Genomic DNA, 57,671 nt, shown 5'->3' on the forward strand with positions numbered 1-57,671 from the left:
CCCTTGAAGACGACGAGGTAGATAGGGCAGAGGTGGAAGTGTGGTAACACATGGAGCTGACTGTTACTAATCGGTCGAGGGCATAACCAAAGAGGTTCGGGTAGAGAATGGATGGAAGATTTCTTGTATGTGGTTTTGAAGGTACATGGTATCTTCAATATAGATGGCCCAGTGGCTCAGTTGGTTAGAGCGCCGCCCTGTCACGGCGGAGGTCGAGAGTTCGAGTCTCTTCTGGGTCGTTGTATGGGGTCTTAGCTCAGCTGGGAGAGCATCTGCCTTACAAGCAGAGGGTCATAGGTTCGAGCCCTATAGGCCCCATTACATGGATGGATTCCCGAGTGGCCAAAGGGGGCAGACTGTAAATCTGTTGGCAACGCCTTCGAAGGTTCGAATCCTTCTCCATCCATTCAGATGTGAAATACATCTGTTGCCGGTTTTGACCGGACAGCCCATGGCACGCCGATGTGGCTCAATTGGCAGAGCAGCTGATTTGTAATCAGCAGGTTATCGGTTCGAGTCCGATCATCGGCTTTCATTTTCTAAAAATTGTTAAATATTGACGCGGGGTGGAGCAGTCTGGAAGCTCGTCGGGCTCATAACCCGAAGGTCATAGGTTCAAATCCTATCCCCGCAACTATGCCCAGATAGCTCAGTCGGTAGAGCAGAGGACTGAAAATCCTCGTGTCACTGGTTCGATTCCGGTTCTGGGCACTTTCTTTTTCTTAAAATTGTATATGGGCGTGTAGCTCAGGTGGTAGAGCACTTGACTTTTAATCAAGTTGTCCGGGGTTCGAATCCCCGCACGCTCATGGGATGAGAGGAAAAATCAGCACTGCAGATACGCAGTGCTGATTTTTCCTGTATCTGAAATATTTGAGTCAGGGGGAATGTACTATGGCCGACAAAGCCGCATCTGCAACACTTATGACGGACGGTCCTATCTGGAGGCGACTGATCGCATTTGCTATTCCGCTTTTCTGGGGCAATCTCTTTCAGCAGCTCTACAATACAGCGGACTCCGTAATCGTTGGAAATTTTCTTGGAAATAATGCTTTGGCTGCCGTCAGTTCATCCGGAAATCTGATTTTTCTCCTGGTGGGATTTTTTAATGGAATTGCCATCGGTGCGGGCGTAGTTACAGGAAAATATTTTGGGGCTGAGGATGGTGAAAACCTGAGAAAGTCCATCCACACAACGATTGCTTTTGGAGTGGCGTGCGGTATCATTTTGACTATCGTGGGAGTGCTGGCAGCGCCTCGCATTCTTGTGCTCATGGGAACCCCGGATGAAGTGCTGCCCCAGTCTCTAGCCTACTTCCGGGTCTACTTTGCGGGCTCGCTGGCTTTTGTCATGTACAATTTTTTTGTGGGAATCCTGCAGGCTCTGGGGGACAGCAGGCATCCGCTGTTTTTCCTGATCATTTCCTCCTTTACGAATATAGTGCTGGATCTGCTGTTTGTGGGAGGAATGGGAATGGGCGTCTGGTCCGCGGCATTTGCCACGATTCTTTCCCAGTTTCTGAGCGCCTTTCTCTGTCTGCGTCAGCTGATAAAAGGAAATGAGGTGTTCCGGCTGAGGATAAGGGAAATCAGGCCGGATAGGCAGATGTTGAAGCAGATCGTAAAAAACGGAGTTCCGGCGGGGGTGCAGAACTCTATTATTTCAGTGGCAAATGTGTTTGTACAGTCCAACATCAATGCCTTTGGCGCCACGGCAGTGGCGGGATGCGGATCCTATTCCAAGATCGAGGGCTTTGGATTTCTGCCCATCACATGCTTTGCGCTGGCCCTGACTACATTTATCAGTCAAAATCTGGGCGCCAGAGAGTATGAGAGGGCGAAGAAGGGAGCTGTGTTTGGCGCGTTATGCTCCCTCACTATAGCGGAGATTATTGGACTTGCCATCAATCTTCTGGCGCCGGTGCTGATCGGAGCTTTTGGAGGAGGTCCGGAGGCTGTAGGCTATGGCGTCCAGTGGGCGAGGACAGTGACCTGGTTCTATTTTCTGCTGGCTTTCTCGCACTGCATGGCAGGTATCCTGCGGGGGGCGGGCAGGTCTGTGATACCCATGTTTGTCATGATGATCTGCTGGTGTGTGATCCGTGTCAGCTACATCAGTATCGCGGTACGCATCGTTCCTGACATCAGGACCGTGTTCTGGGCTTATCCGCTGACCTGGGCGCTGAGCAGTGTGGTATTCCTTGTTTATTTTCTGAAGTCAGACTGGATCCACGGATTGGAGAAAATGTAACCGACAGGCAGAGATTTACAGAGAAGATATTTATAGAGATAAAAAAACGGGCAGATGTCTGCCCGTTTTTCTGTTCATTCGCTATTCCAATCCAAGCTGTGACTTGCTGGATACGGTGCCGTCCTGGAAGGATACGGAGGCGTTGTCAGAAGCGTTATCTGACGTATTTTCAGTGGTGTCCGAGCGGCTGCCGCTGTCATCAGACGGATCCTTAATTGCCTTTACCACCGCGGCCAGAAAAAGGATTGCAAGGACGATCAGGACAATCCGAAGGCAGCCGCCCTTTTTCTTCTTCTTTTCCGGCTCCTCCATGGTCTCCATAGCCATGGGGGGAGGAGTTTGCTGTCGCGGTGCCTGTTGCCGCGGAGTCTGTTGTCGGGAAGTCCTCGGCTGTGAAGCGCGCTTTTGCGCAGTGGAAGCAGTGCCGCGGGCTTTCTGACCGGTTGTCTGACTGGTTTCCTGATCAGAAGCCTGGCCGTAGTTGTATGGAGACGATGAGTGGATGTCGGAAGGGGAGGGGCGGCGCCTGGCGCTTTGCTTTGCGCCGGCGCGGCTCTCACGGTCCCGGTCCTCAAAATTTCCGAAGCCTTCGTCTGTGTCAGCATTCTTTTCTTCCGGGATGAGCTTGAATTTTTTCCGGCAGTTGTCGCAGAGGCCAAAGCTGGGATCTCTCTGGCTTCTGCGCAGCTCCTGCCCGCATCTTGGACATTTCATCATAATATGTTTTTCCACCTTTCAAAGCGCCGGGAAGTGGCGGTGCATGGATCATCCATTATCCATGGACGATTGATAGCTAATCAATATCGATAAGAAATCAGCGCTGTCCGCGGGATTTCCGGTATACGATCCGGGCCTGCACAAGCAGGTACAGAGGATAGATTAGGCAGAGGGCCGGGAGCAGATAATTTGCCGGGAAGCCCAGCTTCTCAATAAATCCCTGTATCAATATGAAAATAATGATAAGCGGAAGGATATAGGTCAGGTATCCCTTTGTCCATTTTGGCAGCTTCAGCCCCTTTCCGCTGTTTACTTCCTTGTAGTAATTGTCCCATCCCCAGGCGTACCGGCTTGTACAGAACAGAAGGTACAGAAGGGAGCCAAGGGGCAGGAGGGTGTTGGACAGGATAAAGTCCTCCAGATCCTGAACTGTGGAGCCCGCTCCGAAGGGCTGGAAGCCGCTGAGCACATTGAAGCCCAGAGCGCAGGGCAGAGACAGGATCATGATGGCGATAATATTTACGAGAACAGCCTTCTTCCGGGTCCATCCAAAATCCATGGCAAAGGCGATGATATTTTCAAAGACCGCAATGACTGTGGTCAGGGCGGCAAATGCCAGGAACATGAAGAACAGAGCGCCCCACAGGCGTCCTCCGGCCATCTCACTGAAGGTCTGGGGCAGGGTCACGAAGATCAGGCTTGGTCCGCTTCCCGCATCCACGTTGTAGGTAAAGCAGGCCGGGAAGATGACAAGTCCGGACAAAAAGGCTACGGTGGTGTCCAGGATGACTACGTTCAGACTTTCGGAAACGAGAGAGTGCTGTTTATCAATATAGCTTCCGAAGATCGCCAGCGCGCCGATCCCAAGGCTCAGGGTGAAGAAGGACTGCCCCAGGGCAGCGAACAGGATCTCACCGAGAGAATAATTTTCAAGCGCAGTCTTAAAATCCGGTATCAGGTAGAAGGAAAGTCCCTCCTTTGCTCCATCCAGGAAAAAGCTGTGTATCACAAGCACGATCAGGATGATAAACAAAAGTCCCATCATGTACTTGGATATCCTTTCAACGCCGCCCTTGAGTCCACGGGAGCAGATGAGGAATCCGATGACCGTGACAGCCAGCATCCAACCCACCTGCTGGGCGGGATCAGCCAGCAGCTCGCTAAAGGCGTTTCCCACCTGGGCGGTGTCCATGTGGGCCATGGAGCCGGAGGCCATTTTCCAGAAATAGGCCAGCGTCCATCCTCCTACAGTGGTGTAGTACATCATGAGCATGTAGTTGCCGATCAGGGGAATCAGCTTGGTCCAGTGCCATTTTGTTCCGGCAGGCTCCAGAACCTCAAAGGACTTTGCGGCGGACTTCTGGGAGGCCCGTCCCACAGAGAATTCCATTGTCATGATGGGCAGGCCCAGGATGGCAAGGAATATCAGATAGATGATCACAAAGGCAGCTCCCCCGTACTGTCCTGTGATGTAAGGAAAGCGCCATACGTTACCAAGTCCGATGGCGCACCCGGCGCTTATGAGAACAAAGCCAAGCCGGGAGGAAAATTTTTCTCGTTTCATGTAAAAAACCTCAATTTCCACACTCTCATCTACTATATTCTAAGGAAAGAGAGGGGGATTGTCAACCGGGAGGAAATATAGGAATTCGGGGAAATGAAAGGGTTGTAAAAAAATTGCTTTTTTATTAAGATAATAGAAAAGACATCAGAATACAGAGAGAATGAGGTGGGTAAACCATGAACGATAAAAAGGGATGTAAGGAGAGGCTGATCGAAAAGCTGGAGGGGGAGCACACTAAGAAGGCGGAGAGAAAAATCGCCGACTACTTTTTGAAAAATTTCGAAAAGACACTGCACAGCACACTGCTGGAGCTGGCGGAAGAGATAGGCGTCAGCGATGCGTCTATTGTTCGTTTCTGTAAAAGCATCGGCTATGTGGGCTTTCAGGAGTATAAGATCAATGCCGCGCTGGAGAGCGTGCCCGCGCCTAAGCTTTATAATTCCAGTCTGACGGCCCAGGACAGTCCCTCGGAAATATGCAGTAAGATTTTCTCTATAGAAAACTCCGCGCTGCAGCAGACTAGTATGGAGATGAACGTGGAGGTGGTCGAACAGGCTGCGGAAGATATGCTTTCTGCCAGGAAAATCATGATCGTGGGAACCGGGGGAAGCAGTATTGTCGCAAAGGATCTCCAGCACAAGCTCCTGAAGATCGGAGTGTTTTCTCTGGTAAATGAAGATAAGGATCTGCAGCTTATGACGGCTTCGCTTCTTGGAAAGGGGGATGTTCTCCTGGCAATTTCCGCCTCCGGGGGCAACAGGCATACGGCCCGGGTAGTGGAGATTGCCCATGGAAACGGGGCAAGGATCATTACTCTGACAACCAAAGCAAAAAATATTATGGAGGAGCAGGCGGATCTGAGCCTGTACACGGTGAGTGAGAAGACGATCTTTGAGTCAGAGTCCTTCAGCGTGAGACTGGCGCAGCTAGCTGTGCTCGACTGTCTGGTGGCGATCATGGCTTTCCGCAATTATGACAGGTCGCTGGAGGCGATGAGCGCCACTCGGCTCTCCACTTCTTCCGATAAGGAATAGGATATAAAAAGGAAACGCTACATCATAAAAAATGTAGTGTTTCTTTTTTTATATCTAAAAGAAGTAAAAAAACTAAATTCTAAAACAGGGGAAATCAGCAGCAAAATGTAATAAATAGACAAAAACACGGGAAAAACTGAGATATAAAACTGTGCAGATTAGTAAATTTTGAAAATGATGTTGTAAAATTACTACATTTGTGCTAGTATCAATTACAGAAGAAATACATATGTAGGAGGAAGAAACATGAAAGCAGTAGTTTTAAACGGCCCAAATGACTTTACTGCGGTAGAAGATTATCCGAAGCCGCAGATTGGTCCGAGAGATATGCTGTTGGAGATGAAGAGGACAGCAATCTGTGGCACAGATATAAGAATTCTTGAAGGAAAAAAGACAAAGGATGTGCGCTACGGACACATCATCGGGCATGAGATCAGCGGCGTGATCTGTGAAGTGGGGGCAGAGGTCGAGGGATATTCCGTTGGCGACAGAGTCGCTGTGGAGAATGTAATCCCGGACGGCACATGCGCGATGTGCATCAGCGGCCACGACAATGTATGTCTCCACAGACAGGCCATCGGCTACGAGTTTGACGGAGGATTTGCGGAGTATGTATTTATTCCGGAGGTGGCAATCAGGGGCGGAAATGTAGTAAAACTTACTGATAATATTTCCTATGGAGAAGGAGCCCTGATCGAACCTCTCTCCTGCTGTCTGAGAGGGCAGAGAAACGCAGGGGTGAAATTCAACGATGTAGTTGTGATCGTTGGGGCAGGTCCTATCGGACTGATGCATACCCTGCTGGCAAAGGCAGCAGGCGCCCGGAAGGTCATCGTCAGTGAGCTGAATGAGTTCCGCCGCGGCAAGGCTCTTGAGTGCGGAGCGGATATCGTTGTAGACTCGGCAAATGAAGATTTAAAGGGAATCGTGATGAGTGAGACAAACGGCGTGGGAGCGGACGTTGTCATTGTCGCTATCGGCATCCCGGCTCTGGTCAATCCAAGCATCGAGCTTGTCAGAAAGAATGGAAGCATCTGCCTGTTCGCCGGATTTACAAAAGGTGTGAAAGCAGAAATTGATCCGAACCTGATCCACTACGGTGAGATTAAGATGTGCGGCTCCAGCGCCTACAGGCGCCAGGACTACCAGGAGGCGGCCCAGATGGTCATGAGCGGAGCGGTAGATATGAAGCCGATCATCACAAACGTATTTAAAATAGAAGATTTCCAGAAGGCCTACGAAGCTGTAAAGAGCGGAGCGGACCTGAAGGTGGAGATCGAACCATAAATGAACGGTAGCCAAAAAGCTTGCCAACCCGGAACTATATCCGGAAGCCATAAAATGTAAATAATAGATATAAGAAAAAGGAGTGTATGAACAATGGCAATGATGGGAAAAGAAGTAAGACTTGCGAGACTTGTAAATCCGAAGAGCAATAAAATGATGGCGATCACAGTGGATCACGCAATTTCAAGGGGAATTGCACCGATGACTGGTATTCACGATATCCAGGGAGCTATTGACAAGATTGTTGCCGGAAGACCGGACGCTATGACAATGACAAAGGGAATTCAGGAGAGATGCTGGGGACCTCACGTTGGATCCGGAATTTCCGTACTGCAGAAAATCTCCAACTATTCCCCGACAGCTCCGACAAATGATATCGTTTTCGGATCTGTGGACGCTGCTATCAGAATGGGCGCTGACGCTGTATCTATGGGAGCTATGACACTGGGCGATTTCCAGAACGAGCAGTTCGAGCGTATCGGCGAGGTGTCTGACTATTGCGACAAGATGGGTATGCCTCTGATCGGACATGTTTATCCAAAGGGAGAGAGCGTTCCGGTTGACAAGAGAACCGCATGGGAGAATATCGCTTACTGTGTGAGAAGCGCCTGCGAGCTTGGAATGGATGTTGTGAAGACAACCTATACAGGAGACCCTGACAGCATGGCCAAAGTAATCGCCTGCGTGCCCTCCTCCTTCCGCGTGGTGATCCAGGGCGGCGATGCCTGCAAGACACTGGATGATTACCTTCAGATGACTCGTGACGCCATGGACTGCGGAGTAGGTGGAGTTACAATGGGACGTTTTGTATGGGATTACAAGGATGTAACAGCCCTTGTCATCGCCCTGAGATATATGATCCATGAGGGGTACAGCGTAAAAGAGGCAAAAGAGCTGCTGGCACAGCTTGAGAACGATAAGAACTACGATCAGTTTTAATTAGACACAATCAATTTTAAGTTTTAAAGGAAAATTTTACAGGCGGGATGTTGTATGGAAAAAGAATATTTACTCGGCGTCGATGTGGGAACGACCAGTATCAAAGTGGCGATTATCGACAAAGATGCCAATCTGCTGGGAATCAGCAGCAGTTCTTACCGTCTGATCACGCCAAAACCGGACTATGTGCAGATTGACACGGAGGACATGTGGGAAGCCTATCTGAAGTGTATGAGACTTCTGTTCGAGGGAAAGGGGATCGATCCTGGAAAGATCGCCGGAATAGGAATCTCAAGCCTTTGTCCGGGGCTGGCCGCGTTTGGCGAAGACGGGGAGATCCTTGTAGATCCTATTATTTATTCCGACAGGAGAAGCACAAAGGAGGCTGAGATCATCCTGGATGCAGTGGGGGAAAAGAAGCTGTTTGAGATCACAGCCAACAAGTGTATGTCCGGAGCCCATTCGGGAACCTCCATGCTCTGGATCAAGAGAAATCTGCCGGATATCTACGAGAAGACAAAATACTTTGGCCATGTCAATACGGTCATGGCCCAGAAAATGACAGGAAACTATGCCATTGATTACTCCAACGCCTCCTACACCAATCTGTTTGAGACGGCGAAGGGGCACGATGGCCAGTGGTCGGATTACCTCTGCGAAAGGATAGGAATCCCAAAAGAGAAGCTGCCGCCGCTGATGGACTCCGCGGATGTAGTGGGCGGTCTTATCAACAAGGAGATGATCAGGATGGGGATTCCGGAGGGAACGCCCGTCGTGATCGGCGGAGCCGATACACCCTGCGCCACTCTTGCGGCCGGGGTAAAGGCAAACGGGGATGCCTGCGAGTCTGTGGGGACCACGGATGTCCTGACGATCTGCGTGGATAAGCCGAATTTTGACGAGAGCTTTATCAACCGCTGTCACGTGGTGAGAGGCACCTGGATCTACCAGGGGGCCATGTCCTACACGGGGGCTGCCTACCAGTGGTTCAGGGATAAATTCTGCAGTGATATGAACGAGAGGGCAGCAGGCAGTAATCGGAATGCGTTTATGCTGATGAATGAGGAGGCTGCCCAGTCGGAGCCGGGAGCGGGAGGGGTTGTATTCCTTCCCTACATGCAGGGAGAGAGAAGCCCGGTGTGGGATTCCTACGCAAGAGGCGTGTTTTTCGGCGTGTCCCTGCGAAGCTCCAGAAAGGATTTTAACCGTGCCGTTATGGAAGGCTGCGGTTATGGCCTTCGTCAGCTCTGTGAGATCGCGGAGCGGGTGACCGGCCACAGGATGACAGGATTTTCCTCCATAGGAGGCGGAGCAAAGAGCGAGCTGTGGGCTCATATCAAGGCGGATATCACAGGAAAGGATATTGAAATCCTGGATATGAACGACACGGCGCCGGTGGGAGCAGCTCTGCTGGCCGGAGTGGGAGCCGGAATATACAAGGATGCGGTGGAGGCGTCTGACAAGGTGAAAAAGGCCGTTTACAAGGTGATCAAAAGCAGTGACGAGAACAAGGACGCCTATGAAAAGGGATACCAGGTCTACACACATCTGTATCCGAGAATAAAGGATCTTTACAGGATCAATCAAGGGAGTTTTGTTGAATGAAAATAGTAGTATTAGACGGATATACAGAAAATCCCGGCGATCTGAGCTGGGATAAGCTGAAGGAGTTTGGTGATCTGACTGTATATGACAGGACTCCGGTGGACGATGAGGAGGAGATCATCAGAAGGATCGGTGACGCGGAGGTTGTATTTACCAACAAGACACCTGTCTCCAGGAAGGTCATCGACGCCTGTCCGAACATGCGCATGATCAGTATGCTGGCCACAGGCTACAATGTTGTAGATTATACATACGCAAAGGAAAAGGGGATACCGGTCACAAACGTGCCCACATACGGGACAGCCTCAGTGGGACAGTTCGCCATCGCGCTGCTGCTCGAGATCTGCCACCATATTGGTCATCACGACAGGACCGTGCATGAGGGAAAATGGGAAAACTGCGAAGACTGGTGCTACTGGGACTATCCCCTGATCGAGCTGGATGGCAAGACCATGGGAGTCATTGGATTTGGGCGTATTGGCCAGACTACCGGCAGGCTGGCAAAGGCGCTGGGGATGCGGGTACTCGCCTACGACTCTTACCCGAACGAGGCGGGAAAACAGATCGCGGAGTATGTGGATCTGGACACGCTGCTGGCACAGTCGGATGTGATCGCGCTCCACTGTCCGCTCTTCCCGGATACCGAGGGGATCATCAATAAAGAAAACATTGCCAAAATGAAGGACGGAGTCATCCTGATCAACAATTCCCGGGGCCCGCTGGTCGTAGAGCAGGATCTTGCGGACGCCCTGAATACAGGAAAGGTTGCCGCGGCGGGACTGGACGTTGTCTCCACAGAGCCCATCAGAGGGGACAATCCGCTTTTGAAGGCGAAAAACTGCATCATTACGCCTCACATTTCCTGGGCGCCGAAGGAGAGCAGACAGAGGATCATGGACTGCGCGTATGACAATCTGAAGGCGTATGCGGAGGGAAAACCGGTCAACGTGGTCAACAGTTAGAAGGAGCGAGTGTCATGAAGGAACAAATACAGTTTGTGGATGAGGGAGTCAGGGACTGGATCTCTGACGAAGAATTTAAAAATTTCCAGGCCACTGCGGAGGCGGCGAAAGAGCGCCTCATGAAACGGGAGGGAGCGGGAAACGACTTCCTTGGGTGGATGGATCTTCCGGAACAATATGATAGAGATGAGCTGCGCAGGATCAAAGAGGCGGCCAGGAAAATCCAAAATGATTCCAGGGTGCTTCTGGTCATCGGCATCGGCGGTTCTTATCTGGGAGCCAGGGCAGCCATTGAGTTTTTACACCACAGCTTTTACAACAGCCTCTCCGACGACGAGAGGACGACACCGAAAATCTATTTCTGCGGAAATTCCAATTCCTCCAAATACCTGGCGGATCTGATGGACATTCTTGGCGATCAGGATTTCTCCATCAATGTGATCTCGAAATCAGGGACAACCGCAGAGTCCGCGGTAGCCTTCCGCATCTTTAAAAAGAAGCTGGAGGAAAAATACGGGAAGGAGGAGGCGGCCAAAAGGGTCTACGCCACCACCGACAGACAGCGCGGAGCGCTGAAAAAGATGGCTGACAAGGAAGGGTACACCTGTTTTGTCATTCCGGACGACGTGGGAGGCAGATACTCTGTGCTGACCGCAGTGGGGCTTCTTCCCATCGCCGTGTCGGGGGCCGATGTGGATGCGCTTCTTGAGGGGGCGGCAGACATGAGAAGGCGGGTCATGGAAGCTTCCTATGAAGAAAATCCTTCTGTGCGGTATGCGGCCTGCCGCAATATCCTTCTCAGAAAGGGAAAGGCCGTGGAGGTGCTGGCCAACTATGAGACGAGCCTTCACTATGTATCTGAGTGGTGGAAGCAGCTGTACGGGGAAAGCGAAGGAAAGAACCAGAGAGGCCTCTTCCCGGCAGCAGTGGATCTGACCACAGATCTTCACTCCATGGGACAGTACATGCAGGACGGGGCAAGGATCCTGATCGAGACTGTGATGAATGTGGAGGAATCCCCCCGCACGGTGGAGATCCCCGCTGAGGAGGAGGATCTGGACGGACTGAACTATCTGGCCCATAAGACGGTAGATTTTGTCAACAAAGCGGCAATGGAAGGAACCATCGCGGCACATGAGGAGGGCGGTGTCCCCATCATGCGCATAGACCTTCCCAGACAGGACGAATATACACTGGGACAGCTGTTCTACTTTTTCTGGTTTGCCTGCGGAGTGAGCGGCTATATAGGAGCCATCAACCCCTTCGACCAGCCGGGGGTAGAGAGCTATAAGAGAAATATGTTTGCGATACTTGGCAAGCCTCAGAAATAGTCTGGAATTATTTGTTTTAAAGGAGGAGAGAAAATGAAAGAAAATAACAACGCTGTTCAGGAGAACAGGCCAAAGGATCTGGATCTGCTGAACAAGATGAAGAACCTGCCCGGAGGACTGATCATTGTACCTCTGCTGATCGCCGTACTGCTGGCCACGTTCTGCCCCCAGGTATTTGAGATTGGCGGCTATGTGACAGCCCTGTTCTATGAAGGAAATTCCTGTATGATGGGATTTTTCCTGATTGTCTGCGGATCTGCCATCAATGTAAAGCAGGTTGGTATGCCTCTCTACAAGGGCGTGACACTGACAGCCACCAAATTCCTTCTCGGCGTGGTCATCGGTATGCTGGTGAGCGCCATCTGCGGACCGGAAGGATTCCTTGGGATCGCCCCCTTCGTGTGGATCGCGACCATCACGAACTCAAACGGATCCCTGTACATCTCCCTGTCCTCTCAGTTCGGTAACGCGACGGACACAGGAGCCATCTCCATCCTGTCCCTGAACGATGGGCCGTTCTTCACCCTGGTAGCCCTGGGCGCGACAGGACTTGCATCCATCCCCTTTAATTCATTTGTCGCAGTGCTTGTTCCGCTGCTCATTGGTTTCATCTGGGGCAACCTGGACGCAGGCTTCAGAAAGGCCTGTGCGACAGCACAGCCGATCGTCACCTTCTTCATGACGATCCCCATCGGAGCGCAGACAGATATTAACACCATCGTGACCGCCGGAGCGGCCGGTATCATCCTTGGCCTTGTATCCGCGGCAACAGCAGTGATCTTCTTCTTCACAAACAACATTCTTCTTCCGAAGAAGGAGAGAAACGCCATGGGAGCTGCCATCGGTACGACAGCCCTGAACTCTGCCATGACACCTGCGGCAGTAGGTGAGGCGGATCCGTCCATGGCTCAGTACGTGGACATGGCCACAGCACAGTGCGCCACAGCATCTGTTGTCACCCTGTTCCTCTGCCCGTTCATCACAGCGTTCTTTGACAAGCTGATGCAGAAGAAGCAGCTTGGCATCTACTCACCGGAGGGGTGGGCGCGCTACAAGGTTGACCCCAGCGTGCCGGCACCCGCTGAGATGTAGGCGAACAAGGTACATAATATATAAAGAAGTAAACAGGCGGACATGCCTCCAGGGAGCGATCCCCGGATGTGTGTCCGCCTCTCTTTTCGAGGCGCGTTTTCGTATAGCGGATACATTTTCTGGAAAAAATAATGGTTGACACAAGGGAAAATATCGTTTATATTTGTTTTTGTAAATAAAAGGGAGTAACTGGCATGCAGGCCGGAGGTGGCCGCATGTTTGCGATATCGTCAATACGATGAGCACTCATCCGTATCGTAATGAAACAGTGAGACTTTTATTGCATAACAGATCGTATGCAATAAAAGTCTCTTTTTATTTCGCTTCCTTTTATATAAATACCTTTTACTGCAGACAGAAATGCAAATGAAGAGAGGAGAAATGCTATGTTAACAAGCGAACAGGCCAGACAAAACCAGGAAAAATATGGTTTTAACGAGCTGGTGGAAGGGAAGAAGAAGAGCACGCTGCAGATCTTTCTGGAGCAGTATAAAGACTTCCTTGTCATTATACTGATCATCGCGGCGATTGTGTCCGGATTTCTGGGAGATTTTGAGAGCGCCATCGTTATCCTTGTCGTTATCACCATGAATGCGATCCTGGGGACAGTGCAGACCTTAAAGGCAGAGCAGTCCCTGGACAGCTTAAAGCAGATGTCAGCGCCGGAGGCAAAGGTCATCCGTGACGGCGTGCTGAAACAGATCCCGTCCCGGGAGGTCACCATCGGTGACCGGGTGATCCTGGAGGCAGGAGACTGCGTGCCGGCAGACGGAAAGCTGGTGGAATGTGCCAGCCTGAAGGTGGACGAGAGCGCGCTGACAGGAGAGAGCTTATCAGTTGAGAAATCCCTGGACGAGGTGCCTGAGGGAGCGGCCCTGGGCGACCAGACAAACCGGGTGTTCTCAGGAAGCTTTGTAACCTACGGGCGGGCAGCCTACGAGGTCACCGGCATCGGTATGGGCACTGAGGTGGGCAAGATTGCCAGCCTTCTGAAAAATACATCTGAGAAGAGAACCCCCCTCCAGGTAAATCTGGACGATTTCGGAAAGAAGCTTTCCATATTGATCATTATTTTCTGCGCGATCCTGTTCGGCATCAGCATTTTCAGAGGAGACCAGCCGGGAGACGCCTTCCTCTTTGCGGTTGCCCTTGCAGTGGCAGCGATCCCGGAGGCTTTGAGCTCTATCGTGACCATCGTGCTTTCCTTCGGTACACAGAAGATGGCCAAGGAGCACGCCATCATCCGCAAGCTCCAGGCAGTGGAGGGACTGGGAAGCGTGTCCATCGTCTGTTCCGATAAGACGGGTACACTGACACAGAACAAGATGACAGTGGAGGACTACTATGTAGACGGAAAGAGAATTCCGGCGGCTCAGATCGATCTGAATGATCCCAACCAGGAGAGACTGCTGAACTTCAGCATCCTCTGCAATGACTCCACAAACACAGACGGACAGGAGATCGGAGATCCCACAGAGACAGCCCTCATCAACCTGGGAAGCAAGCTGGGAAGAGAGGCCCTGGAGGTTCGGGATCTGTATGAGAGAAAGTCGGAGATCCCATTTGACAGCGACAGGAAGCTTATGTCCACAGCGCACATCCTTGACGGAAAGCACACCATGGTGGTCAAGGGAGCCGTGGATGTCCTTCTCACAAGGATGACACATATCCGTCTCGGCGAGACAGCTGAGCCCATGACAAAGGAGAGAAAGGCACAGATCGAGGCGCAGAACATGGAGTTCTCCAGAGATGGTCTCCGGGTGCTCGCATTTGCATATAAAGAGATAGAGGAAGACAGAGATATCGCCCTTGAGGATGAGAACGACCTCACCTTCCTTGGCCTTGTGGCCATGATGGATCCGCCGAGGGAGGAGTCCAAGGCGGCTGTCGAGGAGTGTATCCAGGCCGGCATTAAGCCTATCATGATCACAGGAGACCACAAGGTGACAGCGGCGGCCATCGCAAAGCGCATCGGCATCCTGAAGGATGAGTCTGAGGCCTGCGAGGGCGCGGTGATCGAGGACATGACAGACGAGGAGCTGCAGGAGTTTGTTCCGAAGATTTCTGTGTATGCCCGGGTGTCACCGGAGCACAAGATCCGCATTGTCCGGGCATGGCAGGACAGAGGGAACATCGTTGCCATGACAGGAGACGGAGTCAACGACGCGCCGGCTCTGAAGCAGGCGGATATCGGCGTGGCCATGGGTATCACGGGAACCGAGGTCTCCAAGGACGCGGCGGCCATGGTGCTGACAGACGACAACTTTGCTACTATTGTCAAAGCAGTGGAGAACGGACGAAACCTGTACAGGAACATCAAATTTTCCATCCAGTTCCTGCTCTCCGGAAACTTTGGAGCTATCCTCACCGTGCTTTTTGCATCCATCATGGGGCTCCCGGTTCCATTTGCACCGGTACACCTTCTGTTCATCAACCTTCTGACCGACAGCCTTCCGGCTATTGCCCTGGGACTTGAGCCCCACTCCAAGGATGTCATGTCAGAGAAGCCGAGGCCGATTAATGAGTCTATTCTGACAAAGGACTATCTGCTCCGCATCGGAACGGAGGGACTGTGCATCGGCGCTATGACGACCATCGCGTTTCTGATCGGTCTGAATGAGAGCGGTAGCCTCCTGGCAAGCACGATGGCCTTCGGCACACTTTGTACATCCAGGCTGGTACATGGATTTAACTGTAAATCCAACAAGCCTGTCATATTTACAAACAGATTTTTCAACAATATTTACCTGATCGGCGCATTTGTACTTGGACTTCTCCTGATCACGGGCGTTCTCATGATCCCCGGACTTCACAACCTGTTCAGTGTACAGACGCTGGATGGAGCACATCTCCTGATCGTGTACGGACTTGCGCTTCTCAACCTGCCGATCATCCAGCTCTTAAAGAAATTGAGGAAATAAAATGGATTTAAGCAGGGAAAACATTAAAAAGATAAGAGGACTCATTATTTTCACGGCACTCCTTGTGGTGTGCCTGTGGAAATATGACGTGGTATTTTCAGTGCTGCGTTTTATCTTTGGCGTGACATTTCCGTTTATTCTGGGAGGCGCCTTTGCCTTTGTGCTGAATGTTCCCATGAACTTCTTACAGAGGCATCTGTTTCCGAAAAAGGTCACGGAAAAAAGCAGATTTCTGAAAAAGGCGGCCCGCCCCTTCAGCATGATCGCCGTGATCCTGCTTGTCATTGGCGTGGTAGCCCTTGTCATGCTGGTGCTGATCCCTCAGCTTGGAAGCACGCTGGGAACCCTTGGCAACAGCATTCAGGACTTTATCCCGAGAGTACAGAAGTGGGGGGAGGACATGTTCCGGGACAACGACCAGATCAGCCAGTGGCTGGAAAACCTGGACTTTGACTGGAACCGGATCATGGAAGTGGGGATGTCCTTCTTCCGCAACGGCGCCGGCAGCATGCTGGACTCCACCATCACTGTGGCCCGCAGTATCATCAGCGGACTCACCACATTTTTCATTGCCTTTGTGTTTGCCTGCTATATCCTTCTCCAGAAGGAGAAGCTGAACGTGCAGGTGCGAAAGGTACTCTATGCCTTTATCCCAAGGGGAAGAGCGGAGGCGGCGCTGGAAGTATTTTCGCTGACCTACAGCACATTTTCCAGCTTTCTCACAGGCCAGTGCGTGGAGGCCATCATCCTGGGGACCATGTTTGTCGTCGCCATGACGATCTTCAACATGCCCTACGCTCTGCTGGTGGGTGTGGTCATCGCCTTCACAGCGCTGATCCCCATATTCGGGGCCTTCATCGGATGCGCCATCGGAGCGTTTCTGATCTTCATGGTGGATCCTGTCAGGGCCCTCGGGTTCATCGTCCTCTTTCTGGTGCTGCAGCAGATCGAGGGGAATTTCATATATCCCCACGTGGTGGGCAATTCCGTGGGACTGCCCTCCATCTGGGTGCTGGCAGCAGTCAGCCTGGGCGGCAGTCTGATGGGGGTTGTGGGTATGCTGATCTTCATCCCCATCGTCTCTGTGGTCTACGCCCTCTTCCGAGAGGTGGTGTATCTGAAGCTGAAGAAGCAGCAGATCACGCCGGAGGAGATCGAGGCGGAAGTGAAAAGAGAATAGCATTGCAGGAAAGACGGGCGGTATATCCGCTCGTTTTTTTCATAGGATATAAAAAAGATAAATTTTACAGGGAGACAGACATGCTGAATTATCTCTGGGCGGGAATGATCGTTGTCGGCATCGTGTATGCGGCGTGTACGGGACATATCGTGGAGGTGACCAACGCGGCGCTGGACTCCTCCAAGGAGGCCATCACTCTGTGCATCACCATGGCGGGGGTGATGGCCTTCTGGACAGGGCTCATGGAGATCGCCCAGAGGGGCGGGCTGATCCGGGCGCTGACAGGGCGGATGGCGCCGGTGCTTAAATTCCTTTTCCCGGGACTGCCGGTCGGGCATCCGGCGAGAGAACACATTGCCACGAATTTCATCGCCAATGTGCTGGGGCTTGGCTGGGCGGCCACGCCGGCAGGGCTTCGGGCCATGGAGGAGCTGGGAAAGCTGGAGGAGGACAGGAGAGCGGGCCGGGCGGCAGGGCCGGCAAGGAAGCGGGGGATCGCCAGCAATGAGATGTGCACCTTCCTTATCATAAATATCTCTTCGCTCCAGCTTATCCCGGTGAACGTGATCGCCTATCGCAGCCAGTACGGGAGCGTGAACCCGGCGGCTATCGTGGGGGCCGGGATCCTGGCCACATCGGTGAGCACAGGGGCGGCGATCCTGTTTTGCAGGGTGATGGAGAGAAAAAGGAGGGCCTGACGCCCTCCAGCTATTTAATCTTGTTTTGCAGTTTCTTTTTCCTTCCTGTTAAGCAGAGGCCACACAGTCAGCAGCATGGTGACGAAGCAGGCCGTGCCGCCCACAAAGTTGGAGATGGGCTCGGCCAGGAACACGCCGTCTGTGCCAAGTCCGCCCACAGCGGGCAGGATCAGGGTCAGCGGGATCACGATGATCACCTTCCGGAACAGGGAGAAGAAGACCGCCTGCTTGGAGCGGCCCAGGGCCACGGCTGTGGACTGGCCGGCAAACTGCAGGGACATCATGAAGATGCCTGCAAAGTAGATGCGCATGGCGGGCACGCCCTTCTCGATCAGCTCCGGATCGCTGTTGAAGAGGTGGATGAAAAAGTGTGGGAAGAAGAACAAAAGGGCCCAGGCGAAGAAGGAAAATACGATACACGCCCAGGAGGTGAATTTGATCGCTGATTTCACCCTTCTGTATTCCCCGGCGCCGTAATTGTAGCTCATGACAGGCTGGGCGCCGTTTGTCAGCCCGTTGGCAGGCATGGTGATGATCTCCCGCACGGAGTTAATGACCGTCATGATGCCCACGTACAGGTCGCCGCCGTAGTGCTGCAGGGTGGCGTTGCACATGATCTGCACAGATCCGTTCGTGACGGACATGATAAAGCCGGACAGTCCCAGTCCGGTGATTTTTTTTATGATTGGAAGCTCCGGTTTCATGTAAGCGCGGGACAGAGTGATGACCGCCTTTTTCCCGGTGAGGAAATGGAAGACCCACACAGCGGACACGAACTGGGAGATGATGGTGGCCAGCGCGGCTCCCTGGACGCCCATGCCGAACACAAAGATAAACAGGGGATCCAGAACCAGGTTCAGCACAGCTCCAATGGATACAGAGAGCATACCTGTGACGCCGAAGCCCTGGGCGTTGATAAAGTTGTTCATGCCAAGGCTCACCATCACAAAGAGCGTGCCGCACAGGTAAATAGTGAGGTAGGCGTCCGCATAGGGATAGGTTACATCGCTGGCGCCGAAAAGATACATCAGCGGGCGGCGGAAAATGTAGCACAGGACGGCAAGGATCGCACCGCTTACAAGGAGCATGGTAAAGGAATTTGCCATGATCTTTTTTGCCTTTTCTGTCTCGCCTCCTCCCCTGGCAATGGAGAAGAGAGGGGCGCCGCCGGTGCCGAACAGGTTGGCAAAGGCAGTGATGATAGTGATGACGGGAAGAGTGAGGCCGATCCCGGTCAGGGCCTGGGTGGAGGTGTGGGGAATGTGACCGATGTAGATCCGGTCCACCACATTATATAAGACGTTGATGAGCTGTGCGCAGGTCATGGGGACAGCGAGCCTCAAAATATTTCCGGCTACGCTTCCCTTGCTGAAATCGCTGGAATTCTGTGCTGTATTCTGCATGAGATCACCTTCTGCTACGTAAAATTTCTGTAAATAGTATAGACGTTTTTGAAATGGTTTTCAAGATTTCTTCATATACATAAGAGAGGTGTATTTCAGATGTGATCAGCGAAAAGAGGGATAGCGATGGAACTGTTTATGATCATTTCGAACATGATCATCCCTGTGGTGATACTGGGGGTCGTCTGCTTTGGGGTGTCCAGAAGGGTGCAGGTGTACGATGCGTTTATCGAGGGGGCAAACAGCGGATTTCATATTGTGGTGAAGATCATGCCAACTATGGTGGCGCTGATGATCGCGGTGGGGATTTTGAGAGCGTCTGGATTTCTGGATATGATGGCCTCCCAGATCGGTCGGCTGACAGACCAGATCGGATTTCCGGGAGAGCTGGTGCCTCTCACTGTTGTGAAAATGTTTTCCTCCTCAGCAGCCACCGGGCTTCTACTGGATATTTTCAAGGAATTTGGTACGGATACATACATAGGCCTTGTAGCCTCTATCAGCATGTCCTGCACGGAGACGATCTTCTATACCATGAGTGTATATTTTATGACGGCAAAGGTGACGAGGACGAGGTTTACCCTGGCCGGGGCCCTCATCGCCACATTTGCCGGGCTGGCCGCCAGCGTGGTGCTGGCCGCGGGGATGGCGAGGTAGATCATCCCCGCAGCGACGCAATAATGCGGTGGGGCTTCAGGAAGAGCTCCATGGCGTCCAGAATGGAGGGGACGCACAGGTCTGTGGCTGTCATGAGCCTTCCGTACATGCCCTCCTGACCCAGCACGGACACAGAGAAGGCGGCCTCCCGGCACATGAGAAGGTCGTTTCGGCCATTGCCGATGGCGGCGCAGTTCTCCTTGCCAAGAGAGTAGAGGATGTTCTGCTTTTCCTGCATGGCGGCATCATTTGGGAAGGTCAGGATGTCCACCGGCAGACCCTCGCACATCTGACGGGCTGTGCCGTTTGTGTCAGCCGTCAGCACATAGATGTGGAACAGGTCAGAGAGCTGGCGGATCTTGTTTGCCACCGCCTCCGAGATGATGCCGTCCAGGGCGATTGTGCCGTTATAGTCCAGAAGAAGATATTTCAGGTCCAGTGAGGGATAGCCGGGAATTTCTATTTTCATGAATCTTTCGTCCTTTCTGTGAAAGCCGGTCAGCCGGCGTTTTTCTGTGTGGATTTCCGGGCTCCGGTGAGGAGCCCTGCTTAGAATAACATAGCATATTTGTGGGGAAATATCTATATACGGAAGGAGAAACCAGGAGAAAATAAAAGTAAAAAAATTAATTTATTTACACTCTTGTAATCTTATGATATTCTGAAGATAGAAGGGAGGGAGCGGTATGGAGAAGGAGCAAAGGCTTCTTTGGCAGTGCCTGGAAATCTTCGGGACGGATGATCCGGAGCAATGGAAGAAAATTATGGAAAAGGCAAAGAAGTACGATGAGCTGATGCGTGGAGCCAGGCCGGTAAATCCCAGGGGAGCCGGGAGAAAAGGGCTGGAAGAGGAGAAGGCCGATGCGATACGCAGAATGTACCGGAAGGGCGTATCTGTCGCGGGAATTGCAAGGGAGATGTCTGTCAGCCGGCCTACGGTCTACCGGTATGTTGGAGAGCTCAGGCGGTGGGAGAGTCATCCCTCTGTTCAGATGCAGCTGGAATATATGTACAAAGACAGAGTGTGTACGGTCATCGATGTGGATTGGAAAAATCAGACAATCTATGTGGAAAACCATACGGACCAGCTTCCTCTGACAGCCTTTGGGGTCAATAAAACGCCTGGCTGGGAGGAATTCAGGGAGTTTCTGGAGGACAGATGTGTTCCCAGGACAAGGTTTCATTTAAAGGAGCTTCTGAGAGATATGGGGGTGGACTTTTACGACCCCATGCTGATCATAGAAGAGACAGAGGGGAGAATGGCTGAAGACGATCAGTGGATCAGAATACATTACCGGGAGGGCGCGCTATGTCAGGAAGGATAAAGCTGGATATTCTGAACCGGGATGATCTGAGGGGGCACTCGTCAAAGGGAAACCAGCTGAAGGCAAGGGGTGGAAGCTACTGGTATAAAGCGGACTGCATGGGATACGAGGGGCTGGCGGAGACAGTTGTATCCTCTCTTCTGTCCCGCTCAGGGATTTTGGAAACGGTTCTCTATGAACCGGTGGAAATGGAATATAGATCACATGTGTATACAGGGTGCAGAAGCAGGAGCTTTTTAATGGAGGGTGAGTCTCTTCTCACAGTGGAAAAGCTGATCCGTCTGTACACAGGGAAAAGCGCGGCAAGGACCATGGCTCACATGGCGGATGTGAAGGATCGCATCTGCTATCTGGTGAATGTGATCACAGAGATTACGGGATTGACAGATTTTGGGAAATATCTTACGGCTATGCTGGAGATAGACGCCTTTTTCCTGAATGAGGACAGGCATACCAATAACATTGGGGTGATCTATCAGCCGGAGACCAGACGGTTTCGGCACTGCCCGTATTTTGATCATGGCCTGGCGCTGCTTGCGGACACAATGACGGTCTTTCCCCTGGGGGAAGCCTTGGAAAAATGTATGGAGAAAATCGAGGCAAAGCCGTTTTCAAGAAGCTTTGATGAACAGATGGATGCTGCGGAAGAAATGTATGGCCAGCAGGTGCATTTCCGGTTTTCTGTAAAAGAGGCAATAGAAGTACTGGAGGAGTGCAGATCCTGCTACTCTGAGGATGTGCTGGAGCGGGTGGAACAGATCCTGCGATGGCAGATGTGGAAATACAGGTATCTGTTCCAGTAAAGCTTCTCCACTGCAAAGACGATCCGTCCCTACCTCGCTTCCCGCACCGCCCTCTCCACGATCTCAAAGGGCGCGGGCCCGGTGTCCAGCACGGCCTTGTGAAACCGTTTCTGGGAGAAGTCCTCTCCCCATTCTCTGACGGCCGTCTTTTTCAGCTCCAGAAATTCCACATACCCGATATAGTATTTCAGATAATTGCCCGGGTCTCCGAGGATAAGGTCGTAGATGTCCCGTATGGTCTCTGTGTCCGTGATGCCGAAGCTGCGGAAGAAGGCCACCGTCTCGGTAAGAGACCAGCCGTCGTAGTGGATGCCCATGTCGGCCAGGGCGTAGAGACCTAAGATGACAGAGGCGTTCCGCTGCTCCAGGAGAGCTCTGTCCTCATCCATGCCGGTGAAGTAGTAGGAGAGCATTTCCACATAGGTGGCCCAGCCCTCTGTGTAGCCCCCGAAGGAGAGGAGACTGCGGACAGGGTCAGGATCCGTGGAAGCGTAGTACACGTTCTGGTAGAGATGCCCCGGATAGCCCTCGTGGGCCAGGGTGGTGAAGAGTGTCAGGTCGTCGGGGAGGTGTCCCTGGTTGATGTAGATCACATTTTCCTCTGCGTTGTCCACCGCGGGCACCATGTAGAAGGCGGGGCTTACGTACTCCGCCATCTCCTCCTGCACGAATTTGATCTCTGCGGTGACCTCCGGCAGGGAGGGGAAGGAGGAGGCAGTCTTCTCCCTCAGATCTGCTAGGATGGCTTCCGGGTTAGAGTCATCCAGGGTGAAAATGGAGGCGGAGGCGGCCTTCGTCTCCTCCGGCGCTTCTCCCTCCCCTTGGGACAGGGGAGCTACGGACTGCATGGCGGACAGATCCTCCATCATTTGCTCTCTGGTCAGGTTCTGGAGCTGGGGGACTGTGCGGGCGGAGCCGGTGTCCCGCTTCACGATGTACTCATAGTATTTTTTCCCATCCGGGTAATAGCACAGGCCGCACTCGTTTGTGCCTGTGTCCTTCAGGGCGGACACGGCGGCCGTCAGACGGTTGTAGGCGGGGAACAGGCAGTCATACACCAGATCCCGGTGCTGCAGGATGCAGGCCTCTTTCTGGCTGTCGGTGAGCTCTGTCAGCTTTTCCAGCCTGGACTGGAAGGAGGAGAAAAGGTAGTGGCTGTCTCCCAGGGCGGTGAAGGCGGCGCACTCGTCCAGCACATCCTGGGCGTTCCTTGAGGACATGAAAAGCCCGGCCCTTGACTTTGCCTGCTCAAAGGAGATGAGGGAGTCAAAGTAGGCGGGAACCTCCTCCAGGAGAGCCAGGTAGGTGTCCACGTCCTCCGGGGTGTCAAAGGAGAACTCGCACAGGAGGATGGGGAGCTGGGCCTGGACGCCGGTGAGGGGACTTAAGGGCTCCTCGTAGAGGGCGTAGGGAGAGCCCTGGAGGGCTGTCTCCAGCCAGGACTTCAGCACATCGAAGGTGAGCTGGTTTTCCGGGGAGAGCTTTTTGTACCGGAAATCCTCCAGGAGGGCCAGGCAGTTCTCAAGGGATGCGGCGGAGGCGGCTGTGTCGGCGCCAAAGGATCCCAGGGTCACAGGCGCGTCCTGGATGCCGTAGCTTTCCGGCTCCTTTACCGTATAGTGGAGTGTGATGGTGTCGGCTGCCACCTCCTGCCGGAACAGCTCCAGGGTGAACTGGCGGAAGAGGTCATTTTCGTCAGGACCGGGGAACAGGCTGCAGGAGGTCAGACAGGGAAGCAGCAGGCAGACGAGAAGCATGAGGGAAGTACACTTTTTGCGCATGGACGCCTCCTGGAATGAACAGAGTATTTTATCTATAGATATGCGGGGCAGACGGGGAAAATTCGCCCGGGAAAAGCGGTTTTCACGGGTTTGGGAGATGTGGTATAATGGTTGTGCATTTGTCCCATATGAAAAGACAGGAGAAGCATATGAAATACCTATACGAAATCCCGGACTCCTTCTGGAGCCTGTTCCGCTCCAGAAACCGGGATATATACATAGAAGCGCTGCTTCAGATCAACGAGGAATACGAGTACAACAATTACTTCCTGAGCCGGGAGGTGTGCCTGGAGATCCTGGGGAATTTCTATACCCAGAAGAAGGTCACCCTGGAGGCGGAAGAGTCGGAGGACGAGCTGGACATGCTGGAGACGCCGGCATCCAGGATCCTGAACTGGCTCCTTAAGACTCAGTGGCTGAAAAAGATCGAGGATTTTAATACCCTTGTGACCAATATTGTCATCCCCGACTACGCAGCCATTTTCATAGAGGCCTTTGACCGGCTGACCCGGGAGGGGATGGAGGACACGGAGCTGTACATCCAGAACGTGTACGCCACTTTGTACTCCTTCCAGAACAATCCCAGGCTGAACAGCGCCATGCTCCGCTCCGCCCTGGTGAACACGAGGAAGCTTAATAAGGCTCTGCAGGATATGCTCCACAATATGGACCGGTTTTACGGGCGGCTGCTGGAGCAGAAGGAGTACGGCCAGCTCCTGGCCGAGCACCTGGAGGGGTATGTGGAGGAGGTTGTCCGGAAGAAATACCACATTTTAAAGACAAGCGACAACTTTTACATTTACAAAATGGATATCAAAGAGTGCCTGGAGAAAATGCGGGAGGACGAGACGATCTACGACCGCATCGGCGAGGAGGGGCTGGACATCCTGGACCGGATCGAGAGGAGCTTTGACGACATTGAGCGGCGCATCGCCAATATGGACAAGGAGAACACAAAGTACATCCGGGCCACTGTGACCAGGCTCAACTATCTCCTGAACGGGGAGACGGACACAAAGGGGCTTGTGATCCAGCTTCTGAACCAGCTCGGAAAAGAGGGAAAGGAGGAGGAGAGGATCCGTAAGACTGCCTCGCGGATGAACCTGTCCCTCTTTGAAATCCTGTCGGAGAAATCCCTCTACAAGAGGAGAAGGCCGAAGAAGGATTTTGTCAGCCAGCTTGAGCGGGAGGAGGAGCCCCGGGAGCTCTCAAAGGAGGACGTCCTGAAGCTGAACCGCATCCACACCCGGTATACGAGGAAGCAGATCGAGGAGTTCATTGAGGAGCATATGACCGGAGAGCAGATGCGGCTCGCGGATATGAAGGTGGAGGATGACGAGGATTTTGAGAAGATCATCCTGGCCTACGACTACAGTACAAAGCACGGCAGCAGGTACCAGGTGATCGAGGAAGGCGGCCTGGTGGAGAGCGGGAAATACCGCTATCCGAAGCTGACATTCGTGCGCAGGAGGGTGTGAGAAGGATATGATCGATTACACAGAGCAGCTAAGCGATGAGGAGAGGGAGCAGATTACCGAAGTGATCCGGCTTCTGTACAGGCAGACCTTTATTCTGGAGAGAAAATACGACAGGAGGGCCGAGAGATGGCAGTACAGCAGGGAGTATAAGATCTGTGTCCAGCACATGGAATTTTTGAAGGCGTACTTCCAGGTGGCGGGCATTGAGCTTGTGGAAAATATCTACCTGGGCGTGATCTACATCCGGGACGGCATGCTCATGGGCGAGAAGCTTCCGCGGCTTGCCACCATTTACATCCTTGTGCTGAAGATTCTGTACGACGAGCAGATGGCCCAGGTGTCGTCCAGCACAAGGATCGTGACAACGCTGGGGGCGGTGAACGGCAAAGCCGGGGAGTTCCAGGTGATGAAATCCCTGCCGTCTCCCACGGAGATACGGCGCAGCATTGCCCTTCTGAAGAAATATCAGATCATAGAGCCTCTGGACATTCTGGAGGAGTTAAACGAGGGGACCAGGATGATCATTTACCCTACCATCAACATGGTACTCACCGGGGACGATATCCGGGCGCTCTTAAAGACATTTGGCGAGGAGGAGAACAGTGGAGACGAAACAGGCGTTCAAAATACTATCGAAGATCTGTCTGAATAACTGGCATTATATAGACAGAAAGGTGTTGTCGCTGAACAAGGAAGTAAATTTCTTTACCGGCCACTCGGGAAGCGGAAAGTCCACAGTCATTGACGCGCTTCAGATCGTCCTGTACGCCAACACGGATGGGCGGGGCTTTTTCAACAAGGCGGCGGCCGATGACTCGGACCGGAGCCTGATCGAGTATCTGCGGGGCATGGTCAACATCAGCGACAACAATGAGTCCCAGTATCGGAGAAACAAAAATTTTTCCAGCACCATCGTGCTGGAGTTCACAAACAGCGTCACCGGAGAGCAGGAGTGCGTGGGCGCCTCCTTTGACGTGGAGACGGCCACCAACGAGATCAGCCGCCTCTTCTTCTGGCACAGGGGCGAACTCCTTCCCAACCTGTACCGTGGAGAGGGGCGGGTCCTGTCCACCGTGGAGGTGCGGGAGTATCTGCAGAGGAATTTCCCCCAGGACGGCTACTACTGCGGCCCCAGCAATGAGAGGTTCCGCCGCCAGCTCTACGACGTGTATCTGGGAGGGCTGGACAAGGAGAAGTTCCCCAGGCTTTTCAAGAGGGCGATCCCCTTCCGCATGAACATCCGGCTGGAGGACTTTGTGAAGGAGTACATCTGCATGGAGCAGGATATCGAGATCCAGGACATGCAGGAGAGCGTCATGCGCTACGGGCAGATGCGCAGCAAGATTGAGGCTACACTGAAAGAAATTCAATCGTTGACAAAAATAGAAGAAAGTTTCTCTCTCTATAAGGAGAAAAAGACAGAGGAGGAGAGCTGGCTGTACCGGGCCCTGCGCCTGGAAATCCTCCAGCTTCGCCGCCGTCTGGAGGGCATCCGGGACCGGAAGGCCCAGGAGGAGAAGGAGAAAAAGGAGCAGCAGAGCCTGAAGGAGAGGACAGACAGGGAGGCGGAGGAGCTGCAGAGGCAGTACGAGGACATCATCGTCCGCATTGCCCAGACCGGGTACGAGGAGCTGAAGGATAAGCTCTCCCAGGTCAATCTGTTCCTGGAGCATCTGTCCGCCAGCAGGAGCAGCCTGCAGAAGACAAAGGAGAGCATGGAGGAGTGGAAGAAGCAGGACATGGTGTCCAACCCCATGCTCAGAGATATGGAAAAGCTCTGCCAGGGCAGCATCACAGAGGAGGAGCTCCAGCGGCTCAAGGACAATTTCACCGACATCCGGCGGGAGCTGGAGGAGGAGAGAGGCGAGCTGGGCGCCCAGCTTCGGGCTATGAAAAAGGAGATGCAGGCGGCCCGCCAGGAGATCGCTGACCTGAAGCAGGGAAAGAAGGCCTATCCCCGGGAGCTGGAGGAGGCCAGATACTATATCCGGGAGGAGCTCCAGAAGAGGGCCGGAAAATTTGTGAACGTACAGATTTTGGCGGATATGCTGGAGGTCAGGGACGAGACATGGCACAATGCGGTGGAGGGCTATCTGGGGAACAACAAGCTGTCCCTCATGGTGGAGCCGGCCTACGCAAAGGAGGCCATGGAGATCTATGAGACCATGGATAAAAAGAAATTCTGGCGCGCCGCCGTGGTGGACACGGAGCGCCTCATGCAGGGCAGCCACCCGGTCAGGGAGGGTGCTCTGGCAGAGGAGGTGAAGGCGGGGACAGACTTTGCCCAGGTCTACACGGATTTCCTTCTTGGCAGGGTGATCAAGTGCCGGGATATCGACGAGCTGCGGCAGCAGACTGTGGGCATCACCCCCGGGTGCATGCTGTACAAGAGCTATAAGCTGCAGCATATCAATCCGGAGAATTACACAGAGCGCGCCTCTATCGGCGAGAACAGTCTCCGGAAGAGGAGAAAGAGGCTGGAGGAAAAGCTGGAGAAGCTGGAGAAGCAGAGGGTGCCCCTGGAAGAGCGCCAGGAGGAGATCCGCTCTGTCCTTGCCATGGACTATCTGGACCGCCCCGCCGGAGAGTACTTGAGCATGATAAAGGATATCCGGATGATCGGCGAGAAGGAAAAAGAAAGAGAAATGCTGCAGAGCCAGATACAGGAGCTCAAGGAGGAGAATGTAGGCAGGCTTGAGCGGGAGAAGGAGGAGCTGAGGGAGCGCCAGACAAGGAAAAAGCAGCAGGCAGACGGCATCCAGAAGGCCATCTGGCAGCATGAGAGAAGGATCCAGGAGGCGGATCAGGAGTATCTGGATTTGGATGAAGAGTTAAATGAGAAACAGAAAAGTTTCAAAGAAAACGAAGAATTTGCGGAGAGCTTCCAATCCTATATGGAGAGCAGGAAGAGCTCCAACTATGAGTACCTGAAAAATCTCTGCTTCCGGGAGCAGGCTGTCTGCCGGGAGGAGAGGGAGAAGAGATACCAGGAGCTGGTGGACATCCGCAGCAGCTACCTGCGGGAGTACCCCCACCGCACATTCTCGGCCAGCGCGGAGGACAATGGAGATTACGAGAAGCTCCTGAACACGCTCCAGTGCGACCATCTGGAGGAGTACAAGGAGAAAGCGGCGGAGCAGGCCAGGACCGCGGTCCAGCATTTCAAGGAGGACTTTATCTACAAGATCCGCAGCGCCATCAAGGAGGCGCTCCAGCGAAAGGATGAGCTGAACCGGATCATCAGCCGGCTGGACTTCGGAAAGGACAAGTACCAGTTTGTGATCACCAGGAACAAGGGGGCCTACGGGGAATACTATGACATGTTCATGGACGACTCCCTGGAGATCGATCCTTCCCAGCTCTCCTACAATATGGAGAACCAGATGAACCTGTTTACCATGGAGCACGAGGAGAAGTACGGGGAGCTGATAGGGGAGCTGATCCAGATCTTCATCCCGCCGGAGAACGCCTCCGCCGAGGAGATGGAGGAGGCAAAGCAGAATATGCGGAAATACTCGGACTACCGCACATACCTCTCCTTTGACATGCAGCAGATCGTGCGGGGCGAGAAGAACATGCACATTGGTCTTGGAAAGATGATCTCCAAGAACTCCGGCGGGGAGGGCCAGAATCCCCTCTATGTGGCGCTTCTGGCCAGCTTTGCCCAGCTCTACCGTCTGGACTATTCGCCCAGAGTCCGCAGGAACCCCACCATCCGCCTTGTCATCCTGGACGAGGCCTTTTCCAAGATGGATGCGGAGAAGGTGGCTACCTGCATCGAGCTGATCCGGGGGCTTGGCTTCCAGGCTATCATCAGCGCCACCAACGACAAGATCCAGAACTATCTGGAGAACGTGGACAAGACCTTTGTCTTCGCCAACCCGGACAAGCAGAACATCTCCATCATGGAGTTTGAGAAGCAGGATTTTGACGAGCTGATGGAGGAGGCTGAAGAATAAGCCGGGATACAGGCGGAAGACACACCGGGAGCGAAGATCGGCGCGGAGAACAGGAGCGGAGGTAATTCTGTGGACGGATACAGAGGCGGCTACATTGTCAGGAAGATCATTGAAAATTATGAGAAGAAGAAAAATGACTGGAACCATTCCCTGGAGGGGCGCCGCAGCCTGAAGATCCATCAGGAGGATTTTGATAAAGCGGAGAGGGAGGCGGGCGCCCCGAGGGGAGCAGGCCGTGACCTGGTGGTCCGGGAGATGCTGGAGCTGGAGCGCCTGGGACTGATCCCCAAAAAGGAAGTGCGCTGGCAGAATTATAAGCAGGATTTCAGCGAATTTCACTACTATAACAAAGACATGCCCGTCTATTATAAAATGGCGGGAAAGACGCCCAAGTATGAGACTGCCGCCGCGTACAAGCGGGAGCTGGAGGAGCTGGCCGGTGCACTGCGCAGACAGTGGCTCAGGGACTATGTCAGAGACCGCTGGAGGGAGGCGTACAGCGGAAAGCTGAAGGCAAAGGAGTTGAGCCGGATCTTCGGACAGGGGAGAAAGGAGCAGTACTTTGCCTGCCTGAAGGGGCTGGATGAGCTGGAGGAGCCTGTCTATGTACAGATCTTCAGCAGCCGGTATCTGGGGCGTCCCAAGATTTTCAGGGATGACCCGGCCGGGTTCAGGGGCTGGGTGGTCCAGATGGCACGGGACTACCACCCGGATATAGACAGAGCTATGGATGACTCCCAGGTGCTCTCCTGGCTCTACATAGAAGAGTACTCCCAGCAGATGGAGGTGAAGGGGCCGCTGCGCCTGGAGATCGAAGGGCAGACTGTGGACCTGGGAAAGCTGCGGTACGGCACGGTCCTCAACAGCGAGACGCTGAAGAGCGCCCGCATCTGCCGGCAGCAGAACATCCGGCGGATCGTGACGATAGAGAACAGGGCCAGCTTTATCTGCGAGCCCTTTGAGGAGGAGACACTGTATGTCTTCACCCACGGCTTCCTCTCTCCCAAGGAGAGAGATTTCCTGAAGAACCTTGCGGAAGTGCTGAAGGACAGGACCGTGGAATATCTGCACAGCGGGGACATGGATTTCGGAGGACTTCGTATCTTCTGCTTCATCCAGGACAATCTCTTCCCGGATGTCAGGCCGCTGTATATGAGCGCAGAGCTCTACCGACGCCACCTGTCGTCGGGATATAAGATGGAGCCGGGAGCGCTCCGGGACCTGGAGAGGATGAGCGCAGACCTGCCGGAGGAGCTGGAAGAGCTCAGGCAGGAGATGCTGAAGACCGGCAAGGGTTTGGAGCAGGAGATGCTGCTCATATGATCTCACATGCAGCGGCGGAAACGGGCTTCCGCGCAGGACCAGTTTACGACCCGGAACCAGTCGTCGATATAGCTGGCGCGCATGTTGTAATGCTTCAGATAGTAGGCGTGCTCCCAGACGTCTATGGCCAGCAGCGGCAGGCAGCAGCGCAGGTTTGGCGTGTCCTGGTTCGCGGAGGTGGCGATGCATAAAGCGCCCTTTTCCCAGACAAGCCACGCGTAGCCGGAGCCGAACACAGAGAGGGCGGCCCCCTTAAAGCAGGATCTGAAATGTTCCGTGCTGCCGAACTGTCTGGTTATCTGCGTAGAGAGGGCGGGCGCCTGTCCCCGGGTGCCTGCCTTTGTCATGCCCTCAAAGAAGAAGCGGTGATTGAACACACCGCCCGCGTTGTTGAGCAGAGGAGTCCGGAGCTGGCAGGGCAGTCTGTCACGGCTGACCAGCAGCTCTGTCAGAGAGTACTTCTGAAGAGATGGATCAGCTTCAAGGAGCTGGTTCAGGTTGTCGATATATGTCTGGAGATGCCGGTCATGGTGCAGCCGCATGGTCTTTTCGTCGATGAAGGGCTCCAGGGCGTCATAGGCGTAGGGGAGCGGGGTGTTGAAAAAGGGATAGTGATCATTCATGTTCATTTCCAATTAGGGTTTTTAACAGTATATGCATGGAGCTGACACCTTGACATTTCTCTTCCCCTATGCTACGATTTGAGACAGATTATTTTTCATAATAGAAACGCTGTGACGAAGAGAGTAGGTTCGGGAAAGTTTTACAGAGAAATTTCCGTATGCTGAGAGGAAATGGATGGAAGCGGGCTGAAGATGGCTTCCGAGCGGCGCAGACGAACGGGGAGAAGCCTAAGTGCTCAATGTAAGTCTGTGAAGGGACCGCCCTCTACAGCGGAGAGATGTCGGCCGAACCGGCACCTTATGAGGTTTCTGCCGCGAGGCAGGAGTGAATGAGAAGTGGTAACACGGTAAATTCGTCTTCTCTGATTTCCAATGGGAGTCAGAGAAGATTTTTTTATGAAAAAAGGAGAGTAGAGAGTATGGAAAAACAGAAGTATTACATCACAACAGCCATTGCTTACACATCAGGCAAGCCCCACATCGGGAACACCTACGAGATCGTGCTGGCAGACGCCATTGCCAGGTACAAGAGGAGCCAGGGGTATGACGTGTTCTTCCAGACCGGAACCGACGAGCACGGGCAGAAGATCGAGCTGAAGGCCGAGGAAGCCGGCGTGACGCCAAAGGAGTTTGTGGACAATGTGGCAGGGGAGATTAAGAGAATCTGGGATCTGATGAACACCTCCTACGACAAGTTCATCCGCACCACGGATCCGGATCACGAGAAGCAGGTGCAGAAGATTTTCAAAAAGCTGTACGACCAGGGAGATATTTACAAGGGATATTACGAGGGGATGTACTGCACTCCCTGCGAGTCCTTCTTCACAGAGTCCCAGCTTGTGGATGGCAAATGTCCGGACTGCGGCCGGGAGGTGCAGCCTGCAAAGGAAGAGGCCTATTTCTTTAAGATGAGCAAATATGCGGACCGGCTCATCGAGCACATCAACACCCATCCCGAGTTCATCCAGCCGGTGTCAAGGAAAAATGAGATGATGAACAATTTCCTCCTCCCGGGACTGCAGGATCTGTGCGTGTCCAGGACCTCCTTTAAATGGGGAATTCCGGTGGACTTTGACCCGGACCATGTAGTGTACGTGTGGCTGGACGCCCTGACCAACTATATTACCGGAATCGGATATGACTGTGACGGGGAGAGCACAGAGCAGTTCAAGAAAAACTGGCCGGCAGACCTCCATTTGATCGGAAAGGATATTATCCGTTTCCACACCATTTACTGGCCCATCTTCCTCATGGCCCTGGATCTGCCCCTTCCCAAGCAGGTGTTTGGGCACCCATGGCTTCTCCAGGGAGACGGCAAGATGAGCAAGTCCAAGGGAAATGTGCTCTACGCGGATGAGCTGGTGGATTTCTTCGGCGTGGACGCTGTGCGCTACTTTGTGCTCCATGAGATGCCCTTTGACAACGACGGCGTGATCTCCTGGGAGCTGATGGTAGAGAGAATGAACTCTGACCTGGCAAACACCCTTGGAAATCTGGTAAACCGCACGATTTCCATGACAAATAAATACTTTGGCGGCACAGTGACAGACAAGGGCGTGTCCGGGGAAGTGGACGCGGATCTGAAGGCTGTGACAGAGAACATGCCAAAGGCAGTGGAGAGCAAAATGGACGACCTGCGGGTGGCGGATGCCATCACAGAGATCTTTACCCTGTTCAAGCGCTGCAACAAATACATTGATGAGACCATGCCCTGGGCCCTTGCAAAGGACGAGGTAAAGAGGGACCGCCTCGAGACTGTGCTCTTTAATCTGATCGAGAGCATCAAAGCCGGCGCGGCGGCGCTGGAGCCCTTTATGCCTGAGACATCAGAGAAGATCCTGGCACAGCTGGGAGACGGCAAGGTGACAGAGAAGCCGGAGATCCTCTTCCAGAGACTGGATCTTGAGGAGGTCATGAAAAAGGTGGAGGAGCTTCATCCCCATGTGGAAGAGAAGGAAGAAGCGGAAAATGTGATCGATATAGAGGCAAAGCCGGAGATCACATTTGAGGAGTTCGGAAAAATGCAGTTCCAGGTGGGCGAGATCATCGAGTGCGAGGCTGTGAAGAAGTCCAAAAAGCTTCTCTGCTCCAAGGTGCGCGTGGGAAGCCAGATCAAACAGATCGTGTCCGGCATTAAGTCCAACTACACGCCGGAGGAGATGGTAGGCAAGAAGGTCATGGTGCTTGTGAACCTGAAGCCGGCCAAGCTGGCAGGTGTGCTCTCAGAGGGCATGCTGCTCTGCGCTGAGGATGCAGACGGCAATCTGGCCCTCATGACGCCGGAGAAGGATATGCCGGCAGGAGCACAGATCTGCTAAAAGCGGGCGGAAGCAGGAAAGAACTCCGTAATTTGGAAAACAGAAAATATACAGAATGTATCTTTTGAAGGCAAAAAGCTGCGGGGCCAGTGCTCCGCAGCTTTTTTGCAGCCACAGGCATATAACAATTCATATTAAGGATTGCATAAGTGCAAAAATTATGTTATTTTAATAGCATCAGGACAGCACAGGATGCTGCCGGAAACAATTATTTTCACGCCGCAGATGTCAGAGCGGCAAAGATCTGATTTTCGGAGCCTGTATTCCAGGCATTAGCTCCGATTTGTAAACAAAGGAATAATGCAGGAACAGGGCTTACGTCTTTGAAGCTTCTAAGAGATGTGCTAATATGAAAGCAGACCCCTTTCCTGTATGAGACACACAGGAAAGGAGAAGACAAGTGACGAAGAAAAATGACAAGTTTATCATGCTTCCCACCGTGGACGTGTGCTTTAAGGGACTGATGTACAATCCCAAGGTGAGAAAGGGCTTTATCGCCGCCCTGCTGGGAGCGGACCCGGCATCCATCCGGGAGACAGTGCTGCTTCCCACGGCGCTGCGCAGGAATACCCGGACGAGAAGCTGGGCATCCTGGATATCCGGGCCCTGATGGAGGACGGGGCGCAGGTCAACATGGAGATGCAGGCGTACCCCTTCGGGCAGTGGGACGCCAGATCCCTGTTTTATTTGAGTAAAATGTACACAGATCAGATTGGGAGGGGCGATCCCTACACGAAGCTGAAAAAGCGTATCCATGTGAGCATACTGGACTTTATCCGCTTTGCGGATGACAGGAAATGCCACCGGACCATCAGCCTGTGCGATGAGCAGACAGGAGAAAAGTACACAGACCTTCTGGAGCTGCAGATCCTGGAGCTGAAGAAGCTGCCGGGGGATCTGCGGGAGGACGACGAGGTCATCCAGTGGATGCGTTTTCTGGCTGGGAAGGACCGGAAGGAGTTGGAGGATATGGCAAGTACAAGCGAATATATCGAGGAGGCTTACAGGGAGCTGGAGAGGATGAGCGCGGACGAGAGGGCCAGGCTGGAGTACGAGGCCCGGCAGAAGGCCATCCGGGATCACGATGCCATCATGAGCAGCGCCTGGGAGACCGGCATGGAGAAAGGCATAGAGAAAGGAATGGAGAAAGGTCTGCGGAAAGGCAGAGAGCAGGGCGTACGCCAGGAGAGAAAGGATATTGCCCTTCGCATGCTGGAAAAGGGCATGGACATGGAGACGATCGCGGATCTGACCGGTATGGATGTGGAAGAAGTCCGGAAGCTGTCAGAAAAGTTTCGGGCAAAAGAGTGAACCAAATCCTTAACAAAAAATTAATTTTCCCGTTATATGATTTGCTGAGAAATTATGGTATAATTGTTCTACTTACTTTAGATCAACAAGAGAATTGGATGGAAGCGGCATGATTTTTGATACCCACGCGCACTACGATGACGAACAGTTTGATACGGACAGAGACCAGCTTCTTGCCTCTATGGAGGCGGGAGGCGTGGGCACGATCGTCAATGTGGGCGCGTCCCTTGCTTCCAGCCGGACATCCGTTTCCCTGGCGGAGAGGTATCCCTTTATCTATGCTGCCGTGGGTGTCCATCCGGACCACACGGGGGAGCTGGATGAGGACAAGCTTCGGGAACTGCGGGAGCTGTGCGGCCAGGAGAAGGTTGTCGCGGTGGGTGAGATCGGACTGGACTACTATTGGGATGAGGCTCCCAGGGAGGTGCAGAAGAGGTGGTTTGTGCGTCAGCTTGAGCTGGCCCGGGAGCTGGATCTGCCGGTGCTCATACACAGCCGGGAGGCAGCGGCAGATACGCTGGAGATCATGCAGGAGCACGCCCGGGGATTGGAGGGTGTGATCCACTGCTTTTCCTACTCGAAGGAGCTGGCCCGGGAATATGTGAGAATGGGCTTTTTTATAGGCGTTGGCGGCGTCGTAACTTTTAAAAACGGGCGAAAGCTCAAGGAGGTTGTGGAGGATATTCCGCTCACATCTATTGTCCTGGAGACGGACTGCCCCTATCTTGCGCCTGTCCCCAACAGAGGAAAGAGGAACAGTTCTCTCAATCTCCCCTATGTAGTGGAGGAGATTGCGGCGCTGAAGCATATTTCCTGCGAAGAGGTGGTGGCGCAGACGGAAGAAAACGCCAGAAGATTATACGGAATGAGGAACTGACCTCCGTGCGATCCGGCTTTCGGCCGGGAAGCGGAGGTCGGGGACGGCTCCGGGAAGACTAAATGACGGAGGGAGGCGGGGCGATGCCCGTACCAACACTGGGAAATCCCCAGAATACGATTGAGATACTGAAAAAGTATAATTTTTCTTTTCAAAAGAAATTTGGACAGAATTTTCTTATAGATACCCGCGTACTGGATAAGATCATTGCGGCGGCCGATATAACAAGAGACGATTTTGTGCTGGAGATCGGCCCCGGCATCGGCACTATGACGCAGTATCTGGCTGCGGCGGCGGGTAAGGTGACAGCGGTGGAGATCGACAAGGCGCTGATCCCAATTCTAGCGGATACCCTGAAGGACTATGACAATGTAAATATTGTTAATCAGGACATACTGAAGATGGATATTCAGAGGCTGGTCGATGAGGAGAACGGCGGAAAGCCTGTGAAGGTGGTGGCAAATCTGCCTTATTATATTACAACGCCTATTATCATGGGACTCTTTGAGAGCCATGTGCCCATTGAGAGTATCACCGTGATGGTGCAAAAAGAGGTGGCGGACCGGATGCAGGTGGGACCGGGGACAAAGGACTACGGGGCCCTCTCCCTGGCCGTGCAGTATTACGCCTGTCCCTACATTGTGGCCAACGTACCGCCCAACTGCTTTATGCCCAGACCAAAGGTCGGATCAGCGGTCATAAGGCTGACCGTACACGAGGAGCCGCCAGTGCAGGTGGAGGACGAACGACTGATGTTCCGCATCATACGGGCATCCTTCAATCAGCGCAGAAAGACGCTGGCAAATGGACTGAAAAACTCAGCGGAGCTGAATCTTCCCAGGGAAGTGATCGAAGAGAGTATAGCGGAGCTGGGCAAAGGCCCGGGTATCCGGGGAGAAGCCCTGACACTGGAAGAATTCGCCCTGCTTAGTAATATCATTTATCACAGGATAAATGGGCAGCCTGAAAACCATGAACAGAATAGAGAAAGGAGAACATAAAATGGAGAAACGTTATCCAGCAGCGAGAGCACTTTTTGAGATCACACCGGAGATTGAGCATCTGGCAGAGCTCTGCGAAAAGAATACAGCCATTGACAAGGAGCTCTATACAAAGTACGAGGTAAAAAGAGGACTGCGAGACTTAAATGGAAAAGGCGTTCTGGCGGGACTTACCAATATCTCCGACATCATCGCCAAGAAGGTGGTGGACGGGCAGGAGGTTCCCTGCGAAGGTGAGCTCTACTACCGGGGCTACAATATCAAAGAGCTTGTGAAAGGCTTCCTGGACGCGGATCACTATGGCTTTGAGGAGATCACCTATCTTCTCCTCTTCGGCGAGCTTCCGGATGAGAAGGAGCTGAAGAAATTCCACGAGACACTGGTGGAGAGAAGGACACTTCCCCCCAACTTTGTGAGGGATGTCATCATGAAGGCTCCGAGCCGCGATATGATGAACAGCCTGTCTCGCTCAATTCTGAATCTGTATTCCTATGACGCAAAGGCGGACGACACATCTATTCCAAACGTTCTGCGCCAGTGTCTGAATCTGATCAGCCAGTTCCCCATGCTGATGGTATATGGCTATCACGCCTACAACTACCGCATGGGTGAGGATCTGTTTATCTATGCGCCCAAGCCGGAGCTGTCCACGGCCGAAAATATTCTGATGATGCTCCGTGAAGACAGGCAGTACACGAAGCTGGAGGCCAAGATCCTGGATATGGCGCTTGTGCTCCACATGGATCACGGCGGCGGAAATAACTCCACCTTCACCACACACGTTGTTACATCTTCGGGCACAGACACCTACTCTACGATCGCGGCGGCCATGGCTTCCCTGAAGGGACCAAAGCACGGCGGGGCAAATGTGAAGGTGACCCAGATGTTCGATGACATGAAGAAGCATGTCAAGAACTGGGAGGATAAGGACGAGGTACGCCAGTACCTGTGCGATCTGCTGGACAAGAAGGCATTTGACCACAAGGGACTTATTTACGGCATGGGACACGCGGTGTACTCTGTGTCTGATCCCCGTGCTGATATTTTCAAGTCGTTTGTAAAACAGCTCGCCGCTGAAAAAGGATATGAGAAGGAGTATGCGCTCTATGAGACAGTAGAGCACATGGCTCCGGAGGTGATCGGAGAGAAGAGAAGGATCTATAAGGGCGTTAACGCCAATGTGGATTTCTACAGCGGACTTGTGTACAGTATGCTGGGTCTGCCGCCTGCCCTCTACACGCCCATCTTTGCCGCAGCCCGCATTGTGGGCTGGAGCGCCCACCGGCTGGAGGAGCTGAAAAATGTAGACAAGATCATCCGTCCTGCGTACAAAGCGCTGGCAGAGCACAGGCCATATGTTAAGATGGAGGATCGCTAGGAGGAGGAATATGAAGAGAGAATTCTTTTACCCGTCCGCGGATGGAGAGACAGAGATCCATGGGGTGGAATGGCTCCCGGAGGGCGAGGTGAAGGCTGTGCTTCAGATCAGCCATGGCATGGTGGAATACATAGACCGCTATGACAGGTTTGCTTCCTGGCTTGCAGAAAAAGGATGGTATGTTACAGGGAATGATCATCTGGGACATGGGAAGTCCGTTACGTCAGAGGAGAAGTATGGATTTTTTCATGATCCGGATGGCAATGCCTGTGTCATCCGCGATATCCATACACTCAGGGAACGCGCCGGGGATAGATATCCCGGCGTTCCTTATTTTATGCTGGGTCACAGTATGGGTTCCTTTCTCCTGCGCCAGTATCTGCTGAAGCACGGCAGGGGCCTTGCCGGAGCCATCATCATGGGAACGGGATACAAGGGAGCGCCCATCCTCTGCGCGGGCCAGCTCCTCTGCCGCCTGCTGGCGGCTGTAAAGGGATGGGACTACAGAAGCCGACTCATTGACAGCCTGGGACTGGGAGGATACAATCGCAGCTTTGAGCCCTGTGAGAGCAAAAGGGAGTGGGTTACATCTGACATCGGGATGCGGGAAAAATATGAGGCAGATCCCCTCTGTAGCTTTACCTTCACAGTCAACGGCTACTATCAGATGTTTGAAGGCATGAAGCAGATCGCGGGAAAGAAGGGGGCGCTGCGCATCCCCAGGACCCTGCCGGTGCTTTTTGTGTCCGGTCAGAAGGATCCCGTGGGCCGCTTCGGGAAGGATGTGGAAAAGCTTTTCCGGATGTACCAGGATGCCGGGATAAAGGATGTCAGCATGAAGCTGTATGAGAATGATCGCCATGAGGTGCTCAATGAGCAGGACCGGCAGCAGGTGTATGAGGATCTGTATGAGTGGATGGAACAACATTTGGGGCAGCAGGAGGAAAAGAAATGAAACGTTCAGAAATTAACCAGGCACTAAAGGAAATGGAGGCCATGATCCGGGAGTACCGGATCTCCCTTCCTCCCTTCTGTCATTTTACACCGGACGAGTGGAAGACAAAGGGGCATGAGTACGATGAGATCCGGGACAACGGACTGGGATGGGACATCACAGATTACGGCCTTGGAGATTTTGACAAAGTGGGATTTTCCCTCATCACAATCCGCAATGGAAACGTGCACGATGACAAATACCCGAAGCCCTATGCGGAGAAGCTTCTTTATATAAAAGAAGGACAGCACTCTCCCATGCACTTTCACTGGAACAAGATGGAGGACATTATCAACCGGGGCGGCGGCAATGTGCTGATCCGGGTATACAATTCTGATGAAAAGGAAGAGTTTGCAGACACGCCGGTAACAGTCCATTGCGACGGGCATGCATACACCGTTCCGGCGGGCGCGCAGATCAGGCTGTGCCCGGGAGAGTCTATCACCATCACTCCTTACCTGTATCACGATTTTGACGTGGAGCAGGGGAGCGGCCCGGTTCTCCTGGGAGAGGTGTCCATGTGCAATGACGACAACACGGACAACCGGTTCTATGAAAATGTGGGAAGGTTCCCTGAGATCGAGGAGGATGAGCCGCCCTACCGGCTGCTGTGCAATGAGTATCCGGCAGCGCAGGAAAAATAGTAATAACTGAATTTGAAGAACTGCTTAATCTTTCTGTAAGAACTATAAAAACAGCGGGGTGATAAGAGCGGGAATATCCCGTTCCTGCCACCCCGCTGTAAGTGTCAGCTCACTTTTTTATTTGCCAAAGGAGCATGTAAAACTGTCACTGTACAGTGACTCGTAGCTGCCTGCGCCATTTACCTCCACCCAGTGCAGGATTTCCAGAGTGAAAGAGAGCTCTTCCGGAGATTCCCCTTCGGCGAGCCCATATGTCTTCTCGGCATTGGGGAAAAAGACAACATCGCTGAAGATACGTCTTCCTGCCGGAAGATCGTGTATGTAGTCGCCTAAAGTCATGTCTTCGGACGTATAGCCGTTGACAGATACATCTTCCCATGAAGTACTCAGGGGCTCTTCGGATTTGTTTTCCATGTATGTGTGAAGCGTATACATGGAACCATCATCATCCCCCTCCAGACCACGGATGATATAGGTAAAGTTCTCGTTATCCGCAACCACCTGCTCGCCCTCGGCGGGCTCGTAGGAGGGAAAGTCAACGGTGTCGGCGGAAAGGCCTGTGGGATAGATGGTACATTCCTGTTCCGGGTTCATGGCCGAAAGTTGTTCGTAAGGGATCGGATTCGTAGCTGCCTGCTGTCCGGGATCTTCGCTGGAATGTTGAGGTACCAGTTCAGGAACAAAAATAATTTCCTCAGCCACGGAAGTTCCATCGGGCAGAGAAAAGGCATATTTAGCAGTACCGCTCTCACCTGCAGCTGCGCCCAGGCCCAGAACATAACCATCTTCAATGCCGGCCGCTTCATTCATTTTTGCGTAGGAACTGTCTGCATCGGCATAGCAGATATCCCCTTCTTCCTCCCAATCAGCATACGAAGCGGCACATCTGTTGATATAGGTGTTCATAGATGATATATCCAGGGCCATATCGTAGGAGGTCTTGTTGGTGAACTGGAATTCCACTATACATTTATCCGCCTCATCGGCCTCGGCTCCCAGTGCGGTGAGAGTATAGTAGTCGTTATCCGCCACCACCGTTTCCTTCAGGGAATATTCCGCATTCGGAGTAGAACTCTGCTCTACTCCGGTGGGGGATGGGGAGTCGCTGGAGTTGCTGTCAGAAGTGCCGCAGCCTGTCAGAAGTGCGGCGCATATAGTCAATGTAAGAAATGTACGTGTCTTTTTTTTCATATGGTTTTACCTCGTTTCTCTTGAAATTTTTTCATATTTGCCAGGGACAGATGGGAGCTATATGGGAACGGACAGAGGTCCGATGGTCTTCATTCCGCTCCAGTCGCCGGATGCCGGGCCTCCAATGTCCAGTGAAAAGGAGATGGAAGAGCTGCCGGTGATCTCCGGGACTGTATCAGCTGCGTTGAATGATGTAGCGGTGCAGACTGCCTTGCCGTTATTTTCATAATAGTAGCCGCCGATGCTGTACCGGAATGCATCTTCGTCAGGAGAGTAGGAGTATGTGAGGGGTGTACCGTCTACGGTAACATCCTTGATGCGCAGCTGGGCGCCGGCCCCGGTATTGTTGCGGATAACAGCGATAAGACAGCCCTTATCATCCTCTGTTTCTCCTGGCAAATATTTTGCGTGGATCTGGATACCGTTCTGGTCGTAGACAAGCTGCAGATCTTCGGAAAGCTGCGTATCCATCTCACTTTCAAGGGTAGTCCTTACCGTACAGATAGACTGGCTTTCATCCAGGCATTCATTGTAATTGGCATCTGTTGCGCTGAAGGCCAGTTCTATCTCACCAATTTGAGTAATCCCCGCATTGTCGAGAACAGCCTTGCTCAGGGTACAGGTGTCCTCTGCGGTAGACTGGGCAGGAACAGCGATGTAGGCGGAGGAGGAGACCTGGAAACCATTCAGATATGTGTAGGTACCCTCACCTATGGACAGGGAGACATTAGGGCTGCGGAAGCCTATGGTGAGATCCGTGTCGGTGGTGTTATCCACTGTCAGATCCAGACTGTAATCGCCGGTATACTCATTAATGCCAAGACCTGTAGCTGTGATGCGGATGCCGTTTGCATCTATGAGTACCTGTTCTTCTACGTCAAAGTCCAGTCCGTTGTCTGTTTCCTCCGTTTGGGATGGATCTGTCTGTTCCACAGAAATGGAAATACTGTCTTTTTTGTCTTCTTTTTCCCCAGTACTACAGGCGCACAGTGATGTGGTGAGAGCTGTGACCAGAAGAAGGGGCACGATCTTCTTTTTCATCTTTTCCTCCCTTACGGCGTCTCTTGTGGAACGCCTCGTATCATATATAGTAAAAATTTATCACCTTAAAAGAAGCAGGGTCAACACGGTAAAACCTAACATTTTACGGTAAAAAGTAAAAATAGTCTGTCCCCTTTTTGCTCTCTTGTGCGAATACACATTATAGAAGGAATAAAAAGGCGGGAGAGCATCATGGAAAATAAAGAACAGAAAGAGGAAATACTCAGGGAGCTGCTGGAGATGGCCGAAAAGTGCGCGGTCGGGAGTGGAGCGGATCGCCCGGAAGTGAAGTGGCTGCAGAAGAAATTTGCCCGTATGCAGAGAAAATACATGCTAAAGAACAAAAGTCAGGTGGACGGAGTCCTGTATGAGAGGATGGAGGGGCATCAGCCAAAGACAGCAACGGAATGTCTGAAGATACGCTACTGGCGCACGGGCAGATATACACCGATCAACAGAGAACAATGTCTGCGGCTGGGAAAAGCACTGGAGCTGACAGATGAAGAAATGCTATTCCTCATGCAGGGATATTTTGATCATAGTGAGAATGTGTATGACACGCAGGAAAAGTGGAGCAGCGCGTCTTGTGTGGAGAAAGGCAGTCTGCTCAGGCAATTGGAGGAGAGCTATCTGGCAGGTATACCAGAGGAGGAGTTGAAAGCCATGAATATCCGCCCGGGTGAGAGGGAGAAATATTTTCGCCATATCTATTTTACAGATGCTTTCCACTATGTGACCGTTTCGGGTGAGCACAGCATGGAGATGCTGCGGAAACATATTACCAGTACCCGCTATGATTCAGAGCTGAGAAGGCAGATGCGTCTTCAAGGGGAGATCCCGCGTAAAACCATGCTGCGGCATCTTCTGATCCTGAATGCTCCGATGGTGTCCCTTGAAACGGTAAATAGACAGCTTGATTTTCTGGGCTATCTTCCACTCAGTGAGGATCATACCCTGACCGGCGGGGAACGTCTGGACAGTCTGGTGATCCGTCTCCTTGAGGGTTACGGGGAGGTGTATGATCCGCAGCAGCCCCGCCGGTCACTGTGCTGGCTGCAGGAAGCCTGTCGGGAGATGGACAGGCTTTTTGTGCAGATGAAAAGACCGAGAATGCGGTTCATGCACTTTAAGGCTCTGGAATTATAGAGCGTTAATTGACAAACAGAGGTATGTCCAAATCTTTGTCCCAGAGGTAGTTGATCTGGGGGATTGGCGCATTGCTTACAGGTACCAGGCGGAATGTGGAGACGTCATAGTAGGACGTGTCGATGCCAGCGACAGATAAGATTTCTCCTGTATGAAAGTCACCGGCTATAGGAGTTGACATGGCTAGAAGCCCGCAGGGACAGAGATTACAGCTGGCTTCTGGCAGTATATCCTGATCGCCGGTAACATTAAAAGCGCACAGATAGAGGTCGGGTATGTTGCTTTCAAAGCGGAGTGTGAATTTCCAATAGCGAATACGCGGGCATGAGGAGACGGAACGGAGTTCTTCTATCTGACTGTCAGGAGATGGACAGACTTCTTCTACTTGTTCCAGATACAGCCGCCCTCCGTAAATTTCACAGGATGTTTCCGCAGGCAAAGTGCATTCCGACAGATCAACAGGTATGTAGAAATCTTCGGGCATTTTATCGGAAAGACAGATGAAAGGGATATGAAGAGTGATTCCGCCGGGAGGAACCTGGCCAAAATTCCATTCGAAATAATCGATGCCGCTGTTCATGGAATAGTACTCCTGGCATTCCCCGGTGTATACATTTCCGTACGGATCTGTCACTGTAAAAGGATTTTGGCTGTACCCATCACTGAAAAAGGCGGGACAGATAACTTCTGGCATGATGTTCGGACCGTCTCCGCTGCAGAGAGGGTAGATGGACAGGATCAAAGCTCCGCTGTCATCTCGGCGAGGGACAGTGAGGAGACTGTATAGATCGTTAATCTTATATACATTGTCCTGAACCTCCCGGACAGGTGTGCGTTCCATGGAGAAGGTGACATCCACGTTGCAGGAGAAGTCAAAGATCTGTCCCAGGGAAGTTGCGGAAGACAGAGAGAGTGTGAGAACTTCCGGGGAAGCGGGCATTTCTATATTTTCGTAAGTGCAGTAAAGCCACTGAAAACTGTTACCCGAATTGCCTCTGGTGACAGTTCCGGAGCCAAGAAGCACTCCATCCAGGTACAGATCATGAAAGTATGGGATGAAAGAGTCTGAAGGTATGGAGAACAGGGGGAACTCAGGGTTTGAGATATCGGGGAAAGCGTCTCCCCTGGCCTGGACCAGAACCTTTACTTTGAGAGTGCTCTCTGCATATACGGCCGACTTCAGAGTGCCGGTCACGTATTCTGTCTCAAAGGAGACTGGAGTCCCCATATTGTAGGCGGCGGTTTCGGGAGTGGAGACCGGGCCATAGCCGTCCAGCCAGTAAAAAGCAGACTGGATCCCGCTGGTGCTGCCGGGAGAGGATTCCCGGACAGCAGCAAAATTATCCTGGGACTGTACCGGATTGTCCTGTGCATTTGCCTGCGGCTGCATGTTTGCCTTTGTACCGGAATCTTCGGGCTGTTCGTTGTCTTTGTCATTATCTGTTATGATCAAAGGCTCGGGCTTGTTATCCTCTTCGTTTTTCCCAACGATGATTTCCCACAGGTCCGGGATGAGATCGTAGTGCCGCAGTACGCAGTAGGTGCAGGCTGACAGGGCCAGTAGTGCCACAATGATGAGGGTGAGCAGGAAGGAACGACGCAGTTTTCCTATACTGCGCTGATGTCTCTTTTTTACAGTCTCGTAGGGCAGCCCCAGGGAGGCGGCGATTTCTTTTATGGACATGCCGTCATAATATTTCATCCGGATTAGGTCCGCTTCATCGGGGCGAAGTTCTTTCATTGCTCTCTCTACATCGGCCCGGAGTTCTGCCAGGGCAATCTGGCGGTCTGCGGTAGATGTAGCAACGCGGCCACGGCTTTTTTCTTTCCGGTAGCGGGAGACGGCTAGATTTCGGGCGATAGCAGCCAGATAGACGGGCAGGGAGGACTTCTGCGGATCATACTTGTCCCGCTGGAAATAGAAGATGGAGAAGGTTTCGTTTACGCACTCCTTAATATCTTCCGGATTTTGCAAATGCCGGGAGACAATGCTCCAGATAAGACCAGTGTAGCGCTCCATGAGAAGAGTAAGGCCGGTCTGGGGACTGCGGTTGATCCTGTCCAGGATCTGCTGGTCTGTGAAAGGATGTGCGTGCATGAAACTTCTACCTCCTCTGCTCCTGCGGTGCCAGGATGATGCGACAAGGCTCTCCTGAGCAGGTGGATTATTTACAAAAATAGTACCACAAGAAAAAGAAGGATATCAACAAAGTAAAAGTTAACCATTTTGGCACAAAAGACAGACCTGTTATTGTTTCCTTGCTGTCATTTCTGCGCAGTCTGCCGCAGGAGAGACTGAGAAGAAAAACTGTGATGTAAAGAAGAGAAATGGACACTTTTCAGAAATCCTCATGCAGAATGGCCTGCACAGGCTTTTTCGTCCTGGGAAGCCAGAACTGGACGAGAGGTCCGGTTAGAAAGACGGCGGCCACAGTCCCCGCGCCTACAGTGCCTCCGAGCAGGAAGCCAAGCACTACAAAAAAGAGGTCGCAGCCTACGCGCACCCACCGAAACTGGACGGAGGGGAGGCGGTCGGACAGGATCACGGCCACCAGGTCGTTGGGGCCGCCGCAGAAAGCGCAGACAACAGTGCCCGGCTTTACATAGCCTTTCGTGCCAAGCAGCATGAGGATCATGAGGATGCAAAGGACAATGACGTGGACGGTTCCCACCGTGAGGCCGGACAGACGGGACAGTCCCTGGATGAATACGGTGAATGTATCTGTGCCGAGCTCTGACAGGAGAAAGAGCGTTACTCCAAGATGAGCAACGGCGAGTCCTGCCAGCAGGATGGACAGCGCTTTTGCCCAGTCGGCAGCGGTTCTCCCTGAGGTGTCAGATGCAAATGTTTCCTTTTTGTTTTCCATGATCTACGCTCTCCTGATAGAAAATCTTTTTTTCTATAATAAAGCAAAGTGGGGAGATCCCGCAACTGTATTTTGGAGCGGACAGGACCGGGACGCGTTTTGGACAAACTTTAGACAGCGAAAACCCGCTGGCCTTTCGGCCGGCGGGTTTTCGTCGTTGTTATAGTTATCTAAAGGAATGAGAGTAAAGTGCAACACCAAAGGTCTCCGCCCTGGTGCCTTACTTTATGAGGGGGGAGATAGTTGACTGTTGATCAACTATCTGACTGTTATTATAGGGAACAGATATGTCTAAAATATGACCGGTCTCTAAAAAAATCAGAAAGTTTCTTAATAGAACCTTAAGTTTTTATAATCTGTATGTTTAGAATTAAAAAAATGACAAATATCGAAAGTTTTCGCTCTATTCATTACCTTTTATTATAGCACGAAATGCTGTAAAATCAAGGGATTTATGGCAATGAGGATGCAGCACTAAGGGAGTGAACAAAAAAATAATCAGCCACCCGGGTGGGCGCCTGATTACTTTTTCTGCCCGGCTTCGGCAAAGCTGTGAAGCCTCTGATAGATTTTCAAGAGCAGATAACGGGAGTCGAACCCGCCTTTCCAGCTTGGGAAGCTAGCGTCATACCGATAGACTATATCTGCATATTTCCAGTATAACAGCTTTTGTAAAAAAATCAAGCGGGTGATGGGAATCGAACCCACGTATCCAGCTTGGAAGGCTGGTGTTCTACCATTGAACTACACCCGCGAACGAATGTTATCTTATCATAGAAAAGGCCAAAATGCAAGGGAAAATATGAAAATCTGTGCAAAACAGCAAAAAATACAAAGTCCGGAATAGATGCAGGGGATCTGTGTGACGACATCACAGAAAAAAAGCCGGAAATGTGCTAACATTATACTGATATGAGCGAAAAGAGATACGGCAGTGAAATGCTGGCGGAAAGGAGAGATTGACATGAAGGTTGTGATCGTAGGGGGAGTGGCAGGAGGAGCCACGGCGGCGGCCAGGATCCGCAGACTGGACGAGGAGGCGGAGGTGATCGTATTCGAGAGATCCGGATATGTCTCCTATGCGAACTGCGGCCTGCCCTATTATATCGGCGGCGTGATCGGGGAGGCATCGGAGCTGACGTTACAGACTCCGGAGAGCTTCTGGAGCCGCTTCCGCATTGACATGCGTGTGCGCCATGAAGTGACGGCTATTCATCCAAAGCGCAGGACTGTGACTGTCCGCAGCCTGGACAGCGGGGAAAGCTTTGAGGAGAGCTACGACAGACTTCTCCTTTCACCTGGGGCAAAGCCCATTCTGCCCCGGTCGGTGGACGCGGGAGTGCCGGGGCTGTTTACCCTGCGCACTGTGGAGGATACGCTGCGGATCCGGACATTCATAGAGAAAAATCATCCCAGGTCAGCGGTTCTGGCCGGCGGCGGGTTCATCAGTCTGGAGCTGGCAGAAAATCTCCGGGAGCTGGGGATGGACGTCACCATTGTCCAGCGCCCCGGGCAGCTTATGAAGCCCTTTGACCCAGATATGGCCTCCTTTATCCATGCCAGGATGAGAAAGAACGGTGTAAAGCTGCTGCTGGGACACGCAGTGGAGGGAGTGGAGGAAAATGGCGGTAGCCTTCGGGTTCTCCTGAAGGACGGCAAGGCTCTGGCGGCAGACATGACTGTTTTTGCACTGGGAGTCTCGCCTGACACCCATCTGGCAAAGGAGGCCGGATTGAGGCTGGGCCTGAAGGACAGCATTGTCGTAAACGACCGGATGGAGACATCTGTGCCGGACATCTACGCTGTGGGGGATGCGGTGCAGGTCATACAGTCTGTTTCCGGAGAGGATGTGCTCCTCTCCCTGGCAGGCCCGGCTAACAGACAGGGGCGCATTGCGGCGGACAACATCTGCGGCGGCGACAGCCGTTACAGAGGCTCCCAGGGATCCTCCATCATCAAGGTGTTTGATATGACGGCGGCTGTCACTGGGATTAATGAGCAGGCGGCAGAGAGAGCGGGCATCAGAGCTGACAAGGTCTACCTCTCCCCGGCCAGCCATGCGGGCTACTATCCCGGCGCCAGGACGATGATCATGAAAGTAATCTATGAAAAGGAGACCTGCCGTCTGCTGGGAGCCCAGATCGTGGGATATGAGGGGGTAGACAAACAGATCGACGTGCTGGCCACGGCCATAAGCGCGGGGATGACAGCTACCCGGCTCAAGGATCTGGATCTGGCCTACGCGCCACCCTACTCTTCGGCCAAGAGCCCGGTCAATATGGCCGGCTTTATCATCGAGAATATAGCAGACGGAAGGCTGAAGCAGTTTCACTGGCACGAGGCAGACACGCTGCCGAGGGACGGGAGTGTGACTCTGCTGGATGTGCGCACAGAGCAGGAGTACGGGGCCGGACATATAGACGGCTTTTGCAATATTCCTCTGGATGAGCTGCGTGAGCGGATAGGCGAGCTGGAGCAGGGAAAGCCGGTTTACGCCGCATGCCAGAGCGGTCTGCGCAGCTATATTGCGTGCTGTATTCTGTCCCAGAAGGGATTTGACTGCTATAACCTTTCAGGAGGATACAGGCTCTACAGGAGTGTGCGTGAGGATTGTGGCTGTGCGGATGAGACATTTCCGTGCGGTATGGACAGGACAGTATCCCGGTAGAGTGGTGCTCTGTGGCTGGAAGCGCACATATGACAGCGTGCATATGCCGGCGCGCATATGGGGCAGTATACATCTGATGTGATGGGAAAGAAAAGCAGGAAGGGAGGAGGGCCCATTTTGCTTCGGTTATTTTAAATGCCCTGTAAGAATATCGACGAATTCACCAGTCGTAGGTTTGCTGAAAAGAGGGCAGGGAGAAATGGCCTGCAAAAGATTTTTGTTTCCTCTTTCCCAGCATACGGTGATGACAGTGCGCAGGTCACGCTCCACACTTCCGGCGCTTGTGTGGCAGATCTCTGCGATTTTAGGATATAGTAGCTTGCTGATGCCGAGCAGGTAGTCTTCGTCTTCAAGGCAAAGTGAAACCGCAACGATCAAATATCTATATCCCCTATAGGTAGCACCAATTCCAAGAGAACGCACAAGGTATTGAATATCTTTCATTTCAGCGATAACTATAACTCCCTTCCTGCCTGGCAGAACTCCACATGCTATATTATCGGAAAGCAGCCCGCTTCTAATTATAAACGACATTATTCGACATTCTACGATAAAACAAGACGTATTTGTGAACCTTTTGACGGGAATGACATATACTGATCATGAACAGAAAAAAAGGCGGTGGCTCTGTGAGTATTTTTGGAATAGACGTGAGCAGATTTCAGGGGAATATTGACTGGGCGGAGGTAAAGCGGGCGGGCGTGGAGTTCGCTATGCTCCGGGCAGGATTTGGCAGCGGGAGCATTGATGTCCAGTTTCGCAGGAACGCGGAGGGGTGCTGCGCGGAGGGCATCCCTTTCGGCGTTTACTGGTTTTCCTACGCCTATACGCCTGATATGGCGCGTCAGGAGGCGCGCCAGTGCCTGGAGACCATAGAGGATTACAGGGTGGAATACCCGGTGTGCATCGATTTTGAGCAGGATTCAGTCCGGTACGCCCAGACAAAAGGCGTCACAGTGACAAAGGAGCTGGCCACCCGGATCGTAGAGGAGTTTTGCGGGGAGGTGGAGGACAGGGGGTATTTTGCCATGTACTACAGTAATCTGGACTTTCTGGAGCGGATGTTCGATGAAAGACTCCGGGAAAAGTACGCCCTCTGGTTCGCCAGGTACGCCCGCGAGCCGGGCATTGACGGTATTGCCATGTGGCAGTACACGGAGAGCGGGAGCGTCCGTGGGATCGCCGGGGACGTGGATCTCAACCTGGCCTTCTACGACCTGGCGGAGGTGATCCGAAGGAGAGGGCTGAACCATCTGAAATGATTTCATAATTTCTTAAGAATTTCCCCAACTGCCTCTTAAAAAATCCCTGCTATTCTTGTAATATGTAAGGGAGGTGATAGAAGATGGCAAAAATATTAGTATGCGACGACGATAAAGAGATCGTGGAGGCAATTGACATATATCTGACACAGGAGGGCTATGAGGTGCTGAAGGCCTACGACGGGCAGGAGGCGCTGAAGGTGCTGAAGGCCAACGATGTGGACCTTCTTGTGATCGATGTCATGATGCCCCGTCTGGACGGGATCCGGGCGACGCTGAAGATCCGGGAAGAGAACAATATTCCCATTATCATCCTCTCTGCAAAGTCCGAGGACGCGGATAAGATCCTCGGACTCAATGTGGGGGCGGACGACTATGTGACAAAGCCGTTTAATCCGCTGGAGCTGGTGGCCAGGGTGAAATCCCAGCTGCGCAGATACACCCAGCTTGGGAGCACGGCAAAAGAGACAGACGCGGCAGTGTACACGACAGGGGGGCTGTCCATCAACGATGATCTCAAGGAGGTGACCGTGGACGGGGAGCCGGTGAAGCTGACACCCATTGAGTACAATATCCTGCTGCTTCTCGTGAAAAATCAGGGCAAGGTTTTTTCTATCGAACAGATCTATGAAAACATCTGGAACGAGGATGCCATCGGAGCGGACAACACAGTGGCGGTGCACATCCGTCACATCCGCGAGAAGATCGAGATCAACCCGAAGGATCCCAGATACCTGAAGGTGGTCTGGGGCGTGGGCTATAAGGTGGAGAAGCTTTAGGAGGGAGAACGTATGAATAAATGGTATAAATCGGCTCCCATAAAGGGAGTCCTGCTTCTGGTTCAGCATGTGCTTGTGGTCCTGGCGGTCATAAGCCTTGTGTGGCTGGCGGCCTACCCGGGCATGGCCCAGGATATTTTTTCAGGGAAATCGGAGGCCAGCTACGCCCGGTCAGAGGGCTTTGGGCAGCAGGCCTATTATGACTCCCAGAGCATACTGAACGCTCTGGCGGACAAGGGGGATCTGGAGACAGACGGGAAGCTGGATGAAAACAAGCTGGTGGACATCCAGACCCTCTACGACACGGGAAATATTTCAGGTGAGAATGAAAGCGGCCTGGCGTACACGATCCACGACCTGGTGGACTGGAGAGATAAGCTGAACAGCGGGGACCTCTCCTCCGGCGACAACATGTCCTACAACAGCGGGGAGAACTCCATCGTGGTATGCCAGAGGCCGGACGGCACGTACGAGTACTACTATTATGAGGAGCTGAAGAGCCTGATCGACTCCGGGGAGCTGTCTTTTATGACAGACCCGGACACAGGAGTCACATCCGAGGATGTCATGAACTACCTGCGGGACGGCACCCTGTACGAGGGGGACGGCCTGGGAACGGTGGTAGACCAGAACAATCAGGTCATCTACCGCACCATCTGGAACTATGACGGCTTCTGGATCCAGGAGGGGCCCAGCCCGGACGGAGTCCAGTCCATTCTGGATATAGTGAACAGTGACGAGCGTTGGAACGGAAAGCTCTACGAGGCCTACTCGGAAATCTACTCGGCTATCGACCTGGTGTCACAGAAAATGGACAATTACGAGGCGGCAGGCGATGCCTGGGAGGAGGGAAACACAAATCTTACCTATATATATGCGGACACCGCCTCCGGGACAGTGAGCACAAACAGAGCGGCGTTTGCGGACTATGACAGCCTGGAGGACAATATCCAGAAGCTGAAGGAAGAGGGAAGCTACACGGTAGTTCGCCCGGCCCTGGCCGACTTTGACAGCAATATGAGCGGCGTGGAGGGAAACAGCTGGAGACACACCGTGGAGAACATGGGTCCCGCAGGAGATCATTTCGTGTATGCAGTGGGCATCAACACTGACTACCCGGTGCAGGACAGCTACTATGTACAGAACCAGCGGTATGAGAAATACGCGCCGGCCATCCAGGGTGTGATCGCCATGGGCGTCCTCTCGGTGGTGGGAATTCTGGGCATCCTTGTGTGGCTCACTATTGTGGCCGGCCGCACAAACAGGGACGAAGAGCTTCACCTGAATTTCTTTGACCGGATCAAGACCGAGCTGGCGGCAGCGGTGACTGTCATAGCCTGGGTCTGCCTGGTATACCTGGTCACCAATGTCTATGGACCTTTTGTGGGAGTTGTCTACCAGGGAGACGCGTCCTACTATTACACAGAGACCGCATTTGATATCAACGTGCCGGATGTGGTGGTGGTATCCCTGATCGCGGTGCTCAGCTGCGCTGTGTTTATGATCGGCTACCTGAGCCTGGTGCGCAGGATCAAGGCGGGCACCCTCTGGAAGAACAGTATCCTCAGATGGCTGTGCGGCTTTGTGCGGAAGGTGATCCGGCATATGAACGAGGTGTGGCGGATCGTGGTGGCGCTGCTGGCAGTGCTCTTTCTACACTTCCTGGTGCTGGAGTCCGGAGGAAGCGTATTCCTCTTTGCGCTCCTCATGTTCGCGGTGGATGTGCTGGTGGCGGTCTACATGATCCAGCAGGCCATCGGAAGAAACAGGCTGGGAGCCGGGATCGAGAAGATCGCGGCCGGCGAGGTGGACTACAAGATTCCCCTGGACGATCTCAAAGGCGGACAGAGAGACATTGCCGGGAAGATCAATACCATTGGCGAGGGGCTTGACGCGGCTGTGGAGGCCAGCATGAAAAATGAGAGGCTGAAGACAGACCTGATCACCAATGTATCCCATGACATCAAGACGCCTCTCACCTCCATCATCAACTACGTGGACCTTCTGAAGAGGGAGAATTTCACAGATCCGAAGATACGGGGCTATCTGGATGTGCTGGAGGCCAAGGCACAGAGACTGAAGACCCTGACAGAGGACGTGGTGGAGGCGTCCAAGGTGAGCTCCGGAAATATCTCTCTGGAGTACATGAACATCAACCTGGTGGAGATGATCCAACAGACCAGCGGGGAGTTCGAGGAGAAATTCGGCGCCAGGGGTCTGAAGGAGGTGCTGACTCTTCCGGAGGAGGAGGCTATCATCCACGTGGACGGACGTCGCATGTGGAGAGTGCTGGAGAATATTTACAACAACGCCGCCAAATACGCCATGGAGGGAACCAGGATCTACGCGGACCTGACAGTGGATGCGAAGACTGTGACCTTTAATCTGAAAAATGTGTCTGAGCAGCCCCTGAACATTGACGCGGATGAGCTGACCGAGCGCTTTATCCGGGGCGACGTGTCCCGGAGCACCGAAGGAAGCGGGCTGGGACTTTCCATCGCCAAATCCCTGACCGAGATGCAGGGAGGCACATTTACACTGTATCTGGACGGAGACCTCTTCAAGGTGACTATCACCTTCCCAAGGGTGACAAAGGATGGGGCCCCGGAGGGCCAGGGGGCAGCGCCGGAGCAGTAAAAGCAGCATAGTGAGAGATCAATGGGGACTGGTATTTTCTGAAAAAAACCGGTCCCCATTTACTCATTTCCCATCTTGCGCTATAATATGGCTATGGAAAATTTAAGAGTACTATTTGAAGAAAATTTAAATACAGATTTTATCTCCGCCACCCTCAGCAGTCCAAGGACAAAGGGCGGCGCGGTCAAAGTGAAGGTGCGCCCCCTGCTGAAGAAGGGCACACTTTTCTTTCAGTTGGAGGAGTTTAAGGGGAACCAGGCGTTTCACCGGAACCTGCCCGCCGATGAAGCCTGCGCGGCGCTTCTCCTATATATGGAAGAGATGAAGCAACTCCAGATGGAGACGCGGCAGGCGTCCGTCACGGCGCTGGTGAGCAAAAAGGGAAAGGTCACCGTAAAGAAGAAGGCCAGAAAGGAGCCGGCGAAGAAGGCTGACCTGTCTCACAACAGACAGAAGAGATACATCCTCGAGGAGGGGGTGCCTGTTCCCTTTCTGGTGGATCTGGGTGTCATGACCGGGGAAGGGAAGGTGGTTCACGCGAAATTCGACAAGTTTCGCCAGATCAACCGTTTCCTGGAGTTCATTGAAGATATCCTGCCCCGGCTTAAGGACCGGGCCGAAGACGGCAGGGAGCTGACGATCCTCGATTTTGGCTGCGGGAAATCTTACCTCACATTTGCCATATACTACTACCTTCACGAGCTGAAGGGATACGACATACGGATCATCAGCCTGGACCTGAAGAGGGACGTGATCCGCCGATGTAATGAGCTGAGCGGGAAGTACGGCTATGAGAAACTGCGGTTCCTGGAGGGAGATATTGCAGACTACACCGGCGTGGACCGGGTGGACATGGTGGTCACTCTACACGCCTGCGACACGGCCACGGACTTTGCCCTGGCCAAGGCCATCGGCTGGGACGCGAAGGTGATCCTGTCCGTGCCCTGCTGTCAGCATGAGCTGAACCGCCAGATTAAGAGCGATGTCCTGGAGCCGGTGCTTAAGTACGGCCTGATCAAAGAGAGGATGGCCGCTCTGGTGACGGATGCCCTGCGGGCCCAGTACCTGGAGAGAGAGGGCTATGAGACTCAGATCCTGGAATTTATCGACATGGAGCACACGCCGAAAAACATACTGATCCGGGCTGTGAAGACCGGAAGGAAGGGAAGCAATGAAGAGAAGCTGCAGATGTGCGAGGAGGCGCTGCACGTGCGTCCCACGCTTGGAAGGCTGTTAGATACGAAGTCAGAAAAAGAGCAAGGAGCAGACAGATGAAGAGACGCCTGATACACGCGGGCATACTGGCCGCCGTCTTTGTCGTGGCGGTCATCGTGTTCAGCTACGTGACCAACAGAGGAAACAACAATATGACAGCAGACCTGGGGAGCGCCACTTTGCCCTCTGTGTCCTTTGCCTGTCAGGGATATGAGGTGAACTATCTGACCGGTTACACCCAGGAGATGGATGTGACCACCATGCGGGACAGCATCACTCCGGTAATCGACCAGACACTGGAAATGCATATCCAGACCTACGATGCCCGTATCCGGTCTTTGGACTACGAAGTATACACTCTGGACGGCTCCAGTCAGCTGTCCCGGGAGAGTGTGGATGAGCCCCAGGAGACGGTGAGCCTTACCTTTGACGGGGGCCTTCTGACGGAGGAGCGGCTCCTTCTTCTGACTCTCCATGTGGACGATCAGGAGGTTTACTACTATACGAGAATAGCGGACGGGGCAGAGTTCTCCCTTCCGGAGTGTCTGAAATATATTTCCGACTACCATGTAAATGCCATGGGAAAGGTGGAGAATGTGGGTGTGGGAGCAGCCCTTGAGCCGACCGGCGAGGAGGGGACGAACTTTTACCACGTGACCATCCACTCAGACTACGACCACGTGTCCTGGGGAAGCCTGCAGCCGCAGGTGACAGGGACTGAGAGGTGGAAGATCACTGAGTCGAACTCTACATACACCTCGGTCATCCTGGAGTACCAGGTGCAGTGCGCAGGGGAGGAAAATGAGCGGGATCTCTACACAGTAAAAGAATTTTTCCGGGTGAGAAATGCCTCCGGAACCATGTATCTTCTGGACTATGACCGGACTATGGAGCAGATCTTTGACCCCACCCAGACGGTGCTGAGCGAGAAGGGGATTCTTCTGGGGATTACAGATCCCGACGTGCCCTATCTTGTCAGCGAGGAGGGAAACCGGGTGGCCTTTGTCCAGGGAGGAGAGCTCTGGTACTACAATCAGGAGGCGGACGAGATGTCCCTTCTCTTCAGCTTTATGGACTCGGAGAGCAAGGATATCCGAAATCTCACAGATGAGCATGAGATCCGCCTGCTGCGCATGGATGGGGACGGAAATGTCACCTTTGCGGTCTGCGGCTACATGAACAGAGGCTCCCATGAGGGAGAGGTGGGAGCGGCCATCTACTATTATCAGGCAGAGCAGAACAACATCGATGAGAAGGCCTTTATTCCCAGCAGCAAGTCCGCCGCCGTGGCGTCGGAGGAACTGGGAAAGCTGGTCTACTACAGCGTGGACCGGGAGATGCTCTACGTGCTGGCGGGAGGCACGCTCTATGAGATCAATATGGAAAACGAGGAGCAGACAGTCCTTGCGGAGGGGCTGGAGGAGGGACAGTATGTCACCTCCGACGACGGGCAGCTGGCAGCCTATCAGACAAGCGGCACCCTGTACGAGGCTTCGGAGGTCACGGTCATGGATTTGGAGACCGGGAAGAGCTACACGGTGCAGGCTGATCAGGACGCCTCCATCCGGCCTCTGGGATTTGTGAACACAGACTTTGTGTGCGGCATGTCCAGACAGTCTGACGCGGGGCGCACGGTCTCCGGCGAGGAGGTGTACCCCATGTATAAAGTGGAGATACGCAGCAGCGCCAAGAAGGTGCAGAGGACTTACCAGTCGGACAGCGACTATGTGCTGAGCGTGGAGGTGTCCGGCGGCATGATCAACCTGGATCGGGTGGTGAAGAGCGGGGACTCCTACACACAGATCGCGGCCAGCCAGATCACCAGCAATGCGGAGAAAAAGGAGAGCAATATCTCACTTGAGTCCTATGTGACAGACCTGAAGGAGACCCAGATGAGGCTCACCTTTGCGGACGGCATCCCCGACAGAAATCCCAAGGTGCTGAGGCCCAAGCAGGTGCTCTACGAGCAGCCGGCTCAGGTGGCCTTTGAGGAGACCGGTGAGGGGGATGTGTACTATGTGTACGGGACAGGCCGTTTCCAGGGCAGCTATGACAGGGCCGGGGACGCCATCGTGAAAGCGGACGAGGTCAGCGGCGTGGTGGTGTCCGGAGACCAGAAATACGTGTGGGAGAGAGGAAACCGGTATCTGGAGTACCTCATCACGGACAGGGATGACGCGGTGAACGCTCTTCGGGAGAGACTGGCCGGGGGCGCCTCCGCTGTGGACGCCGTACAGGAGGTGCTGGGCGGACAGACCCTGGACCTGACCGGATGCACCACGGAGGAGATGCTGTACATTGTCAACAACAATATGCCTGTGGTGGGCGTCGGGGGTGACGGTAGCTCCGTCATCCTCATCGGCTACGACCAGTCCTATGTGACCTACATAGAGACGGCCACGGGAAACAGGACAGCCATCTCCTATGAGCAGATGGACAGCCTCCTGGCGGGGAGCGGGCGCACATTTATCAGTGCGCTGGAATAAGAAAAAAGAAGAGATAAACGAGGCGCAGGCCATCCGTGTGGATCACAGAACGGCCTGCGCCTCGTTTGTATTTTTCTATCTTTTGAGCATTCTGAGCAGGAAACGGCAGCGCTTCAGTCTACATGGCAGCGGCTCTGGGAAACAATGTGTTCCGGTAGCGGTTCAGCGCATAGTAGACGATCAGTCCCAGAATTGTACAGGAAATCACCTCGCCAACGCCAACTGTCAGCATCAGGAAGGGCAGCGGCAGGTTCACGCCATAGGCGATCCGGAGCACCAGGGGGACGATGACTACATTGGAAATGATGGGAGGCAGTGTGCCGATGACCGGTCTGCGGCTGCGCAGCAGCCAGGTGAACACGGCTCCGATCAGTGTGGCCAGGCTTCCGAAGATAATGTCCGGAAGAAGCGCTCCTCCCACCACATTTCCGAGCAGGCATCCGATGAAAAGTCCCGGGATGGCCGCCGGTGTAAAGAGGGGCAGGATGGTCAGCGCCTCCGCGATCCGCACCTGGATCTCCCCGAAGGAAATCGGTGCGAAAATGTAGGTCAGCACCACGTAGATGGCAGCGATCATGGCTGCCTGAGTCATAAATGCTACATTCTTGTTCTTCATATTCAGTTCTCTCCTTTAGTTTTGTTTTACGTGTGGAAGGTCTCGAACACACGGCACATTTTACGGCGGTGACCGCCGGCAGACCTTGAAAGACCTTGGTTTGATGTGGGTCTGCAACGTCTGCAAGTATAGCATGATCAGAAAGAGAAATCAATGGGTAAGCCAAAATTACGCCAAAATGATATTACGGCAAAATTTTATCCCCCTTTTCCGGTGGCGCGTCGGGCGAGGGGGATTTTGGCTTTATTTGGAAGATGGAATATCCTTTTCGGGGGTGGTTACTTGATAATCAGATATTTTAGATAATA

46 protein-coding genes, 9 tRNA genes, 1 rRNA gene and 1 other annotated feature (1 of these 57 running past the window's edge) are annotated in these 57,671 nt (G+C 53.1%); of the genes, 41 read left to right on the forward strand and 15 right to left on the reverse strand.

Annotation, left to right across the window (positions count from 1 at the left end; genetic code table 11):
• The 9 genes from NI21_RS0108030 to NI21_RS0108070 all read left to right on the forward strand — a co-directional run.
• Positions 1–90, forward strand: a 23S ribosomal RNA gene (locus NI21_RS0108030); the annotation flags it as partial.
• A 75-nt stretch (positions 91–165) separates the two neighbouring features.
• Positions 166–239 (forward strand) — tRNA-Asp (locus NI21_RS0108035).
• 6 nt (positions 240–245) lie between these two features.
• Positions 246–318 (forward strand) — tRNA-Val (locus NI21_RS0108040).
• Positions 319–324: 6 nt separating this feature from the next.
• Positions 325–406, forward strand: a tRNA-Tyr gene (locus NI21_RS0108045).
• A 52-nt stretch (positions 407–458) separates the two neighbouring features.
• Positions 459–531, forward strand: a tRNA-Thr gene (locus NI21_RS0108050).
• Positions 532–560: 29 nt separating this feature from the next.
• Positions 561–634 (forward strand) — tRNA-Met (locus NI21_RS0108055).
• Between the two features lie 4 nt (positions 635–638).
• Positions 639–711: transfer RNA gene (locus tag NI21_RS0108060), tRNA-Phe, on the forward strand.
• 25 nt (positions 712–736) lie between these two features.
• Positions 737–809, forward strand: a tRNA-Lys gene (locus tag NI21_RS0108065).
• 85 nt (positions 810–894) lie between these two features.
• Positions 895–2,250, forward strand: coding sequence for an MATE family efflux transporter (locus tag NI21_RS0108070; RefSeq protein WP_033125735.1), 1,356 nt, complete (start codon positions 895–897; stop codon positions 2,248–2,250).
• Between the two features lie 81 nt (positions 2,251–2,331).
• On the opposite strand, the gene NI21_RS16740 is transcribed toward NI21_RS0108070, so the two are convergent.
• Complete coding sequence (locus NI21_RS16740) at positions 2,332–2,967, reverse strand: hypothetical protein (protein ID WP_147581178.1); 636 nt, start codon at positions 2,965–2,967, stop codon at positions 2,332–2,334.
• Positions 2,968–3,064: 97 nt separating this feature from the next.
• Positions 3,065–4,531, reverse strand: coding sequence for a sodium-dependent transporter (locus NI21_RS0108085; RefSeq protein WP_033125738.1), 1,467 nt, complete (start codon positions 4,529–4,531; stop codon positions 3,065–3,067).
• A gap of 176 nt (positions 4,532–4,707) precedes the next feature.
• Here NI21_RS0108085 and NI21_RS0108090 point away from each other — a divergent pair, with 176 nt between their 5' ends.
• The 10 genes from NI21_RS0108090 to NI21_RS0108135 all read left to right on the forward strand — a co-directional run bounded on the left by NI21_RS0108090 (position 4,708) and on the right by NI21_RS0108135 (position 17,580).
• Positions 4,708–5,565 (forward strand): MurR/RpiR family transcriptional regulator, encoded by an 858-nt coding sequence (locus NI21_RS0108090; protein WP_033125739.1) that lies wholly within the window; start codon positions 4,708–4,710, stop codon positions 5,563–5,565.
• A gap of 246 nt (positions 5,566–5,811) precedes the next feature.
• On the forward strand, positions 5,812–6,852 hold the full coding sequence (locus NI21_RS0108095) for a zinc-dependent dehydrogenase (RefSeq protein ID WP_033125740.1): 1,041 nt from the start codon (positions 5,812–5,814) through the stop codon (positions 6,850–6,852).
• A gap of 93 nt (positions 6,853–6,945) precedes the next feature.
• Positions 6,946–7,791: a class I fructose-bisphosphate aldolase gene (locus tag NI21_RS0108100; protein WP_033125741.1), complete on the forward strand. Its 846-nt coding sequence runs from the start codon at positions 6,946–6,948 to the stop codon at positions 7,789–7,791.
• A 54-nt stretch (positions 7,792–7,845) separates the two neighbouring features.
• Positions 7,846–9,396: an FGGY-family carbohydrate kinase gene (locus NI21_RS0108105; protein ID WP_033125742.1), complete on the forward strand. Its 1,551-nt coding sequence runs from the start codon at positions 7,846–7,848 to the stop codon at positions 9,394–9,396.
• Entirely contained in the window at positions 9,393–10,358 is a 966-nt protein-coding gene (locus NI21_RS0108110; protein ID WP_033125743.1) for a D-2-hydroxyacid dehydrogenase, read from the forward strand. Before NI21_RS0108105 ends, NI21_RS0108110 begins: the two co-directional genes overlap by 4 nt.
• 14 nt (positions 10,359–10,372) lie before the next feature.
• Entirely contained in the window at positions 10,373–11,689 is a 1,317-nt protein-coding gene (locus tag NI21_RS0108115; RefSeq protein WP_033125744.1) for a glucose-6-phosphate isomerase, read from the forward strand.
• A 33-nt stretch (positions 11,690–11,722) separates the two neighbouring features.
• A complete protein-coding gene (locus NI21_RS0108120; protein WP_033125745.1) occupies positions 11,723–12,781 on the forward strand; it encodes a 2-keto-3-deoxygluconate permease in 1,059 nt (352 codons plus the stop codon).
• A 386-nt stretch (positions 12,782–13,167) separates the two neighbouring features.
• Entirely contained in the window at positions 13,168–15,702 is a 2,535-nt protein-coding gene (locus NI21_RS0108125; RefSeq protein WP_033125746.1) for a cation-translocating P-type ATPase, read from the forward strand.
• Position 15,703: 1 nt separating this feature from the next.
• Positions 15,704–16,882 carry an AI-2E family transporter gene (locus tag NI21_RS0108130; RefSeq protein WP_033125747.1) on the forward strand — a complete coding sequence of 393 codons (1,179 nt, stop codon included), beginning with the start codon at positions 15,704–15,706 and terminating at the stop codon, positions 16,880–16,882.
• Between the two features lie 80 nt (positions 16,883–16,962).
• Positions 16,963–17,580: a nucleoside recognition protein gene (locus NI21_RS0108135; protein WP_033125827.1), complete on the forward strand. Its 618-nt coding sequence runs from the start codon at positions 16,963–16,965 to the stop codon at positions 17,578–17,580.
• A gap of 14 nt (positions 17,581–17,594) precedes the next feature.
• Here the strand turns inward: NI21_RS0108135 and NI21_RS0108140 are convergent, their stop codons facing one another.
• Entirely contained in the window at positions 17,595–18,983 is a 1,389-nt protein-coding gene (locus tag NI21_RS0108140) for an MATE family efflux transporter (RefSeq protein WP_033125748.1), read from the reverse strand.
• A 126-nt stretch (positions 18,984–19,109) separates the two neighbouring features.
• Here NI21_RS0108140 and NI21_RS0108145 point away from each other — a divergent pair, with 126 nt between their 5' ends.
• Positions 19,110–19,640 carry a spore maturation protein gene (locus tag NI21_RS0108145; RefSeq protein WP_033125749.1) on the forward strand — a complete coding sequence of 177 codons (531 nt, stop codon included), beginning with the start codon at positions 19,110–19,112 and terminating at the stop codon, positions 19,638–19,640.
• Between the two features lies 1 nt (position 19,641).
• Here the strand turns inward: NI21_RS0108145 and NI21_RS0108150 are convergent, their stop codons facing one another.
• On the reverse strand, positions 19,642–20,109 hold the full coding sequence (locus tag NI21_RS0108150; RefSeq protein ID WP_033125750.1) for an HAD family hydrolase: 468 nt from the start codon (positions 20,107–20,109) through the stop codon (positions 19,642–19,644).
• Between the two features lie 217 nt (positions 20,110–20,326).
• Between NI21_RS0108150 and NI21_RS0108155 the strand changes: the two genes are divergently transcribed.
• Positions 20,327–20,965 carry a helix-turn-helix domain-containing protein gene (locus tag NI21_RS0108155; protein WP_052084016.1) on the forward strand — a complete coding sequence of 213 codons (639 nt, stop codon included), beginning with the start codon at positions 20,327–20,329 and terminating at the stop codon, positions 20,963–20,965.
• The gene (locus tag NI21_RS0108160) at positions 20,950–21,768 is read left to right on the forward strand and encodes a hypothetical protein (RefSeq protein WP_033125751.1); all 819 of its coding nucleotides are present in this window, start codon (positions 20,950–20,952) and stop codon (positions 21,766–21,768) included. The genes NI21_RS0108155 and NI21_RS0108160 overlap by 16 nt, the downstream gene beginning before the upstream one ends.
• A gap of 29 nt (positions 21,769–21,797) precedes the next feature.
• Here NI21_RS0108160 and NI21_RS0108165 read toward each other — a convergent pair whose 3' ends face one another.
• Positions 21,798–23,549, reverse strand: coding sequence for a DUF885 domain-containing protein (locus NI21_RS0108165; protein ID WP_033125752.1), 1,752 nt, complete (start codon positions 23,547–23,549; stop codon positions 21,798–21,800).
• Between the two features lie 149 nt (positions 23,550–23,698).
• Between NI21_RS0108165 and NI21_RS0108170 the strand changes: the two genes are divergently transcribed.
• From NI21_RS0108170 to NI21_RS0108185, 4 genes are all read left to right on the forward strand, one after another.
• On the forward strand, positions 23,699–25,027 hold the full coding sequence (locus NI21_RS0108170) for a Wadjet anti-phage system protein JetA family protein (RefSeq protein WP_033125829.1): 1,329 nt from the start codon (positions 23,699–23,701) through the stop codon (positions 25,025–25,027).
• A 7-nt stretch (positions 25,028–25,034) separates the two neighbouring features.
• The gene (locus NI21_RS0108175) at positions 25,035–25,679 is read left to right on the forward strand and encodes a DUF4194 domain-containing protein (RefSeq protein ID WP_033125753.1); all 645 of its coding nucleotides are present in this window, start codon (positions 25,035–25,037) and stop codon (positions 25,677–25,679) included.
• Positions 25,630–28,986, forward strand: a complete 3,357-nt coding sequence (locus NI21_RS0108180; RefSeq protein ID WP_033125754.1) for an ATP-binding protein — start codon at positions 25,630–25,632, stop codon at positions 28,984–28,986. The genes NI21_RS0108175 and NI21_RS0108180 overlap by 50 nt, the downstream gene beginning before the upstream one ends.
• Positions 28,987–29,055: 69 nt before the next feature.
• A complete protein-coding gene (locus tag NI21_RS0108185) occupies positions 29,056–30,309 on the forward strand; it encodes a Wadjet anti-phage system protein JetD domain-containing protein (RefSeq protein WP_033125755.1) in 1,254 nt (417 codons plus the stop codon).
• 2 nt (positions 30,310–30,311) lie between these two features.
• Here NI21_RS0108185 and NI21_RS0108190 read toward each other — a convergent pair whose 3' ends face one another.
• Positions 30,312–30,932, reverse strand: a complete 621-nt coding sequence (locus NI21_RS0108190; protein ID WP_033125756.1) for a superoxide dismutase — start codon at positions 30,930–30,932, stop codon at positions 30,312–30,314.
• A 102-nt stretch (positions 30,933–31,034) separates the two neighbouring features.
• Positions 31,035–31,296: a binding site (T-box leader), on the forward strand.
• Here NI21_RS0108190 and metG point away from each other — a divergent pair.
• From metG to NI21_RS0108225, 8 genes are all read left to right on the forward strand, one after another.
• Positions 31,262–33,250, forward strand: coding sequence for a methionine--tRNA ligase (gene metG, locus NI21_RS0108195; RefSeq protein ID WP_081958021.1), 1,989 nt, complete (start codon positions 31,262–31,264; stop codon positions 33,248–33,250). Its footprint overlaps the feature before it by 35 nt.
• A 400-nt stretch (positions 33,251–33,650) precedes the next feature.
• A complete protein-coding gene (locus NI21_RS16745; RefSeq protein ID WP_147581179.1) occupies positions 33,651–33,860 on the forward strand; it encodes a hypothetical protein in 210 nt (69 codons plus the stop codon).
• Complete coding sequence (locus tag NI21_RS15865; protein WP_242842829.1) at positions 33,860–34,561, forward strand: Rpn family recombination-promoting nuclease/putative transposase; 702 nt, start codon at positions 33,860–33,862, stop codon at positions 34,559–34,561. The genes NI21_RS16745 and NI21_RS15865 overlap by 1 nt, the downstream gene beginning before the upstream one ends.
• 109 nt (positions 34,562–34,670) lie before the next feature.
• Complete coding sequence (locus NI21_RS0108205; protein WP_033125758.1) at positions 34,671–35,438, forward strand: TatD family hydrolase; 768 nt, start codon at positions 34,671–34,673, stop codon at positions 35,436–35,438.
• A gap of 83 nt (positions 35,439–35,521) precedes the next feature.
• The gene (gene rsmA / locus NI21_RS0108210; protein WP_052084021.1) at positions 35,522–36,439 is read left to right on the forward strand and encodes a 16S rRNA (adenine(1518)-N(6)/adenine(1519)-N(6))-dimethyltransferase RsmA; all 918 of its coding nucleotides are present in this window, start codon (positions 35,522–35,524) and stop codon (positions 36,437–36,439) included.
• A 1-nt stretch (position 36,440) separates the two neighbouring features.
• Positions 36,441–37,817, forward strand: coding sequence for a citrate/2-methylcitrate synthase (locus NI21_RS0108215; RefSeq protein ID WP_033125759.1), 1,377 nt, complete (start codon positions 36,441–36,443; stop codon positions 37,815–37,817).
• Between the two features lie 10 nt (positions 37,818–37,827).
• Positions 37,828–38,772 (forward strand): alpha/beta fold hydrolase, encoded by a 945-nt coding sequence (locus tag NI21_RS0108220; RefSeq protein WP_033125760.1) that lies wholly within the window; start codon positions 37,828–37,830, stop codon positions 38,770–38,772.
• A complete protein-coding gene (locus NI21_RS0108225; RefSeq protein ID WP_033125761.1) occupies positions 38,769–39,455 on the forward strand; it encodes a D-lyxose/D-mannose family sugar isomerase in 687 nt (228 codons plus the stop codon). Before NI21_RS0108220 ends, NI21_RS0108225 begins: the two co-directional genes overlap by 4 nt.
• A 117-nt stretch (positions 39,456–39,572) precedes the next feature.
• On the opposite strand, the gene NI21_RS0108230 is transcribed toward NI21_RS0108225, so the two are convergent.
• Together NI21_RS0108230 and NI21_RS0108235 are read right to left on the reverse strand one after the other, a co-directional pair.
• Entirely contained in the window at positions 39,573–40,646 is a 1,074-nt protein-coding gene (locus NI21_RS0108230; RefSeq protein ID WP_033125762.1) for a hypothetical protein, read from the reverse strand.
• A 57-nt stretch (positions 40,647–40,703) separates the two neighbouring features.
• The gene (locus tag NI21_RS0108235; RefSeq protein ID WP_033125763.1) at positions 40,704–41,687 is read right to left on the reverse strand and encodes a hypothetical protein; all 984 of its coding nucleotides are present in this window, start codon (positions 41,685–41,687) and stop codon (positions 40,704–40,706) included.
• A gap of 192 nt (positions 41,688–41,879) precedes the next feature.
• Here NI21_RS0108235 and NI21_RS0108240 point away from each other — a divergent pair, with 192 nt between their 5' ends.
• Positions 41,880–42,833, forward strand: coding sequence for a hypothetical protein (locus NI21_RS0108240; RefSeq protein ID WP_033125764.1), 954 nt, complete (start codon positions 41,880–41,882; stop codon positions 42,831–42,833).
• A 4-nt stretch (positions 42,834–42,837) separates the two neighbouring features.
• On the opposite strand, the gene NI21_RS0108245 is transcribed toward NI21_RS0108240, so the two are convergent.
• The 4 genes from NI21_RS0108245 to NI21_RS0108260 all read right to left on the reverse strand — a co-directional run bounded on the left by NI21_RS0108245 (position 42,838) and on the right by NI21_RS0108260 (position 46,454).
• A complete protein-coding gene (locus tag NI21_RS0108245) occupies positions 42,838–44,931 on the reverse strand; it encodes an RNA polymerase sigma factor (RefSeq protein WP_033125765.1) in 2,094 nt (697 codons plus the stop codon).
• Between the two features lie 241 nt (positions 44,932–45,172).
• The gene (locus NI21_RS0108250) at positions 45,173–45,700 is read right to left on the reverse strand and encodes a YitT family protein (protein WP_033125766.1); all 528 of its coding nucleotides are present in this window, start codon (positions 45,698–45,700) and stop codon (positions 45,173–45,175) included.
• Positions 45,701–46,277: 577 nt separating this feature from the next.
• Positions 46,278–46,348, reverse strand: a tRNA-Gly gene (locus NI21_RS0108255).
• 35 nt (positions 46,349–46,383) lie between these two features.
• Positions 46,384–46,454, reverse strand: a tRNA-Gly gene (locus NI21_RS0108260).
• Between the two features lie 210 nt (positions 46,455–46,664).
• Here NI21_RS0108260 and NI21_RS0108265 point away from each other — a divergent pair.
• Complete coding sequence (locus NI21_RS0108265) at positions 46,665–48,368, forward strand: FAD-dependent oxidoreductase (RefSeq protein WP_033125767.1); 1,704 nt, start codon at positions 46,665–46,667, stop codon at positions 48,366–48,368.
• A gap of 126 nt (positions 48,369–48,494) precedes the next feature.
• Here NI21_RS0108265 and NI21_RS0108270 read toward each other — a convergent pair whose 3' ends face one another.
• Entirely contained in the window at positions 48,495–48,902 is a 408-nt protein-coding gene (locus tag NI21_RS0108270; RefSeq protein WP_242842830.1) for a sporulation initiation factor Spo0A C-terminal domain-containing protein, read from the reverse strand.
• Between the two features lie 95 nt (positions 48,903–48,997).
• Between NI21_RS0108270 and NI21_RS0108275 the strand changes: the two genes are divergently transcribed.
• The 5 genes from NI21_RS0108275 (at position 48,998) to NI21_RS0108295 (ending at position 56,747) form a co-directional block, all read left to right on the forward strand.
• A complete protein-coding gene (locus tag NI21_RS0108275; RefSeq protein WP_081958024.1) occupies positions 48,998–49,630 on the forward strand; it encodes a glycoside hydrolase family 25 protein in 633 nt (210 codons plus the stop codon).
• Positions 49,631–49,713: 83 nt separating this feature from the next.
• A complete protein-coding gene (locus NI21_RS0108280; RefSeq protein ID WP_033125769.1) occupies positions 49,714–50,409 on the forward strand; it encodes a response regulator transcription factor in 696 nt (231 codons plus the stop codon).
• A 12-nt stretch (positions 50,410–50,421) separates the two neighbouring features.
• A complete protein-coding gene (locus tag NI21_RS0108285; RefSeq protein WP_033125770.1) occupies positions 50,422–53,046 on the forward strand; it encodes a HAMP domain-containing sensor histidine kinase in 2,625 nt (874 codons plus the stop codon).
• A 93-nt stretch (positions 53,047–53,139) separates the two neighbouring features.
• Positions 53,140–54,321 carry an SAM-dependent methyltransferase gene (locus NI21_RS0108290; RefSeq protein WP_033125832.1) on the forward strand — a complete coding sequence of 394 codons (1,182 nt, stop codon included), beginning with the start codon at positions 53,140–53,142 and terminating at the stop codon, positions 54,319–54,321.
• The gene (locus NI21_RS0108295; protein ID WP_033125771.1) at positions 54,318–56,747 is read left to right on the forward strand and encodes a hypothetical protein; all 2,430 of its coding nucleotides are present in this window, start codon (positions 54,318–54,320) and stop codon (positions 56,745–56,747) included. The genes NI21_RS0108290 and NI21_RS0108295 overlap by 4 nt, the downstream gene beginning before the upstream one ends.
• Positions 56,748–56,865: 118 nt before the next feature.
• On the opposite strand, the gene NI21_RS0108300 is transcribed toward NI21_RS0108295, so the two are convergent.
• Positions 56,866–57,363, reverse strand: a complete 498-nt coding sequence (locus NI21_RS0108300) for a QueT transporter family protein (protein ID WP_033125772.1) — start codon at positions 57,361–57,363, stop codon at positions 56,866–56,868.
• A 243-nt stretch (positions 57,364–57,606) separates the two neighbouring features.
• Positions 57,607–57,671: the end of a helix-turn-helix domain-containing protein gene (locus tag NI21_RS0108305; RefSeq protein ID WP_033125773.1), read on the reverse strand. Its footprint extends 703 nt past the window's final position; only the last 65 of its 768 coding nucleotides appear in the window; its start codon lies beyond the right edge, outside the window — the gene reads right to left on this strand; it ends in the stop codon at positions 57,607–57,609.

The organism is Eubacterium sp. ER2, from assembly GCF_000765215.1.
GTDB lineage: Bacteria > Bacillota > Clostridia > Lachnospirales > Lachnospiraceae > Claveliimonas > Claveliimonas intestinigallinarum.

Bases quoted from the DNA above. Each gene is read 5' to 3' on its own strand.
- NI21_RS0108070 (WP_033125735.1), top strand. From the start codon at position 895: ATGGCCGACAAAGCCGCATCTGCAACACTTATGACGGACGGTCCTATC.
- NI21_RS16740 (WP_147581178.1), bottom strand. From the start codon at position 2,967: ATGATGAAATGTCCAAGATGCGGGCAGGAGCTGCGCAGAAGCCAGAGA.
- NI21_RS0108085 (WP_033125738.1), bottom strand. From the start codon at position 4,531: ATGAAACGAGAAAAATTTTCCTCCCGGCTTGGCTTTGTTCTCATAAGC.
- NI21_RS0108090 (WP_033125739.1), top strand. From the start codon at position 4,708: ATGAACGATAAAAAGGGATGTAAGGAGAGGCTGATCGAAAAGCTGGAG.
- NI21_RS0108095 (WP_033125740.1), top strand. From the start codon at position 5,812: ATGAAAGCAGTAGTTTTAAACGGCCCAAATGACTTTACTGCGGTAGAA.
- NI21_RS0108100 (WP_033125741.1), top strand. From the start codon at position 6,946: ATGGCAATGATGGGAAAAGAAGTAAGACTTGCGAGACTTGTAAATCCG.
- NI21_RS0108105 (WP_033125742.1), top strand. From the start codon at position 7,846: ATGGAAAAAGAATATTTACTCGGCGTCGATGTGGGAACGACCAGTATC.
- NI21_RS0108110 (WP_033125743.1), top strand. From the start codon at position 9,393: ATGAAAATAGTAGTATTAGACGGATATACAGAAAATCCCGGCGATCTG.
- NI21_RS0108115 (WP_033125744.1), top strand. From the start codon at position 10,373: ATGAAGGAACAAATACAGTTTGTGGATGAGGGAGTCAGGGACTGGATC.
- NI21_RS0108120 (WP_033125745.1), top strand. From the start codon at position 11,723: ATGAAAGAAAATAACAACGCTGTTCAGGAGAACAGGCCAAAGGATCTG.
- NI21_RS0108125 (WP_033125746.1), top strand. From the start codon at position 13,168: ATGTTAACAAGCGAACAGGCCAGACAAAACCAGGAAAAATATGGTTTT.
- NI21_RS0108130 (WP_033125747.1), top strand. From the start codon at position 15,704: ATGGATTTAAGCAGGGAAAACATTAAAAAGATAAGAGGACTCATTATT.
- NI21_RS0108135 (WP_033125827.1), top strand. From the start codon at position 16,963: ATGCTGAATTATCTCTGGGCGGGAATGATCGTTGTCGGCATCGTGTAT.
- NI21_RS0108140 (WP_033125748.1), bottom strand. From the start codon at position 18,983: ATGCAGAATACAGCACAGAATTCCAGCGATTTCAGCAAGGGAAGCGTA.
- NI21_RS0108145 (WP_033125749.1), top strand. From the start codon at position 19,110: ATGGAACTGTTTATGATCATTTCGAACATGATCATCCCTGTGGTGATA.
- NI21_RS0108150 (WP_033125750.1), bottom strand. From the start codon at position 20,109: ATGAAAATAGAAATTCCCGGCTATCCCTCACTGGACCTGAAATATCTT.
- NI21_RS0108155 (WP_052084016.1), top strand. From the start codon at position 20,327: ATGGAGAAGGAGCAAAGGCTTCTTTGGCAGTGCCTGGAAATCTTCGGG.
- NI21_RS0108160 (WP_033125751.1), top strand. From the start codon at position 20,950: ATGTCAGGAAGGATAAAGCTGGATATTCTGAACCGGGATGATCTGAGG.
- NI21_RS0108165 (WP_033125752.1), bottom strand. From the start codon at position 23,549: ATGCGCAAAAAGTGTACTTCCCTCATGCTTCTCGTCTGCCTGCTGCTT.
- NI21_RS0108170 (WP_033125829.1), top strand. From the start codon at position 23,699: ATGAAATACCTATACGAAATCCCGGACTCCTTCTGGAGCCTGTTCCGC.
- NI21_RS0108175 (WP_033125753.1), top strand. From the start codon at position 25,035: ATGATCGATTACACAGAGCAGCTAAGCGATGAGGAGAGGGAGCAGATT.
- NI21_RS0108190 (WP_033125756.1), bottom strand. From the start codon at position 30,932: ATGAATGATCACTATCCCTTTTTCAACACCCCGCTCCCCTACGCCTAT.
- metG (WP_081958021.1), top strand. From the start codon at position 31,262: ATGAGAAGTGGTAACACGGTAAATTCGTCTTCTCTGATTTCCAATGGG.
- NI21_RS15865 (WP_242842829.1), top strand. From the start codon at position 33,860: ATGGAGGACGGGGCGCAGGTCAACATGGAGATGCAGGCGTACCCCTTC.
- NI21_RS0108205 (WP_033125758.1), top strand. From the start codon at position 34,671: ATGATTTTTGATACCCACGCGCACTACGATGACGAACAGTTTGATACG.
- rsmA (WP_052084021.1), top strand. From the start codon at position 35,522: ATGCCCGTACCAACACTGGGAAATCCCCAGAATACGATTGAGATACTG.
- NI21_RS0108215 (WP_033125759.1), top strand. From the start codon at position 36,441: ATGGAGAAACGTTATCCAGCAGCGAGAGCACTTTTTGAGATCACACCG.
- NI21_RS0108220 (WP_033125760.1), top strand. From the start codon at position 37,828: ATGAAGAGAGAATTCTTTTACCCGTCCGCGGATGGAGAGACAGAGATC.
- NI21_RS0108225 (WP_033125761.1), top strand. From the start codon at position 38,769: ATGAAACGTTCAGAAATTAACCAGGCACTAAAGGAAATGGAGGCCATG.
- NI21_RS0108230 (WP_033125762.1), bottom strand. From the start codon at position 40,646: ATGAAAAAAAAGACACGTACATTTCTTACATTGACTATATGCGCCGCA.
- NI21_RS0108235 (WP_033125763.1), bottom strand. From the start codon at position 41,687: ATGAAAAAGAAGATCGTGCCCCTTCTTCTGGTCACAGCTCTCACCACA.
- NI21_RS0108240 (WP_033125764.1), top strand. From the start codon at position 41,880: ATGGAAAATAAAGAACAGAAAGAGGAAATACTCAGGGAGCTGCTGGAG.
- NI21_RS0108245 (WP_033125765.1), bottom strand. From the start codon at position 44,931: ATGCACGCACATCCTTTCACAGACCAGCAGATCCTGGACAGGATCAAC.
- NI21_RS0108250 (WP_033125766.1), bottom strand. From the start codon at position 45,700: ATGGAAAACAAAAAGGAAACATTTGCATCTGACACCTCAGGGAGAACC.
- NI21_RS0108265 (WP_033125767.1), top strand. From the start codon at position 46,665: ATGAAGGTTGTGATCGTAGGGGGAGTGGCAGGAGGAGCCACGGCGGCG.
- NI21_RS0108270 (WP_242842830.1), bottom strand. From the start codon at position 48,902: ATGTCGTTTATAATTAGAAGCGGGCTGCTTTCCGATAATATAGCATGT.
- NI21_RS0108280 (WP_033125769.1), top strand. From the start codon at position 49,714: ATGGCAAAAATATTAGTATGCGACGACGATAAAGAGATCGTGGAGGCA.
- NI21_RS0108285 (WP_033125770.1), top strand. From the start codon at position 50,422: ATGAATAAATGGTATAAATCGGCTCCCATAAAGGGAGTCCTGCTTCTG.
- NI21_RS0108290 (WP_033125832.1), top strand. From the start codon at position 53,140: ATGGAAAATTTAAGAGTACTATTTGAAGAAAATTTAAATACAGATTTT.
- NI21_RS0108295 (WP_033125771.1), top strand. From the start codon at position 54,318: ATGAAGAGACGCCTGATACACGCGGGCATACTGGCCGCCGTCTTTGTC.
- NI21_RS0108300 (WP_033125772.1), bottom strand. From the start codon at position 57,363: ATGAAGAACAAGAATGTAGCATTTATGACTCAGGCAGCCATGATCGCT.